Origin of the sequence: Pseudomonas sp. ANT_J28 (assembly GCF_008370005.1) — a bacterium.
GTDB classification, from domain to species: Bacteria; Pseudomonadota; Gammaproteobacteria; order Pseudomonadales; family Pseudomonadaceae; genus Aquipseudomonas; species Aquipseudomonas frigoris.
In genome coordinates this window covers 1-57671 of sequence record NZ_VOBM01000009.1, presented here as the reverse complement: position 1 = coordinate 57671, position 57671 = coordinate 1, and the positions used below count along the sequence as shown (strand labels likewise).

The following is a 57671-nucleotide window of genomic DNA, read 5'->3' as shown; positions in this document are numbered from 1 at the left end:
GCCGCTCGACCTTCTTCCTTGTCCATGCCGTTTTCGGCCACGTTGCTGTTCGAGCCCACCGTGACATACAGCTTGCTGCCGTCCTTGCTGGCGATGACGTTTTTGGTCCAGTGGTGATTCAGCGTACCGCCCGGCAGGTCGATCACCTTCATAGGCTGCGACTTGATCGCCGTCTCGCCGTTTTCATAGTGGAAGCGCAGCAAGCGGTCCGTGTCGGCGACGTACAGGTCATTGCCGACCAGGGTCATACCGAAGGGCGAGTTGAGGTTTTCCAGGAACACCGTACGGGTTTCGGCGATGCCGTCGTGGTCCTTGTCCCGCAGCAGCGTGATGCGATTCGGGCTCGGTACTTTGGCGCCGGCACGGTCCATGACTTTGCCCATGACCCAGCCACGAATACCTTTGCCGTCATCGGGTTTGGGTGGTGCGTTGGTTTCGGCCACCAGCACGTCGCCGTTAGGCAATACGTAAAGCCAACGCGGGTGATCGAGACTTTCGGCAAACGCCGCCACCTGAGTCCCTGTCGCGGCGATAGGCTTCGCGCCGTTCGGCCAGCCGATCGCCGGGGCGATGTTCACCGTCGGGATCAGGGTCTTGTTCGGTTCTGGCAGCTTGGGTGACGGGCCGTAGCCGTCGGTGACTTGCAGCCTGGCGGTTTCACCACAGGCGACAAGCACTCCGGCGAGCACGATGACGAGAACGAGCGGGGGCTTGCGCATGCTGATCTTCCCTATGAATGCATTGACCTAATCAATAGAGAAGCACAGGTGTGCGATGGTTCAACCGGTCAGCCGCGGGCTTCCTTGAACAGCACGGCAATGCCGGGGTGATAGTTGCCGGCTTCGTTGCGCAACTTGCGATAGGCATAGGGGAAGTACCAGGCCACCGCGCAGGTGTGTTCCTTTTGCAGGTCGTCGACCATGTCCTGGAGTTCTTCCGGGGTGGCGCCTTGTTGGGCTTTTTGCGGCGCAACGAACAGGCAGCCGAGTTTCAGGTCGCTGGCGTAGCTGATGCGTTTGGCATCGCTAGTGATGTCTTGCAATGCTTGAGTCAGGTTCAGGCTGTTGACGCGTGGCCAGCGCTGGGTCGCCTGAAGGTAAGCGCGTTCTTCGCTGGTCGCGATAAACAGATCGGCGCGGCCGTTGCGTTCGCCTTCTTCGGTCTGTTTGCGGGTTGGTGTTTGTTGCAGCGTGATCATTTCTGCCATCCAGGCCGCGGCGGAAAGCAGGCTCAGGTTGGCTTTTTCGTCGAACCAGTAAGGCGTGTCGTTATCGCCGCGCACGGCGTTGTAGCGGTCGATACAGTCAAACCAGCGTTCCAGCACCGGGCGCAGGAATTCCAGCTTCGGATTGCTGATGATCATGCCTTGCATGTGGCTCACCCTTGTTATTGTGTTGTGAGATTGTGGCTCTTTGATATCACTGCTGAGAGTGTGGCACAAGATTGGCGTCAGATAATTGATCGACGGCAGTTATTCGCTCGCAGGCCGCCCGTCTTCAATTGACGCTCCATCCCCAACCCTCTAACCTTCGCGGCTTGTTTCAGGTGCTCTGTGACCTTGGTCGACAGAGTGAAACAGGGAAGCCGGTGAGCGATCTTTTCAATTCATGAAGGCTCACGATCCCGGCGCTGCCCCCGCAACGGTAAATGAGTGAAGACTGCGCCTTGAGCCACTGTGTCGACTGTCGACATGGGAAGGCGCGCAGTCAGGCCAAGTGCCGCTCATGAGCCCGGAGACCGGCCTGATCCATCCAGCGGCATCACGGTGGGCGATGCCAGGCTTCTTGCCGTCTATTCTTGTGTCTGCCCGCCGTTATCCAGCCTCAACGGAGAGCTCCCCCATGACTGATACCCCCGATCGTGACGAACGTCATCTGGCGCGCATGCTGCGCAAAAAAGCCGTGATCGACGAACGCATCGCCAATTCCCCGAATGAATGCGGCCTGCTGCTGGTGCTGACCGGCAACGGCAAAGGCAAAAGCAGTTCGGCCTTCGGCATGCTCGCCCGGTCCATGGGCCACGGCATGCAGTGTGGCGTGGTGCAGTTCATCAAGGGCCGCAGCAGCACCGGCGAAGAACTGTTCTTTCGGCGCTTTGCGGAACAGGTGCGTTTTCATGTGATGGGCGAGGGCTTCACCTGGGAAACCCAGGATCGCCAGCGAGACATCGCCGCCGCCGAAGCCGCGTGGGCGGTGTCGCGCGAATTGCTGCGTGACCCGTCGATCGGCCTGGTGGTGCTGGATGAATTGAACATTGCGCTCAAGCACGGTTATCTGGATCTGGACCAAGTGCTCAGCGACTTGCAGGCCCGTCCGCCGATGCAGCACGTGGTGGTGACCGGTCGCGGCGCGAAGCCGGAGATGATCGAACTGGCCGACACCGTCACCGAAATGGGCGTGATCAAGCACGCGTTCCAGGCCGGAATCAAAGCGCAAAAAGGCGTCGAATTGTGAGTCAGCCACGTCATTGCCCGGCGGTATTGATTGCCGCGCCGGCCTCCGGTCAGGGCAAGACCACCGTGACCGCCGCGCTGGCCCGTTTGCATCGCAATCGGGGGCGCAAGGTGCGCGTGTTCAAATGCGGCCCGGACTTCCTCGATCCGATGATTCTCGAGCGCGCCTGCGGTGCGCCCGTGTATCAACTGGACATGTGGATGGTCGGCGAGCAGGAAAGTCGTCGACTGTTGTGGGAAGCCGCCGGCGAAGCGGACTTGATCCTCATCGAAGGCGTCATGGGGTTGTTCGACGGTACGCCGTCCAGCGCTGATCTGGCGCGGCACTTCGGTGTGCCGGTGCTTGGTGTGATCGATGGCACTGCCATGGCCCAGACCTTTGGCGCACTGGCCTTGGGGCTGGCGCGTTATCAGCCGGACCTGCCGTTTGCCGGTGTGTTGGCCAACCGCGTCGGCACCCTGCGTCATGCGCAATTACTTGAAGGCAGCCTGACTGAAGGTTTGCGCTGGTACGGCGCCTTGTCCCGGGAAACCGGGATCGAATTGCCGAGTCGACACCTCGGGCTGGTTCAGGCCAGTGAATTGAACGATCTCGATCTGCGCCTCGATGCGGCGGCCGATGCACTGGCCAGCAGTTGCGAGGTCGCGCTGCCACCGGCGGTGGAATTCGCCGCGCCTGATGTGATCGATGCAGAACCGTTGCTGGCCGGAGTGCGTATCGCCGTGGCCCGTGACGAGGCGTTTGCCTTCACCTACGGCGCGAGCCTGGATTTGCTGCGAGCCATGGGCGCCGAGCTGCTGTTTTTCTCGCCGATCCGCGACGCCGGTTTGCCGGAGGTAGATAGCCTCTATCTGCCGGGCGGTTATCCCGAATTGCACCATGTGGCGCTGTCACAGAACACCACGATGCTGGCCGCAATCCGCGCTCACCATGCGGCGGGTAAACCGTTGTTGGCAGAGTGTGGTGGCATGCTTTATCTGCTCGATTCGTTGACCGATGTCGAGGGCACTCGCGCTGAATTAGTCGGCTTGCTGGCCGGTGATGCGGTGATGCAAAAGCGTCTGGCTGCATTGGCGTTGCAGGCGGTCGAATTACCGGAAGGTTCGCTGCGCGGGCACACCTATCACCACTCGCTGACCAGTACCGAGCTTGAACCTATTGCTCGTGGCTTGAGCCCGAACGGTGGGCGCGGGGCAGAGGCGGTTTACCGCGAAGGGCGGATGACGGCTTCTTATGTGCATTTCTATTTCCCGTCCAATCCATCGGCGATTGCCGCGCTGTTTGTGCCTGACCTTCAAGCCGCCTTCGCGAGCAAGTCGAATCGTCGCACCGCCGCTCCCACAGGGGACCGCGTTTCTTCAGGCAGCACACCTTCCAATGTGGGAGCGAGCTTGCTCGCGAAGAGGCCATGACCGACAACGCATTTTCCGAGGCTGAACGCGAAGCAGTTTATCGCGCCATCGGCGAACGCCGTGACATGCGTCATTTCAGCGGTGGCACGGTCGAGCCCGAGTTACTGCGGCGCCTGCTCGAAGCCGCGCATCAGGCGCCGAGTGTCGGCCTGATGCAGCCCTGGCGGTTCATCCGCATCAGCGATCGAGCCCTGCGCGGCAAGATCCAGTTGTTGGTGGAAGAAGAACGCATCCGCACCGCCGAAGCCCTCGGCGAGCGCACCGATGAATTCATGAAGCTGAAAGTCGAAGGCATCAACGACAGCGCCGAGGTTCTGGTCGCTGCGCTAATGGACGATCGCGAGCGCCACATCTTCGGCCGTCGCACCTTGCCCGAAATGGACATGGCCTCGCTGTCCTGCGCGATCCAGAACCTCTGGCTGGCCTCCCGCGCTGAAGGGTTGGGCATGGGCTGGGTCTCGCTGTTCGAGCCGCAAGCGCTGGCGGACCTGCTGGGTTTGCCAGCCGGAGCCAAGCCGACGGCCATTCTTTGCCTGGGGCCGGTCAAGGAATTCTATCCGGCGCCGATGCTGGTACTCGAAGGCTGGGCGCAGGCGCGTCCGCTCAGTGAGCTGCTGTATGAAAACTATTGGGGAGTGAGTCAATGAGTGTGGCGTTATTGAGTGTCGCCGCGGTTGCGCTGGATGCGCTTCTGGGTGAACCCAAACGCTGGCATCCGCTGGTGGCGTTCGGCCGTTTTGCCGACCGCATCGAGCAACGTTTCAACGGCGGCGGTGGCCGCGGCTGGCGCAGTCATGGCGTCACTGCCTGGGTGATCGCGGTGTTGCCGCTGACCCTGCTGGCCACGGCGTTTTCCTGGGCACCCTATGTCGGCTGGATCGTCGAAATTCTCGTGCTCTATTGCGCCCTCGGCATGCGCAGCCTTGGTGAACACGTCGAGCCGGTGGCCAAGGCGCTGCGCAGCGATGATCTGGACGAGGCGCGCAAACGGGTCAGTTATTTGGTCAGCCGCCAGACCAGCGAACTGGATAAAACCGAAGTCGCCCGCGCCGCCACAGAATCGGTGCTGGAGAACGGCAGCGACGCGGTATTCGCTGCGCTGTTCTGGTTTGCCGTGGCCGGTGCGCCCGGTGTGGTGCTCTACCGTTTGAGCAACACGCTGGATGCGATGTGGGGCTATCGCAACGAACGCTTCGAACGTTTCGGTTGGGCCGCGGCAAAGATCGACGATGTCCTCAACTATATTCCTGCACGCCTGGTGGCGCTGACCTACGCGCTGCTGGGCAAAACCCGACTGGCGCTGAAATGCTGGCGTACCCAGGGCCCGACCTGGGACAGCCCGAATGCCGGTCCGGTGATGGCAGCCGGTGCCGGAGCGCTCGGTGTCGAGTTGGGCGGGGCGGCGATTTATCACGGCGAACTGCATCAGCGTCCGCCACTGGGCGAAGGCATGCCGGCGGACGCCGACTCCATCGACCGCGGCTGGCAATTGGTCCAGCGCGGGGTATGGTTATGGTTACTGATCCTCTGCGTGGGGGCTGAATTCTATGCTTGAGCACGGCGGTCGGTTACGCAAGGCGGCGCTCGATTACGGCATCGCCGAAGCCGATTGGCTCGACCTGTCCAGCGGCCTCGCGCCCTGGCCGTTTCCGGTCCCGCAGATCCCATTGCGGGCCTGGGCGCGGTTGCCGGAAACCGATGACGGTCTGGAGCAGGCGGCGTGTGATTACTACGGCGCCGCTCAAGTGCTGCCGGTGGCCGGCTCGCAAATGGCGATCCAGTTGCTGCCGCGATTGCGCCGGGCCGGCAAGGTCGGCGTGCTCTCGCCGTGTTACGCCGAACACGCCGAAGCGTGGCGCCGCAATGGCTACATCGTGCGTGAAGTGCTGGAGCAGGAAATCGACTTCTATCTCGACAGCCTCGACGTGCTGGTGGTGGTCAACCCGAACAATCCTACCGGCCTGAGCCTGACACCGAGTCGGCTGCTCGACTGGCACTCGCGGCTGGCCCAGCGCGGTGGCTGGCTGGTGGTGGACGAGGCGTTCATGGACAACACACCGCAGCTGAGCCTGGCACCTTTTGCCAATCAGGTCGGGTTGATCGTGCTGCGTTCCTTCGGCAAGTTTTTCGGCTTGGCCGGTGTGCGCCTGGGTTTCGTGCTGGCCGAGCGCAAGTTACTCAAATTGCTGGCCGAGCAAGTGGGCCCGTGGGCGGTCAGCGGGCCGACGCGGGTGCTGGGGCAGGCCTGCCTGCTGGATACCGAAGGGCATGCCCGGCAGAGGGTTCGTGCTGAAGAAGCCAGCGAGCGTCTGGCGCTGCTGCTTGAACAGCATGGTTTCAAACCACAGGGCGGCTGCGCCTTGTTTCAATGGCTGATCACCGACCGCGCCGAAGCCCTGCATGAGTTCATGGCCCGGCGCGGCATTCTGCTGCGGTTGTTCACGCACAACAGCAGTCTGCGTTTCGGCTTGCCCGCCGATGAAGCCGACTGGACACGTCTCGCGCAAGCGTTCGAAGCCTACGCTAGGGAAACCCAATGACTACGCTGATGGTGCAAGGCACCACTTCCGACGCCGGTAAAAGTACGCTGGTGACGGCGTTGTGCCGCTGGGTCGTGCGTCAGGGCGTCAGCGTCGTGCCGTTCAAGCCGCAGAACATGGCGCTCAACAGTGCCGTGACCGCCGACGGTGGCGAGATCGGTCGCGCGCAAGCGGTGCAGGCTCAGGCGGCCAACCTTGCGCCGCACACCGACATGAACCCGGTGCTGCTCAAACCCAACAGCGATACCGGCGCCCAAGTGATCATCCATGGCCGCGCGGTCACGACGATGAACGCGGTCGCGTATCACGACTACAAAGCCATCGCGATGCAAGCAGTGCTGGCCTCGCATGAACGGCTGAGCGCGGCTTATCCAGTGGTCATGGTCGAAGGCGCGGGCTCGCCGGCGGAGATCAATTTGCGCGCTGGCGACATCGCCAACATGGGCTTTGCCGAGGCGGTGGATTGTCCGGTGGTGTTGATCGCCGACATCAATCGCGGCGGGGTTTTTGCGCATCTGGTGGGCACGCTGGAACTGTTGTCGCCCAGCGAACAGGCGCGGGTCAAAGGCTTCATCATCAACCGGTTTCGCGGCGATATCGCTTTGCTGCAACCGGGTCTCGACTGGCTGGAAGCGCGCACCGGCAAACCGGTGATCGGCGTTCTGCCTTACGTGATGGACCTGCACCTGGAAGCCGAGGACGGCATCGACCAGCGTCAGACCGACAAGGCCGACCAGGTGCTGAAAGTGCTGGTGCCGGTGCTGCCGCGGATCAGCAACCACACCGATTTCGATCCGCTGCGCTTGCATCCGCAGGTGGATCTGCAATTCATCGGCCCCGGTCCGGCAATTCCGCCGGCTGACCTGATGATTCTCCCCGGCTCGAAAAGCGTGCGCAGTGACCTCGCGTATCTGCGGGCCAATGGCTGGGACACCGCGATCAGTCGTCATCTGCGTTATGGCGGCAAAGTGCTCGGCATTTGCGGTGGTCTGCAAATGCTCGGCGAGCAGGTACACGACCCGCTAGGCCTCGAAGGTGCACCGGGTTCCAGCGTCGGTTTGGGCTTGTTGGCGTTCGAAACCCAGCTCGAAGAAGAGAAGCAATTACGCAATGTGCGCGGGCGTCTGGCGCTCGAAAATGCGCCAGTCAGCGGCTATGAAATTCATGCCGGCGTGACCACCGGGCCGGCGCTGGAAAACGCCGCGGTGCAGCTGGACGACGGTCGCTGCGACGGTGCGCAAAGCGTGGACGGGCAGATTTTCGGCACCTATCTGCATGGGCTGTTTGAATCGCCCGCGGCGTGCAGTGCGCTGTTGCGCTGGGCAGGTTTGCAGGCTGTTCAGGAAGTGGATTATCACGCGTTGCGTGAGCGCGATATCGAGCGGCTGGCGGATCTGGTGGAGAAGTATCTGGATACCGGGTTGTTGCGGGAACTCTGTGGGATTTGAAGAAGGGTTATCACCATGCTGCAACTGATCCTCGGCGGCGCCCGCTCCGGAAAAAGTCGTCTAGCTGAAAAACTGGCAACCGAAAGTCGGCTCCAGGTGACTTACATCGCCACCAGCCAACCCCTCGACGGTGAAATGAACGAGCGGGTGGCCCATCACCGCGCCCGTCGTCCGGCCGAATGGGCGTTGATCGAAGAACCGGTGGAACTCGCCCGCATCCTGCGCGAAACCGCCAGCGCCGAACGTTGCCTGCTGGTGGATTGCCTGACCCTGTGGCTAACCAACCTGCTGATGCTCGAAGATGCCGAGCGCCTGTCGGCCGAGCGTGATGCATTGCTGGACTGCCTGGCGTCGTTGCCGGGTGAAATCATTTTTGTCAGCAACGAGACCGGAATGGGTGTCGTGCCGCTGGGCGAATTGACTCGCCGCTATGTCGATGAAGCCGGTTGGCTGCATCAAGCGTTGGCCGAGCGCTGTGAGCGCGTCGTCCTGACCGTCGCCGGCCTGCCCCTGACTTTGAAAGGAACTGCGTTATGACTCAATCCTGGTGGCTGAACCCCTGCAAGCCGATCGATGCTCAAGCGGTCGAGCAGGCCGAGGCCCGTCAACAACAGCTGACCAAGCCTGCCGGTTCCCTCGGTCGGCTTGAGTCGGTGGCCGTCCAATTGGCCGGGTTACAAGGGCAGGTCAAGCCGAGACTGGATCAGCTGTGGATCGCGATTTTTGCCGGTGATCATGGCGTGGTCGCTGAAGGGGTGTCGGCATTTCCCCAGGAAGTCACCGGGCAGATGCTGCACAACTTCGTCAGCGGTGGAGCGGCGATCAGCGTGCTGGCGCGGCAACTCGGGGCCTCCCTGGAAGTGGTCGACCTCGGCACGGTGACGCCGTCGTTGAATTTGCCGGGTGTGCGTCACTTGAACATCGGCCCGGGCACGGCGAATTTCGTCGAAGGTTCAGCCATGACGCCGGCTCAGGGCGAGCTCGCTTTGCAGGCCGGCCGCGACAGCGCGCAGCGCGCCATCGTGGCGGGTGCGCAGTTGTTTATCGGTGGCGAGATGGGCATCGGCAATACCACCGCGGCCAGCGCGTTGGCCTGTGCGTTGCTCGATTGCCCGGTGGTGCATCTGGCCGGGCCGGGTACGGGTTTGAACGCGGCGGGTGTCAGTCATAAAGCCCAGGTTATCGAGCGCGCTTTGGCATTGCACAGCGCTCAACGTGGCGATGCGCTGCAAACCCTGTTCAACCTCGGCGGTTTTGAAATCGCGGCACTGGTCGGCGCGTATCTGGCGTGTGCCCAGGAAGGCGTCGCGGTGCTGGTGGACGGTTTCATTTGCAGCGTCGCGGCGTTGGTGGCGGTGCGCTTGAATCCTGAATGCCGTCAGTGGCTGTTGTTCGGTCATCGCGGCGCCGAGCCGGGTCATCGTCATGTACTGGAAACCCTGAACGCCGAACCGCTGCTGGACCTCGGCCTGCGTCTGGGCGAGGGCAGTGGCGCGGCGTTGGCCGTGCCGTTGCTGCGTCTGGCGTGCGACCTTCACGGGCAGATGGCGACTTTCGCCGAGGCCGCCGTGGCGGATCGTCCGGCATGACTTTGCGCCTGGACCTGTTGCGCCACGGTGAAACCGAACTCGGCGGCGGTCTGCGCGGCAGCCTCGACGATGCGCTGACCGAAAAGGGCTGGGCGCAGATGCGCGCGGCGGTAATCGAGCAGGGGCCTTGGGATCGTTTGGTCAGCTCGCCGTTGCAGCGGTGCGCGCGGTTCGCCGAAGAACTCGGCGCACAACTGGGGTTGCCAGTGCAGTTGGATAAAGACCTGCAAGAGCTGCACTTCGGCGCCTGGGAAGGGCAGAGCGCCGCCGCGCTGATGGAAACCGACGCCGAGGCGTTGGGATTGTTCTGGGCCGACCCTTACTCGTTTACGCCGCCACAGGGTGAGCCGGTGGTGGATTTTTCGTCGCGGGTGTTGGCAGCCGTTGAGCGCTTGCAGGCTACCTGCGCAGGCGAGCGGGTGTTGCTGATCAGCCACGGCGGGGTCATGCGCTTGTTGCTGGCTCAGGCGCGGGGGTTGCCTCGTGAGCAGTTGCTCAACGTCGAAGTCGGGCATGGCGCGTTGTTTTCGCTGACGGTGGAATCTGGCGTGTTGTTAAAGGAAGCGATCTGACCATGTTGCCGTTCTGGATCGCCCTGCAATTTTTGAGCAGTCTGCCGATTCGTCTGCCGGGTATGCCGGCGCCACAGGAGTCGGGGCGGTCGCTGCTGTTTTATCCGCTGGTCGGCCTGCTGTTCGGCGGGATTTTGTGGGCGTTCAACTGGCTGCTGCTCGGCACCCCGTTGTTGCTTCACGCAGCGCTGTTGCTGGCGGTTTGGGTATTGCTCAGCGGCGCTTTGCACCTGGACGGCCTGGCCGATAGCGCCGATGCATGGCTCGGTGGGTTCGGCGATCGAGAGCGCACGTTGACGATCATGAAGGACCCGCGCAGCGGGCCGATTGCGGTCGTGACGCTGGTGATGGTGTTGCTGCTCAAATTCGCCGCGTTACTGGCATTGATCGAGCAGCAACACGCCGTAGCCCTGATCATTGTTCCGTTGATCGGGCGTAGCGCGATGCTGGGGTTGTTCCTGACCACGCCTTATGTGCGTGCCGGCGGGTTGGGGCAAGCCCTGGCTGATCATCTGCCACGTTTGGCGGGCAAGCAGGTGTTGGCGGTGAGTGCGTTGGCGTGTGTTGTGATTGCCGGCCTCAGCGGCGTGTTGGCAGTCGTGCTGGCGGCGCTGGTGTTTGTCTGGCTGAGGCAAGTGATGCTGCGCCGATTGGGCGGCACGACGGGCGATACGGCGGGGGCGATGCTGGAAATCCTTGAGGTCGTGGTGCTGGCGGGATTGGCGATCTGCTGAACTTCCCACATCATGTAACTTGATTTAACACAACCGCGGGTATATACACGCACCATGCTCGACTCCCAATGTTTATGCATCAACCTGCGTCGCGCCGCCCGCGGCGTCAGCAGGCACTATGACGGCGCTCTCGACGGCTTCGGGATCAACGTTGCCCAGTATTCTCTGCTGTGTAATCTGCAGCGTCTGGATAAACCGAGTATTTCCACGTTGGCCGAGGCCATGGGGCTGGATCGCAGCACCTTGGGGCGCAATCTGCGGGTGCTGGAAGGCGAAGGTCTGCTGATGCTGGTCGAGGGTGACGACATGCGTAACCGCATCGTCATGCTCACCGAGGCCGGTGTTGAGCGCCTGAAAGCGGCCTTGCCCGCGTGGGAAGCGGCGCAACAGCGATTGATTGACCGCCTGGGTGCCGAGAAACGCGAAACCTTGCTGCGACTGCTGGACGAACTGGCGTGATGCCAGTTTTTCCGATCTTAAGCGGGTATATACCCGCTACCGGAGAATAAGAATGACATCAATGTGGCGTACTTGCGGTTGGGTTTTGTTGGGGAGTGCGCTGATTCTCGCATTGTCCTTGGGTGTCAGACACGGCTTCGGGCTGTTTCTGGCGCCGATGAGTGCCGAGTTCGGCTGGGGGCGTGAGACGTTTGCCTTCGCCATTGCCTTGCAGAATCTGATCTGGGGCCTGGCGCAGCCATTCACCGGCGCGCTGGCCGACCGCTTTGGCGCCGCGAAAGTGGTGCTGGTCGGCGGTGTCCTGTATGCGTTGGGCCTGGTGTTCATGGGCCTGTCGGATTCGGCCGTGACCTTGTCCCTGAGTGCCGGTCTGTTGATCGGCATCGGTCTGTCCGGCACCTCCTTCTCGGTGATCCTTGGCGTGGTCGGCCGCGTAGTGCCGCCAGAGAAACGCAGCATGGGCATGGGCATTGCCAGCGCTGCCGGCTCTTTCGGTCAATTCGCCATGGTGCCCGGTACGCTGGGGTTGATTGGCTGGCTGGGTTGGTCAGCGGCATTGCTGGTGTTGGGTATGCTGGTGGCGCTGATTGTGCCGTTGGTGAGCATGCTCAAGGACAAGCCGCTACCGGTGTTCGGCCATGAGCAAACACTGTCCGAAGCCCTGCGCGAGGCCTGTTCCCATTCGGGGTTCTGGCTGCTGGCGTTCGGCTTTTTTGTTTGCGGCTTCCAGGTGGTATTCATCGGCGTGCATTTACCGGCTTATCTGGTGGATCAGCATCTCCCGGCGAGCGTCGGTACGACGGTGCTGGCGCTGATCGGGCTGTTCAATATTTTCGGTACCTACACGGCAGGCTGGCTTGGCGGACGGATGTCCAAGCCACGTTTGCTCACCGGCCTGTATCTGCTGCGGGCCGTGGTGATCGGATTGTTCCTGTGGGCACCGGTCACGACGACCACCGCTTACCTGTTTGGCATGGCGATGGGTTTCCTGTGGCTGTCGACCGTGCCCTTGACCAACGGCACCGTCGCGACCTTGTTCGGCGTGCGAAATCTGTCCATGCTCGGTGGGATTGTTTTCCTGTTTCACCAGCTCGGATCGTTCCTCGGCGGCTGGTTGGGCGGGGTGGTGTACGACCGAACCGGGAGCTATGACTTGATCTGGCAGGTAGCGATTCTCTTGAGCCTGTTGGCCGCCGCCCTGAACTGGCCGGTGCGTGAGCAGCCGGTGGCGCGTCTGCAAACACAGATGAGTGCGCTATGAACAGCCGCTGGCCGCGGATCGCTGTCGTCGCTGTCTGCGCCTTGCTGCTGGCCCTGTCGTGGTGGGGCTGGCATCAGGGTGGGCTCGCGTTGATGCAACTGGGCATGGGTGCTTGCTAGCAGGATAGGAGGGCGAGTAACTTCGTTGTTGACGACTTCTCAAGGATGCACCGACATGCTGATGCGCTGGCTCGCTGTTCCCGCGTTACTGGTAGCGTTTAGTGGATGGGCTGAAGCGGCAGAGTGCCCGGACCTTTTGCAAGGCTCGTTGCCCAAGCTGCGCGCCAAGGAATCCATCGACCTGTGCCAGCGCTTCGCCGGAAAACCGCTGGTGGTGGTCAATACCGCGAGCTTCTGTGGTTTTGCCCCGCAGTTCAAAAGCCTTGAGGCACTGAATCAGCTCTACAAGGATCAGGGGCTGGAGGTGATCGGCGTTCCGTCCAACGACTTCAAACAAGAGTCCAAGGATGGCGAAGAGACCGCCAAGGTCTGCTACGTGAACTACGGCGTGACGTTCACCATGACGGAGCCGCAGAAAGTCCGCGGTGATGATGCGACTCATTTGTTCAAGATCATCGCCAAGCAGAGCACCGCGCCGAAGTGGAATTTCTACAAATATGTGGTCGATCGCAAGGGCAAGGTGATCGCCAATTTCTCCAGCCTGACCAAGCCTGACGATCCCGAGTTCATCGCAGCGGTGGAGAAGGCACTGGTCTCGCAACCCTGATCGACGTCCATTAAAAAGCCCCGCCTCTGTACAAGAGAGCGGGGCTTTTTCAATTCAGGCGGCGAGTAGTTCAAACTCGCCGTGAATTATCAGAAGCGGTAGGTTGCGCCAACACCGAAACCGTTCGCACTGTTTTCGTACTTGGCGTTGTAGGACTGACCCAAAGCGTTAGCGCGGTTGACAGTGACAGATTCTTCCTTGAGGTAAGAGTAAGCCACATCAATGGTCCAGTCGTCGGTTGGGTTGAAGCCCGCACCGACACTGAAGATGGTCCGGTCGCCGGTAGGAATGCGTGGCGAACGATCAGTGTTGTTGGTGGGCGACTGGTCAAAGGAGAGACCGGTACGCAGTACCCACTGCTTGTTCAGCTGGTAGGAAGTACCCACGGCGTAGGCCCAGGTGTCATGCCAGTTTTGGTCTTCCTTGATGGTACCAAGGATTTGTGGGGCGAGGGCACCACCGCTAGGTGCGGTTACGCCTTCGTTGTTGACCGTGATGTCTTTCAGGCGGCTCCAGCGAGTCCAGGTAGCACCGGCATAGAGCTTCCAGGCATCATTCATATCTTGAGTCACGGAAAGGTCATAGGACTCAGGTGTTTCGATCTTCAGCGAGGCATCGTAACGGTTGGATTTGAGCAGCTGAGGTGGCACGCGAGCGCCGGTAGACACATCGGTGTGGCCGTCGAGCTTGTACTTCACTTTCGAGTGATAGGTCAGGCCCACGCGAGTGGTGTCGGTGGCTTGCACCAGGACGCCGGCGTTAAAGCCCAAGGCCGTATCGTCGCCCTTGATCTCCACATTGTTGTCACCAGTCCGGGGGATAGGGAGAGCAATGTCCGATTCCAGGGTGCCGGAAATCCGGTTGATGGTAGGGCCAAAACCGATCGAAACTTTGTCGTTGAAAGCGTAGCTGACGGTTGGCTGCAGAGTGACGACTTTGACTTCGCTCTTGCTGCCGAAAGCGCGGCCCTGAAAGCCGTTTTCGTAGTCGGTGATCAGCCCGAACGGAGCGTAGACACCAAAACCAACAGCCCATTCATCGTTGAGTTTATTTGTATAGAAACCCATCGGTACTGTAGTGAACGGAACCATATCGCCTTTGTTGGTTCCGCTTGAACGGCCGCTGGTATCGCTGATATCGGTCGAGGCGTCGATCGCTGCGATACCGCCAGTGATTTGCTGGCCTTTGAGGCGGGCCATACCGGCAGGGTTGCCAAAAACTGTACTTGCGTCATCGGCAGAAGAAGATCGCCCGGCAAAACCTGTCCCCATCCCGCTGATGCTTTGTTCGTTAAGGGCGAAGCCACTTGCGAAGATTTGGGTGGATGCCAAGGTAACGGCGAGGCTAAGGGTGGTTTTGAGCATTACTTTTTTCATTATTAGAACTCCTGATGATCACCGGGGCGAAAATTACCAACATTTTCGTCCCAGCGCTATAGGCTGTATGTCTTGATTTAGAGCGGTTTTGTAGGACAATCCGACCAAAATCGCAGCAGTTGCGCGATCTTGTGGAAACAGCAGATCAGCAGGCGACCTGATTCAGCGGTGAAACACAGGTTTGCCAGGCGCAGGTGAAGTCTCTCAGGCGTCCTTGAGGCTGGAAGGTCTGGCGCCAGATGCGGGCCATTCCCAGTAGGTCGTCTGCTTCGGGGAGGGGGGTGTTCTGTTCTTCTACCAGTAGCCAGGCGATGGCTGTGGCGTAACGCAGGTTGACGGTCAATTCGAGGTGCGGACCACTCAGGAACGCATGTTGGCTGGCCAGGCCGCGAACCAGGCTTGCGCGTTCCGGGTCAAGCGCCAGGTAGTGGTCCCAAAGTGCTTGATGGCGAGGTTCGGCGATTCGGTACAGGCCGTGTCCACGGCGGTCATGCAGGGCAGTTCCAAGGGCTGACTGGCTGGCGGCGATGCCCAGCAGCAGGGATTCGGCAGTTGCGCTATGGCGCCCGAGGTAAATCAATGTCGGGCGGATCACATAACGGCAAAGTTCGCTGGCAGCGATACCCATAAAGCCCTCGAAATATGAAATGGTCGGCGATACCTGAAAGGAGCGTTGGCAGCAGGTGAATCGACTCAGGCTCGCCGGAAGCGGATCAGACCGCTTGAGTTGAAGTGTAGTGTCATATTCGCGCTGTAAAGGCCTGTTTTTAAAATATTTCCGGCTGCGAGTTATAACCGTTATATCGGTTAGTGCTTAGGCGGCAGCGGCGAAAAGACAAATTACGGGCAATAAAAAGCCCCGCTTTTTGAGCGAGGCTTTTGAGGTTTTCAGTCTTTCTGGCGTATCAGGCAACCAGTGCCTGACGGGTACGTTCGATCACGGCCTGCAGCGGCTCGGCGCTGGAGTATTGATCGGGGTACAGGCGTTCGCTGTGACGAGCGATGCCGTGTTCGTTGACCAGAGTGAAGCTGAAGCAGCCTTTGCGAGCAGCCATGATCAGGCAGTTCATTGGTGCAAAAGCATTGGTTAGGGTGCGAATGGCATCCTGGGTGTGGATTTGAGTAGACATAGTCATTGGGTGTTCCTACAAGCGACACGGATAAGAACCGTGCAAAGTTAAAACGTTCCAGTGACGACGACCACCATTGGTCGAACGAAGAACCCGACTGGAACAAAGCAGCCAGTTTGAAGCGCTGATAAATTGGCGCGCTTGGGCTGGCAGGTAGGTACTTAGGAGGGCAGGCAACACATCAAGGGCAAAGGTTCTGGGCCCAGGGTGAAGATCCTGATCAATTTGCAGGTTGGTTCGGTCAGAGTAAGTGAGCTTCGCAACACCCTTTGCTTTCGATTCAAAGGCTGTGTTGACGCAAGGTTTACCTGGAAACCATCGAGGTGGTCGATCCCGCTTTGTCGGTGGAGGCTTCCTTTGGGAAGGCTGACCGGGGGGATTTGTTCGACCAGAATTGACTTTCAGCTTGGTACTAACGCCGCGGATACTAATGGATTGAATTGCTGAAGGGAAGGGTGTTAGCAAAAAAGTTCTGTGAGCGCCCTCATGCAACGTCCGGATTGGCGCTCGGAAAAAGCCGTTAGCCGCAGACTTGCCCTGTAATAGCACAAATTCTGACTATCGGTAGTCACGGCTCATCGGGCCAGGACCAGCCTGGGTCATGGGTTTGCCAAGGTTTATCCCCAGGTTCAGGTAAAAAATGCGCCGAAAAAGCGCATCGATATAACTGCCTCGAAGGTACTTGTGCACATAAGTCATGGAGCGTGTCACGCCGCTGTCATCTTCCCCTCAAACGCAGTGGGTGCCTGTAACCAAAATTTAAGTCAATGAAAAACATCGCTTTTTTTTACTGGTGAAAAAATCGTCAGTTTGACTGCGAGCCCCATTCCATAGGGCTTTGCGAGAGTTCAAGGGCGGTTGTCCACTGAGTTATCCACAGCTTCTGTGGATTGTCCCGAGCGCTTGCTCTAGGACGGGCGTGCCGGGTTTTTTTAGGCTTTACCTGTAAGAAAAAAAGAGTAGAGTGGCGCGCCTTCCGATCTGCCCCACAGTGCTTTATGAAGTTTCGCTCAGTATCAGTCTCTGCAACCTCCACACCTCCCAGCGTTCTCAGTCAGCTGATATGCCGGCCCGGGATCGCCGTATCGGCCAGGACCTTCTGCGTTCGGCCGCGCGGGCAGGGGATCGGCGCGCCCAGCAGGAACTGGGTCTGATCGAAGACTGAGCTGTCCAAGACCTGACGCCTTGGTTAACCTTCAAGCTTTATTTCATTGGCAGGAGTGGTTATGGCTATGGACTTGACCAGCGCAATGCTTGGTCTGGCGGGCGCTGCGCTGCCGTTACTGGTACTGGCCTGGCAACTTCAGCGCCGAGCGAGCGCCACGCAGTCAGAGGTTGCACTGCTGGAAGAGCGTCTGGCCACGGCCCATCTGGCTCAGGATGGATTGAACGCCCAACTCGAAGCCTGTCGCGATGAAATTGGTGATCTGGGCCAGGCCAACGCCGCCAAACAAGCAGACCTGGCCGCCGTACGCCGTGAAGTCGAACTGCTGCAGATCGAACGTGACGACGCACGCGACGCCGCCCACGCCTGGAATCTGGAGCGCGCCGGCAAAGAGGCTGAGTTGCGTCGTCTGGACGCCCAGGCCGCTTCGCTCAACGCAGAGCTACGTGAGCAACAGGAAAGCCATCAGCAGCGCCTCAACGACCTGCAGGGCTCGCGAGACGAGCTGCGAGCGCAGTTCGCAGAGCTGGCTGGCAAGATCTTCGACGAGCGCGAGCAGCGCTTTGCCGAAACCAGTCAACAACGCCTCGGTCAGTTGCTCGATCCGTTGAAGGATCGCATCCAGTCCTTCGAAAAACGCGTCGAAGAAAGCTATCAGGCAGAAGCCCGCGAACGTTTTTCCCTGGCCAAGGAACTGGAGCGGCTGCAACAGCTGAACCTGCGCCTGAGCGACGAAGCCACCAACCTGACCCGCGCCTTGAAAGGGCAGAAAACCCAAGGCAACTGGGGCGAGCTGATTCTTGAGCGAGTGCTTGAACACGCGGGCCTGGAGAAGGGGCGCGAGTACCAGACCCAGGTCAACCTCAAGGGGCCGGACGGTGAGCGTTTCCAGCCGGACGTGATCATTTATCTGCCGGGCGACAAACAGGTGGTGGTCGACTCCAAGGTCAGCCTCACGGCCTATCAGCAATACGTCGCGGCCGAAGACGATGCCATCGGCCAGACCGCCATCAAGCAGCACGTGCTGTCCCTGCGCACACACGTCAAAGGTCTCGCCGGCAAGGATTACAAGCGTCTCGACGGTTTGCACAGCCTGGATTTCGTCCTGCTTTTCGTACCGATCGAAGCGGCGTTTTCCGCCGCACTGCAGGCTGAGCCGACGCTGTTCCAGGAGGCCTTCGACCGCAACATCGTGATCGTCAGCCCGACCACGTTGCTGGCGACCCTGCGCGTCATCGACAGCCTGTGGAAGCAGGAGCGCCAGAGCCAGAACGCCCGGGAAATCGCCGAGCGGGCCGGGTGGCTGTACGACAAGTTCGTGTTGTTCATCCAGGATCTGGATGAGGTCGGCAATCGCCTACAGCAACTGGATAAAGCCTACAGCTCTGCGCGCAATAAGCTGACAGAAGGTCGGGGCAATCTGGTCAGTCGTAGCGAGCAGCTCAAGTTGCTTGGCGCGCGGGCGAGCAAGAGCCTGCCCGCAGACTTGCTGGAGCGGGCGATGACGGATGTGGATGGGTTGGCCGAGTTGCCTGAATAAGATCAAAAGATCGCAGCCTGCGGCAGCTCCTACAGGTGTACGTAATTCCGTGTAGGAGCTGCCGCAGGCTGCGATCTTTTTTGTTGCCGCGCTACAGCGGCAAATGCCGACTCAGCAACGCCCGCAACGCCGCCGGCTTCACCGGTTTAGCCAGGTAATCCAGCCCCGCCGCATGCACTTGGGCCACCGTCTCCGGTCGCCCATCGGCGCTGATCACAACCCCTGGCACTGGCTCACCCAGTCGGGTTCGCAGCCATGCCATCAGCTCGGTCCCGGTCTCGCCATCGTCCAGGTGGTAATCCACCAGCGCCAATTGCGGTCGCATCCCGTCGCTGAGCAGCGCCGCGCATTCATCGCGGTTGCGCGCGGTCCAGACCTGACAACCCCAGCGCGTGAGCAAGCTGTTCATGCCGATCAGGATGCTGTCTTCGTTGTCGATGCACAGTACCTGCGCGCCGCTCAGCAATTTGCCATTGAGCTCGGCGACCTTGGTCGGGATCGCGGATTGCGCCCGAGCCAACGGCACACTGACACTGAAGACACTGCCGTGCCCCGGCCAGGAGCGTACGCGCAAGGTATGTCCCAGCACGCGACACAACCCGTCCGCGATCGCCAGGCCAAGCCCCAGGCCTTTCTCAGCACGCGTCTGGTGGCTGTCGAGGCGTTTGAATTCTTCGAAAATGACTTGCTGTTTATCCAGCGGAATGCCCGGGCCACGGTCCCACACTTCCAGGCACAGCTCGCCCTTGCGTCGGCGAACCCCCAGCAGTACCGGGCCTTTGGCGTAGCGGAAGGCGTTGGTCAGGAAGTTCTGCAGGATTCGTCGCAGCAGTTTTATGTCGCTGTCGACGCGCAACGTACTGCCCCTGACGCGAAACTTCAGCCCCTGGTCGCGGGCCAGCGCCTTGAACTCGGCACCGAGGACGTCGAACATCTCATTGAGCACGAACGGTTTTGGATCAGGGTTGATCTTGCCGTTTTCCAGGCGGGAAATGTCCAGCAGGTCGCTGATCAGATCCTCGGCCGAGCGCAGTGAAGTGTCCAGATGGTGGACCAGTTTCTGCGCCTCACCGCAGAGGCCGTCTTCTTGGTGGGAAAGGGCGGCCGAGAACAGTCGCGCAGCGTTCAACGGTTGCATCAAGTCATGGCTGACCGCCGCCAGGAAACGGGTTTTCGACTGGTTGGCCGACTCCGCGGTGCCCTTGGCTTCGGTCAGGGCAACGTTGAGTTGGGACAGTTCGTGGGTCCGCTCGGTGACCCGTCGCTCCAGCCCTTCGTTGGCCTCGGTCAGCGCCTGCTCCGCCTCGCGGAACGCGGTGATGTCGGTGAAACTCATGACAAAACCGCCGCCCGGCATCGGGTTGCCAATCAGCTCGATCACACGGCCATTAGGGAAAAGTCTTTCAGAGGTGTGGGCACGGCCCTGACGCATCCAGTGCAAGCGGCGGGCGACGTGCACTTCGGCTTCGCCGGGACCGCACAGGCCGCGCTCGGCGTTGTAGCGAATGATGTCGGCAATCGGTCGGCCAAGCCTGATCAGCCCATCCGGGTAATTGAACAGCTCCAGATAGCGCCGGTTCCACGCCACTAGTTTCAGCGACTGGTCGACCACGCTGATGCCCTGGGTGATGTTTTCGATAGCTCCTTGCAACAGGGCACGGTTGAACTGCAGCACTTCCGAGGCTTCATCGGCGATTCGGACGACGTCCTCGAGTTGCATTTCCCTACCTTCGATGGCGGCTTTAACCACCGCCCGGGTCGAAGAAGCACCCAGCACACCGGCCAGCAAACGTTCGGTATGGGCGATCCATTCGCCGTCGGCGTTCTGGTTCGGGTTGAAGCCTTTGCCCTGACGGTAGGCGAAACGGATGAAACTCTGACGGGCGCGTTCTTCGCCGACGAAGCGTGCGGCCAGCTGCAACAAATCGTCGATCTGCACCGACAGCATCGAACGGGCGCTGGGGCGGGCGCTGATTTCCTGACCGATGAAGCGACCCGCCTGCCAATGTTCCGAAACCCTCGTACGTGACAGCATCGACACCCAGGCGAACAGCGTGAAGTTGGCTGCAAGCGACAACACCACGCCTTGTGTCAGCGGGGTGAGTGGCAGTTTCATCGGGTTGCTGTGCAACCAGGCCAGGCCGGGGAAACTGCTCAACGACAAACCAAGGCTGTTGGCGGCAATCGGCAGAATCAAGGTGTAGAACCACAGGAACGTCCCGGCAGCCAGACCGGCGAACACACCGCGACGATTGGCCTGTTTCCAGTACAGCGCGCCGAGCATGGCCGGGGCCAGTTGGGTCACGGCGGCGAAGGCGATCTGGCCAATGGTCGCCAGGCTCGCCGTTGAGCCGAGCAGGCGATAACTGACGTAGGCCAGCAGCAGAATCACCACAATGCTCACTCGGCGTACCGAGAGCATCCACTGGCGGAACACTTCGAACGGCCGCTCGGCGTTGTTGCGCCGCAGCAGCCATGGCAACAGCATGTCGTTGGATACCATGGTCGACAACGCCACGCTGGCGACAATCACCATGCCGGTCGCCGCCGAGGCGCCACCGATAAACGCCAGCATCGCCAGGGCAGGATGGGATTGGGCCAGCGGCAGGCTGATCACAAAAGAGTCCGGCAGTACCGAACTTGGCAGCAGCATCTGACCGGCGAGGGCGATAGGAACGACGAACAACGCCGCCAGCGCCAGATAAGCCGGAAACACCCATTTGGCCAGGCGCAGATCCTGCGGGTCGATGTTTTCCACCACGGTTACGTGGAACTGCCGGGGCAGGCAGATGATTGCCATCATTGCCACGCCAGTTTGCACCACCATCGACGGCCAGTTGATGGTTTCCTTCCAGTATTCTTCCAGACGCGGGGCGAGCATCGCCTGGTCGAACAGGTCGTCGAAACCGTCGTACAGGCCGTAGGTCACGAACGCGCCGACCGCGAGAAAAGCAAACAGCTTGACCAGCGATTCGAACGCAATCGCCAGCACCATGCCGCGGTGGTGTTCCGTGGCGTCGAGGTTGCGGGTACCGAAGACGATGGTGAACAGCGCCAGCACCAGCGACACGATCAGCGCCGTGTCCTGGGCGCGGGTGCCCATGGCGTCGGCACCGGCGCCGATCAACAAGTTCACCCCGAGCACGATGCCCTTGAGTTGCAACGCAATGTAGGGCAACACGCCGACCAGACAGATCAGCGCCACTACCACGGCCAGCGACTGGGATTTGCCATAGCGCGCAGCGATGAAGTCAGCAATGGAGGTGATGTTCTCCTGCTTGCTGATCATCACCATTTTTTGCAGGACCCACGGCGCGCACACCAGTAGCAGAATCGGCCCGAGGTAGATCGGCAGGAAAGCCCAGAGCTGTTCGGCGGCCTGGCCCACGGCGCCAAAGAAGGTCCAGCTGGTGCAATAGACGGCCAGCGACAGGCTGTACACCCAAGCGCGCACCCGCGGCGGCAACGGCGTGCTGCGACGGTCGCCGTAGAAGGCGATGGCGAACATGATGGCCATATAGGCCAGGGCGACGGCGGCGATCAGCCCGCTGGACAGCGACATGGGAACTCCAGACAAAAGACACCCGGGATTCGCGCCCGGACAGACAGTCTCGCACGATGGCAGGGGTTAGTCAGTGTCGACCAAGGTCGCGGCGTGGCGGGGTGTCGCAGGCGGTGTGCCAGGGGGATCTTGGGTGTTTTTTCCGGCCCCTTCGCGAGCAAGCCCGCTCCCACATTGGATCTGTGTCGGTCACAAATCCCCTGTGGGAGCGGGCTTGCTCGCGAAGGCGGCCTCACTGATTCAAAGCAATCTCAATCAACCGATGCAATTCCTCAACCTCCAGCGGCGCCGCTGAAAACAGGATGCGAAACACCGTCGGCGCCGCCACCATGTTGATCAGCCGATCAACGTTTGGCTTCGGCTGATCGGGGTAACGATCCAGAATCGTCTGCAACTGCCCGCCAATGATCGTCGCGCAAAGGGCCGGTGTGGTGCTGCATTGCACGTCACGCAACATGTTGCGACCGGGCTCGGAACTCATCTCGTCCAGATACTGCTCGGCCCAGGCGCGCACGTCACCGCGCAGGCTGCCGGTATTGGCCGGCTCGCTCTCGGGGCGCATGCGGGCGAGGGCGACGTCCGCCAACAACACCGACAAATCGCCCCAGCGCCGGTAGATGGTCGACGGCGTGACGCCGGCACGCGCGGCGATTTGCGGGACGGTCACGGTGGCGCGGTCCTGCTCTTCGAGAAGCTCGCGGACTGCCGAGTGAACCGACTCTTGCACCCGGGCGCTTCTACCGCCGGGGCGTAAACCTTCTTTAATAGCCATACATCGGACCTTAACACAAAGAATTTGCTTTAAGCGCTAGCCGGTAGCACACTCCGCAAAAGCAAAAAGTTAGCTTTTGCGGAGTGTGCCCATGTCCAGTTCAACGTCTAATCGTTCAAGCCTGTGGTTCCTGGCGATCACCTTACTCAGTTTTCTTGCCGCTTCCACCGCGCCGACGCCGTTGTATCACTTGTACCAGGAGCACCTGCAATTCTCGGCAGCGACCCTGACCCTGATTTTCGGCGTGTACGCCATCAGCTTGCTGGCGGCATTGCTCACGGTTGGTTCGCTCTCGGATTACCTGGGGCGCAAACCGGTGATCTTCACCGCTGTGATGTTGAACATGCTGGCGATGCTGCTGTTTATCAATGCAGACAGTGTCGCCTGGTTGATCAGTGCGCGAGTGCTTCAAGGTTTTGCTACAGGGATGGCCACTGCCGTATTGAGCGCGGCGCTGTTGGACACCAATCGCCAGCAAGGGCCGTTGGTCAACAGTGTCGCGCCGTTGCTGGGCATGGCGTTGGGCGCCATGGGCTGCGGCTTATTGGCCGAGTTTGCGCCGTTGCCATTGCAGTTGACCTATTGGGTGTTGCTCGCACTGTTTGTGATGCAGGCACTGTACGTCTGGCGCTTGCCGGAAAGCGTCAGCCCCCAACCGGGAGTCTGGGCTTCGCTGCGTCCGACACTGCATGTGCCGATCCAGGCGCGGTGCGCGTTGTGGCTGGTGCTGCCGATCAATATCGCGGTGTGGGCGCTCGGTGGTTTTTACGCTTCTTTGGCACCGTCCCTGGTGCGCACGGCCACCGGATCGACCTCAAATCTGATTGGCGGTGCGACGGTGGCTGTGTTGACGGTGACCGGCGCGTTGATGATCTACACCGTGCGCAATCGGCCGGCCGACAAGGTTTTGCGCTTGGGCGGCCGTCTGCTGCCCGTCGGCGTCGCGCTGATTCTGATGGCGGTGCACAGCGCCAGCCTGACTCTGTTTTTCGTCGGCACGCTGGTGGCCGGATGCGGTTTCGGTGCCGGTTTCCTCGGTGCGTTGCGCAGCGTTGTGCCGCTGGCCTTGCCCCATGAACGGGCAGGGTTGATGTCCGCTTTTTACGTGCTCAGTTATCTGGCGTTCTGCTTGCCGTCGTTGCTGGCCGGGAACTTGACCCGGACCTTCGGGCTGGTGGCCACCACCGATGGCTACGGCGCGGTGCTGATTATTCTCTCGGTCGGCGCTTTGTTCGCCTTGATGCGTCAGCAGTCCATGAAAGTCTGTGGCGTCGATGTTCGATGACCGTTAGCCTTGGCACCGACATACCTTTCGACGGACCGACGCATGAAAATCATCCGCAGCAAATCCTTCACCGCTGACCGAGCCTGGGGCGCTTTGGATATCGCCAACATGAACGGCATCACCACGCGTTTGCACTGGACCGATCAGCCCTATAAATGGCACATCAATGATGGGCAAGAAGTGTTCGTGGTGCTGGATGGTCAAGTGCAGATGCGTTATCGCGAAGAAGGGCAGGAGAAAGAAGTGATGTTGGGTGTAGGAGATATCTTCTATGCCGACGTCGGCACCGAACACGTTGCCCATCCGCAGGGTGCGGCAAGAATCCTGGTGATCGAAACTGAAGGCAGCGTTTGACGTCATATCTGCAAAACAGATAACAGTTAGAGATATTACCCGTTATATCGATATTCGATTCGGATCTACCATGAGCTCCACCTCAACAGAGGACAGGAGTTCACCATGACATGCCCCAACACCGCCCCAGCCGGTTTCAAACCTTTCAGTCATTTGCAGCATCCGCGTGAAGTCATCCGCCAGTTCACGCCGAACTGGTTCGCCGCCACCATGGGCACCGGTGTGCTGGCGTTGGCGCTGGCGCAGCTGCCTGGCGCAAATGCCGGTTTGCACGCCATTGCCGAAGCCCTTTGGCTGTTCAATATAGTGTTGTTCGTTTTATTCACGGTTATGTATTCGGCGCGTTGGGCGCTGTTTTTCGATGAGGCGCGGCGGATTTTCGGTCACTCCACGGTTTCGATGTTTTTTGGCACCATCCCCATGGGCCTGGCGACCATCATCAATGGTTTCCTGTTGTTCGGTCTGCCGCGTTGGGGCGAGGGCGTGATTCATCTCGTCGAGGTGCTGTGGTGGCTGGATGTGGCGATGTCTGTGGCGTGCGGCGTGCTGATTCCCTACCTGATGTTCACCCGTCAGGAACACAGCATCGACCAGATGACCGCCGTCTGGTTGTTGCCGGTGGTGGCGGCAGAAGTGGCGGCCGCCAGCGGTGGCCTGCTGGCGCCGCACCTGGTCGATGCTCATTCGCAACTGGTGGTGCTGGTGACCAGCTACGTGCTCTGGGCCTTTTCCCTGCCGGTTGCGTTCAGCATTCTGACCATTCTGTTGCTGCGTATGGCGCTGCATAAATTACCCCACGAAAACATGGCCGCCTCCAGCTGGCTGGCGCTCGGCCCGATCGGCACCGGGGCGCTGGGCATGTTGCTGCTGGGCGCCGACGCTCCGGCGATTTTCGCTGCCAACGGTCTGCCGGGCATTGGTGAAATCGCTGCTGGGCTGGGGTTGGTGGCCGGGATCACACTGTGGGGCTTTGGTCTGTGGTGGATGCTGATCGCGGTGCTCATCACCCTGCGTTACCTGCGCGTCGGTATTCCGTTCAATCTTGGCTGGTGGGGTTTCACCTTCCCGTTGGGCGTCTATTCCCTGGCGACTTTGAAGCTGGCCAGCACCTTGAACCTGGCGTTTTTTAGTGCCTTCGGCTGTGTGCTGGTGGTGTTGCTGGCGGTGATGTGGCTGATCGTCGCCAAACGGACGGTGCAGGGCGCTTGGCGGGGCGAGTTGTTTGTCTCGCCGTGTATTGCAGGATTAAAGAAATAACCTGCAAGTTTTAGGTAATGTGTGGCCTGGATCGCCGTTGGATATTCCAATAACTGCATCCACGCCACTCTCTACCCAACATCAGGGACACATGGAAGATGAGTCACCCCTCACAGTTCACCTTGCTTCGCACCCGGCGCTTCCTGCCGTTCTTCGTCACGCAGTCGCTCGGGGCGTTCAACGACAACATCTTCAAGCAGTCGCTGATTCTCGCCATTCTCTACAAGTTGACTATCGACGGTGACCGCTCGATCTGGGTCAACCTGTGTGCGCTGCTGTTCATCCTGCCGTTCTTCCTGTTCTCGGCACTGGCCGGGCAATTCGGGGAAAAGTTCGCCAAGGACGCGCTGATTCGTCTGATCAAGCTCGGGGAAATCGCCATCATGGCGGTCGGTGCGGTCGGTTTCATGTTCGATCACCTGTCGCTGATGCTGGTGGCGCTGTTTGCCATGGGCACTCACTCGGCGCTGTTCGGGCCGGTGAAATACTCAATCCTGCCGCAGGCCTTGCGTGACGAAGAGCTGGTGGGTGGCAACGGCCTGGTGGAAATGGGCACCTTCCTGGCGATCCTCGCCGGGACCATCGGCGCCGGGATCATGATGTCGTCCAGTCATTACGCGCCGATCGTCTCCACGGCGATCATCGGTGTTGCGGTGCTCGGCTATCTGGCCAGCCGCAGCATTCCACGGGCCGCAGCCGCCTCCCCGGAAATGCGTCTGAACTGGAATATTTTCAGCCAGTCCTGGGCCACGTTGAAGCTGGGCTTGGGGCAGACGCCAGCGGTGTCACGCTCGATTGTCGGCAACTCGTGGTTCTGGTTTGTCGGGGCGATTTATCTGACGCAGATCCCGGCCTATGCCAAGGAGTGGATGCACGGCGACGAAACCGTGGTGACGCTGATTCTTACGGTGTTCTCGGTCGGTATCGCGTTGGGTTCGATGCTTTGCGAGAAACTGTCCGGCCGCAAAGTCGAGATCGGTCTGGTGCCGTTCGGCTCTTTCGGTCTGACCGTGTTTGGTTTGCTGCTGTGGTGGCATTCCGGTGGAATTCCGGACAGCGTTACAGGCCATGGCTGGATCGAAGTCCTGGGTTTTGGCCACGCCTGGCTGGTGTTGATCGACATTCTGGGGCTTGGGGTGTTCGGCGGTTTCTATATCGTGCCGCTGTACGCGCTGATTCAGTCTCGTACCCCCGAGAACGAGCGGGCGCGGGTGATTGCCGCCAACAATATTCTCAATGCGCTGTTCATGGTGGTCTCGGCGATTGTCTCGATCGTCTTGCTGAGCCTGGTCAAACTGTCGATCCCGCAGCTGTTCCTGGTGGTGTCGCTGCTGAACATCGGCGTCAACGCCTACATCTTCAGCATCGTCCCCGAGTTCAGCATGCGTTTCATGATCTGGCTGCTCAGCCATTCCATGTACCGCGTGGAGCATCGCAATCTACAGCTGATTCCCGATGAAGGCGCGGCGTTGCTGGTGTGCAATCACGTGTCCTTCGTCGACGCCTTGCTGATTGGCGGCGCGGTGCGTCGACCGATTCGCTTTGTGATGTATTACAAGATCTACAACTTGCCAGTGCTGAACTTCATCTTCCGCACGGCCGGGACCATTCCGATCGCGGGGCGTCAGGAAGACATTCAGATCTACGAAAAAGCCTTCACGCGCATTGCTCAGTATCTGAAGGACGGCGAGTTGGTGTGCATCTTCCCTGAGGGCAAATTGACCGCCGATGGCGAGATCAACGAGTTCAAGGGCGGGGTGACGCGGATTCTCGAAGAAACGCCGGTGCCGGTGATTCCGTTGGCATTGCAGGGCTTGTGGGGGAGTTTCTTCAGCCGCGATCCGCAAAAGGGCGTGTTTCGCCGGTTGTGGTCACGGGTGACGCTGGTGGCAGGGCCTGCGGTGTCGGTTGAAGTGGCAGAGCCAGCCCGGTTGCAAGGGATGGTGGGGGAGTTGCGCGGCGCTGTGCGCTAATTCCTTTCGTTGCGGGCCGCTAACCAAGCGTGCCCGCTCTGGGCATTCAACCCGCCATCGCCAACCGGTTACGTCCCTCGCGCTTGGCCACATACAACGCACTGTCGGCCCGTCGCAACAGGCTGTCGGCAGACTCTCCGGGCAATAGCGTCGAGCAACCAAGGCTGACTGTCAGCTCGATCGAATGGCCGTCGGCCGAATAAACCTCGGCCTGCACCGCAAATCGTAGCCGTTCGCCGACCAAGGCTGCCGCCTCACGACTGGTGTTGGAAAGCAGGATCAGGAACTCTTCGCCACCAAAGCGGAAGACCATGTCCACGTTGCGCAACTGGCTTTTGATCGAGGCTGCAACGGCCTTGAGCACGTCATCGCCGGCGCTGTGTCCGTGGTTGTCGTTGATGCGTTTGAAGTAATCGATGTCCAGCATCAGCAGCGACAAGGGTTGCAGATGCCGAAGCGACATCTCGATTTCCCGTTGAAGGGTCTGATCCATGGCGATGCGGTTGCCGGTATCCGTGAGCGGATCGCGCAAGGCGCTTTGGGTGGCCGCGCGGTAGAGCAAGGCATTGCGCATCGGATACAGCAATGCGGACAGCAGTGACTCGAGGTTGCCTTGTTCCTGCTCACTGAAACGCTGATTGCGGCGGAATACCAGTTCACCCAGATCCTCGCCTTCATGGCTGAGGCTGTAGCTGATCGAATGATGGCCGCGCAGGCCGAATTCCAGGCGCAAGTCGCTGGACGCGTGCCCGTACGTCAAGGCGTCAAGCGGTACAAGTCGCTGAATCTCACGGAAAAAGAGCCCGAGAATGCGTTGCGGCTCAAGACTGGTTTGCAGCTGCAGGCTCAGTTGCTGGCGCAGTTGCGAAAGGCTGACAGGCCTCTCGATGAGGGTAGGCTGCTGACCAAAGCCCAGGCGTTGCAATTTGGCGCTATCGAAGTCAATTGCGTTGGTCTGGGAAGGTGATTTCATATGGCGTGCGCCCCTAAGCAGTAAGGCTGTCTTACAGGCTGGGTGAGAGCGGCTTTGGGCTGCGCGTCATACTGGTCCATCAGTCCCGTAGGACATTTGGCCCAAGTTTAGTCCGCTTCGCCGACGATAAGTAACCTGTCGGCTCAGGCGTCCGCCCGTTTGCTTTCACACTGCGTGTCTGAGCAAATTTAGAGCGAAACTCGTGCCATTCGGTTCAGTCGGATAAAAATCTTTATAAATCAAAGTATTGGAGTGTTGATGAAGAATGTCACCGCATTCGGTGACAGTTGTTTGACTTGTGATGGCGGTAGTTACGACGCACTTTGAATGCCGCGACGTGAAGCCGTCGCGGCACAAAAGCGACGCGCGGGCGTTACTGAGCGTTGAACGCCTGGCCGTTGATGCCGGTGCTGTCCGGACCCATCAGGTAGAGGTAGACCGGCATGATCTCCTCGGGCGTCGGGTTGTTCAGCGGGTTTTCACCCGGGTAAGCCTGGGCGCGCATGCTGGTGCGGGTGGCGCCCGGGTTGATGCTGTTGGAGCGCACCGGTGCCACGGCATCGACTTCGTCGGCCAGGGTTTGCATCAAGCCTTCGGTGGCGAACTTGGAGACGCCGTAAGCCCCCCAATACGCACGACCCTTGCGGCCGACACTGCTGGAAGTGAACACCACAGAGGCGTCCTGGGACAGCTTGAGCAGCGGCAGCAGGGTGCTGGTGAGCATGAACATGGCATTGACGTTGACGTGCATGACACGCATGAAGTTTTCGCCGGACAGTTGCTCAATCGGCGTACGCGGGCCAATGATCGACGCGTTGTGCAGCAAACCGTCGAGATGGCCGAATTCGGTTTCGATCATCGCTGCCAGCTCATCGTATTGATGGGGCAGGGCGGTTTCCAGGTTGAACGGGATCACGGCCGGTTGTGGATGGCCGGCGGCTTCGATTTCGTCGTAGACCTGAGTCAGGTTGGCTTCGGTCTTGCCCAGCAACAGCACAGTGGCGCCGTGCGCGGCAAAGGTTTTCGCGGCGGCAGCGCCGATGCCACGGCCAGCGCCGGTGACCAGGATGACCCGGTCCTTGAGCAATTCTGGGCGGGCGGAATAATCAAACATAAGAAACCTCTACGAGAGTTAGATCGTTCCCACGCTCCGCGTGGGAATGCAGCCAGTGACGCTCCGCGTCGCCGCTCAGCAACTACACAAAGCGCTATCAAGCACCTTGCGCAACTCCAGCGGATGATCGACCACCACATCCGCGCCCCAATGCCGCGGGTTATCGTCGGGATGGATGTAGCCATAGGTCACGGCGGCCGTTTTGGTGCCGGCATCGCGACCGGATTCGATATCGCGCAAGTCATCACCCACGAACAACACGCTGGCCGGGTCCAGGTCGAGCATCTTGCACGCCAGGATCAACGGCTCGGGGTCCGGTTTGCTGTTCTTCACATGGTCCGGGCAGATCAACAGCGCCGAGCGCTCGGCCAGGCCAAGCTGCTGCATGATCGGCTCGGCGAACCGCAGCGGCTTGTTGGTGACCACGCCCCAGATCAGGTTGGCCTTTTCGATGTCGGCCAGCAGTTCGCCCATGCCGTCGAAGAGTTTGCTGTGAACCGCGCAACCGGCGAGGTAACGCTCCAGAAACTCCAGGCGTAATTCCTCGAAACCCGGTGATTCCGGGTCCATGGAGAAGGTCACGGCGACCATCGCCTTGGCGCCGCCGGAGATCTCGTCGCGAATGTGTTTGTCGCTCATCGGCGGCAAGCCGCGATCGGCGCGCATCGCCTGACAAATCGCAATGAAGTCCGGCGCGGTGTCGAGCAGGGTGCCGTCCATGTCGAAAAGAACTGCTCTGATACGCATCGGCTTACTCCTCGCGCAGGGTCTGGATCATGTAGTTGACGTCCACGTCGGAGGCCAGTTTGTAGTGCTTGGTCAGCGGGTTGTAGGTCAGGCCGATGATGTCCTTGACGGTCAGGCCGGCCATGCGGCTCCAGGCACCCAGCTCCGAAGGGCGGATGAATTTCTTGAAATCGTGGGTGCCGCGCGGCAGCAGCTTCATGATGTATTCCGCGCCGACGATGGCGAACAGGTACGCCTTCGGGTTGCGGTTGATGGTGGAGAAGAACACCTGGCCGCCGGGCTTGACCATACGGAAGCAGGCGCGGATCACCGAGGAGGGGTCCGGCACGTGCTCGAGCATTTCCAGGCAGGTGACCACGTCGAACTGCTCGGGCATTTCTTCAGCGAGGGCTTCGGCGGTGATCTGCCGGTATTCGACGCTCACGCCGGATTCCAGTTGATGCAGTTGCGCGACCGCCAGCGGCGCTTCGCCCATGTCGATGCCCATGACGGTAGCGCCGCGCTGGGCCATGGCTTCGCTGAGAATGCCGCCGCCGCAACCGACGTCGAGGACTTTCTTGCCGGCCAGGTTGACCCGCTCGTCAATCCAGTTGACCCGCAGCGGGTTGATGTCGTGCAGCGGTTTGAACTCGCTTTCGCGGTCCCACCAGCGATGGGCCAGGGCTTCGAATTTGGCGATTTCGGCGTAGTCGACGTTGCTCATGATTAAGTCCTCTGAAACTTGAAAAATCCTGTTGCCCCGTTGGTGAGTCCGGGGGGCTTACGATTCGGTATGGCCGCTGATGCGCTGGCCCCACGCCTTGGCGGTGGCGCAGAGTTGTTCTTCGTCCAGACGAGTCAGGCGGCGGTCGTCGAGCAGTTGCTTGCCGGCGACCCAAAGGTGTTTCACGCAGTCACGGCCGGTGGCATATATAAGCTGCGAAACCGGGTCGTAGACCGGTTGCTGCGCCAGGCCGGAGAGATCGAATGCGACGATGTCTGCCGCTTTTCCGACTTCCAGTGAACCGACCTCAGCCTCGATCCCAAGCGCACGGGCGCCATTGAGCGTGGCCATGCGCAGGGCGCGATGGGCATCCAGCGCGGTGGCCGAGCCGGAGACGGCTTTGGCCAGCAAGGCGGCGGTGCGGGTTTCGCCGAGCAGGTCCAGGTCATTGTTGCTGGCCGCACCATCGGTGCCGATCGCGACATTGACGCCGGCCTGCCACAAGCGCTCCACCGGGCAGAACCCGCTGGCCAGCTTCAGGTTCGACTCCGGGCAATGAATCACGTTGGTGTTACTTTCTACCAGCAACGCCAGGTCTTCGTAGCTGATCTGAGTCATGTGGACGGCCTGGAAGCGCGGCCCCAACAAACCCAGGCGCCCGAGGCGGGCCAGCGGGCGTTCGCCGCGCTGCTCGACGGACTGCAGCACTTCATAAGCCGTTTCATGCACGTGCATATGGATCAAGGCGTCCAGTTCTTCGGTGATCACCCGGATTTTCTCCAGGTTCTCGTCGCCCACGGTGTAGGGGGCGTGGGGGGCGAAGGTGACTTTGATGCGCTCGTGGTGCTTGAGATCGCCGAATAATTCGACGCCCTGACGAATGGCTTCATCCGCCGTGCTGGCGCCCGGGATCGGGAAATCGAGGATCGGAATCGCGATTTGCGCGCGAATGCCGCTGTTATGCACGCGCTCGCTGGCAACCTTCGGGAAGAAATACATGTCAGAGAAACAGGTGATGCCACCTTTGATCTGTTCGGCGATCGCCAGGTCAGTGCCGTCACGTACGAAAGTTTCATCGACCCACTTGGCTTCGGCCGGCCAGATGTGGTTTTCCAGCCAGCTCATCAGGGGCAGATCATCGGCCAGGCCTCGGAACAGTGTCATCGCCGCATGACCGTGGGCATTGATCAAGCCAGGGCAGAGCAACATGTCCGGCAATTCGCGGACTTCGGTTGCGTCAAGCTTCAGCGCAGCCGAGCGTGGGCCGATGAACACGATGCGTCCGTCGCGGATGCCCAGGGCGTGCTCTTTTAGGACAACGCCAGCGGGTTCGACGGGTACCAGCCAGGTCGGCAGCAATAGCAAGTCGAGCGCAGCGGCATTGTTCGGCATCGAGAGTCGGTTCCAGAGCTTTTGTAAAGGATGGCGAAGTATACCCGAGCGTCTTCGCAGGGGGATCGCTATAATCGACGGCTTTTGTTCATGAGTACGGGGTGACGGATGCGCGATCGACTGTTGGCTGCGGAGAAGGTGAAGGCCATCGATTGGCGTGATGGCGCCCTTTACCTGCTGGATCAGCGTATTTTGCCGTTCGAGGAAACCTGGATCGCCTACACCAGCGCTGCTGGCGTGGCCGAGGCCATTCGTTCGATGGTGGTGCGCGGCGCGCCGGCGATTGGCATCAGTGCCGCCTATGGTGTTGTGCTGGCGGCCCGCGCGCGGTTTGCCGAAGGCGGTGACTGGCAGGCGGCGCTGGAAGAGGATTTCGCGCTACTGGCCGATTCCCGTCCGACCGCAGTCAACCTGTTCTGGGCCCTGGGCCGCATGCGCGACCGGCTTGAGCGTCTGAAGCATCACGCCGATCCGCTGGTGGTGCTGGAGGCGGAAGCTATCGCCATTCACGAGAGTGATCGCGAAGCCAACCTGACCATGGCGCAACTGGGTGTGGACCTGATCCGCAAGCACCAGGGCAACGCCCAGGCGATTCTGACCCACTGCAACACCGGCGCACTGGCCACCGGCGGCTTTGGTACGGCACTTGGCGTCATTCGTGGGGCGTTCATCGAGGGCATGATCGAGCGCGTCTATGCCGATGAAACCCGTCCATGGCTGCAAGGTTCGCGGTTGACCGCATGGGAATTGGCCAACGAAGGCATTCCCGTGACCCTCAATGCCGACTCCGCCGCGGCCCATATCATGAAGACCAAAGGCATTACCTGGGTGATCGTCGGCGCTGACCGGATCACTGCCAATGGCGACGTGGCCAACAAGATCGGCACCTATCAGCTGGCGGTGAACGCCATGCACCACGGCGTGCGCTTCATGGTGGTGGCGCCGAGTTCGACCATCGACATGAACCTGGCCAGCGGTGATGACATCCCGATTGAAGAGCGCGATGGTCGCGAGTTGCTGGAAGTCGGCGGCAAGCGGGTCGGGGCGGATGTCGATGCGTTCAATCCGGTGTTCGATGTGACCCCGGCTGACCTGATCGATGCGATCGTTACCGAAAAAGGCATCGTCGAGCGCCCGGACACCGCGAAAATGGCGCAGTTGATGTGCCGCAAGCGTCTGCATTAAAGATATCTGGTGTCTGATAAATCGCCTTCGCGAGCAAGTCGGATCGCCGCACCGCCGCTCCCACATTTGACCAAGTTCTCCAGTTAGACTCGGTCGAGTGTGGGAGCGGGCTTGCTCGCGAAGAGGCCCTCACAGCCACTGAACAACCCTTATTCACCCCGTAAATCTTCAATTAAAAAGGCTCTAAGCCTCTCTCGTCCCCTTCAAGCCTGTCACCGGTCAACTAACTATGCTCCATGCGCATCAGGGGGATAGGTGCGTGGCGGCTCTTGTGATAACATCCGGCGGTTTCCAAGGTAGCCCGATGTGGCTGCCTTTACTGCGCAGATCCATGGCATAACTCGTTGATTTGTCGTAAGTCGGTGCATGGCACTCAGCCTGCAGCGGCGAGCTTCGTTCGTCCCATATGGATGTGACGAAGTTTCACCAGAAAAAGGAATCAGGCTTCTCATGGGCGAACTGGCCAAAGAAATCCTCCCGGTCAATATCGAAGACGAGCTGAAGCAGTCCTACCTCGACTACGCGATGAGCGTAATTGTCGGGCGGGCACTGCCGGATGCGCGCGATGGCTTGAAGCCCGTGCACCGGCGTGTGCTGTTCGCGATGAGCGAGCTGGGCAACGACTTCAACAAGCCGTACAAGAAATCTGCCCGTGTTGTCGGTGACGTGATCGGTAAGTATCACCCTCACGGTGATACCGCGGTGTACGACACCATCGTTCGGATGGCGCAGCCATTCTCGCTGCGCTACCTGCTGGTAGACGGTCAGGGCAACTTCGGTTCCGTGGACGGCGACAACGCCGCCGCCATGCGATACACCGAAGTGCGCATGACCAAGCTGGCGCACGAGCTGCTGGCTGACCTGCACAAAGAAACCGTGGACTGGGTGCCGAACTACGACGGCACCGAAATGATCCCGGCGGTCATGCCGACCCGTATTCCCAACCTGTTGGTCAACGGCTCCAGCGGTATCGCCGTGGGCATGGCGACCAACATCCCGCCGCACAACCTCGGTGAAGTCATCGACGGTTGCCTGGCACTCATCGACAACCCTGAGTTGACCATCGATGAGCTGATGCAATACATCCCCGGTCCGGACTTCCCGACCGCCGCGATCATCAACGGTCGTGCCGGCATCATCGAAGCCTACCGCACCGGTCGTGGCCGCATTTACATGCGCGCCCGCTCGATGATCGAAGACATCGACAAGGTCGGTGGCCGTCAGCAGATCGTCATCACCGAACTCCCTTACCAGCTGAACAAGGCCCGTCTGATCGAGAAGATCGCCGAGCTGGTAAAAGAGAAGAAGCTCGAAGGCATCACCGAACTGCGCGACGAGTCCGACAAGGACGGTATGCGCGTCGTGATCGAACTGCGTCGCGGCGAAGTGCCTGAGGTGATTCTCAACAACCTCTACGCCCAGACCCAGCTGCAAGCGGTATTCGGTATCAACATCGTCGCGCTGATCGACGGCCGTCCACGCATCCTGAACCTCAAGGACCTGCTGGAAGCCTTCGTTCGTCACCGTCGCGAAGTCGTTACCCGCCGTACCGTGTTCGAACTGCGTAAAGCCCGCGAACGGGGTCACATTCTGGAAGGCCAAGCGGTTGCCCTGTCGAACATCGACCCGGTCATCGCCCTGATCAAAGCCTCGCCAACGCCGTCGGAAGCCAAGGAAGCGCTGATCAAGACTGCGTGGGAATCTTCCGCCGTGGTCGCGATGGTTGAACGTGCCGGTGCCGATTCGTGCCGTCCAGAGACTCTGGACCCGCAATACGGTCTGCGCGAAGGCAAGTACTTCCTGTCGCCAGAGCAGGCGCAAGCCATTCTGGAGCTGCGTCTGCACCGTCTGACCGGTCTGGAACACGAAAAGCTGCTGGCCGAGTATCAAGAGATCCTCAACCAGATCGGCGAGCTGATCCGCATCCTCAGCAGCGCCACGCGCCTGATGGAAGTGATTCGCGAAGAGCTGGAAGTGATCCGCGCCGAATACGGCGACGTGCGCCGCACCGAGATTCTCGATGCCCGTCTCGACCTGACCCTGGGTGACATGATCCCGGAAGAAGAGCGCGTCGTGACCATTTCCCACGGTGGCTACGCCAAGACCCAGCCATTGGCTGCGTACCAGGCTCAGCGTCGTGGCGGTAAAGGCAAATCGGCTACCGGCGTCAAGGATGAGGACTACATCGCTCACCTGCTGGTCGCCAACAGCCACACCACGCTTCTGCTGTTCTCCAGCAAAGGCAAGGTGTACTGGCTGAAAACCTACGAAATCCCGGAAGCGTCCCGCGCTGCCCGTGGTCGTCCGCTGGTCAATCTGCTGCCGCTGGACAGTGATGAATACATCACCACCATGCTGCCGGTCGACGAATACACCGAAGGTCACTTCATCTTCATGGCCACTGCCAAAGGCACCGTGAAGAAGACCCCGCTGGAATCCTTCAGCCGTCAACGCAGCGTCGGCCTGATCGCGCTAGAGCTGGACGAAGGTGACGTACTGATTTCTGCCGCCATTACCGATGGCGAGCGCGAAGTCATGCTGTTCTCCGACGGCGGCAAGGTCACTCGCTTCAAGGAAACCGACGTTCGTGCCATGGGCCGTACCGCTCGCGGTGTCCGCGGCATGCGTCTGCCGGAAGGCCAGAAGCTGATTTCCATGCTGATCCCGGAAGAAGGCAGCCAGATCCTCACCGCTTCGGCCCGTGGTTTTGGCAAGCGCACGGCGATCACCGAGTTCCCTGAGTACAAACGTGGTGGTCAGGGCGTTATCGCCATGGTCAGCAACGACCGTAACGGCCGTCTGGTCGGTGCAGTCCAGGTGCTCGACGGCGAGGAAATCATGCTGATTTCCGACCAGGGCACCCTGGTGCGTACTCGTGTTGACGAAGTCTCCAGTCTGGGTCGTAACACCCAGGGCGTGACCCTGATCAAACTGGCCAGCGATGAAACGCTGGTAGGTCTGGAGCGGGTTCAGGAGCCGTCGGAAGTCGAAGGCGAAGAGCTGGAAGAAGGTGAAGAGGGTGCAGTGTTCGACGGCGAAGTCGTAATCGACGACGTTGTTGAAGATCAGCAACTCGACGCCGCCGCTGACGAAGAACCGCAGGAGTAAGCGGACAGACAGGGGGCGGATGAGAATTCGCCCCCTTGTTGTTTGTCTGCAATGAAATTATCGACGCCCATGGAGATCGAGTGTGGGAGCGGGCTTGCTCGCGAAGACGGACTGACATTCAACATCGATGTCGCCTGTTACACCGCTTTCGCGAGCAAGCCCGCTCCTACATTGGATCTGCGTCGACTGATATGTTTGCGTGATACCACCAAATCAGAGCGAGATTGGATGTGAGCAAGAGAGCCTATAACTTCTGTGCCGGTCCTGCGGCACTTCCCGAAGCTGTCCTGCAGCGCGCCCAGGGTGAACTCCTTGATTGGCATGGCAAAGGCTTGTCGGTCATGGAAATGAGCCATCGCAGTGATGAGTTCGTGTCCATCGCCACCAAGGCCGAGCAGGATCTGCGTGATCTGCTGAATATCCCCTCGAACTATAAAGTGCTGTTTCTGCAAGGTGGCGCCAGCCAGCAATTTGCTCAGATTCCTCTGAACCTGTTGCCGGAAAGCGGCACCGCCGACTATATCGACACCGGTATCTGGTCGCAGAAAGCCATCGAAGAAGCTTCGCGCTACGGTCACGTCAATGTCGCCGCCACCGCCAAGCCTTACGACTATTTCGCTATTCCCGGTCAGAACGAATGGAACCTGTCGAAAGATGCGGCCTACGTTCACTACGCGCCGAACGAAACCATCGGTGGTCTGGAATTTCAGTGGATCCCGGAAACCGGCGATGTTCCGCTGATCGCCGACATGTCCTCGGACATCCTGTCGCGTCCGATCGATGTTTCGCGCTTTGGTATGATCTACGCCGGCGCCCAGAAGAACATCGGTCCGAGCGGTATCGTCGTCAACATCGTTCGCGAAGACCTGCTGGGGCGCGCCCGTTCCCTGTGCCCGACCATGCTCGACTACAAGGTCGCGGCCGACAACGGCTCGATGTACAACACCCCGCCAACCCTGGCCTGGTACCTCTCGGGCCTGGTATTCGAGTGGCTGAAAGAGCAGGGTGGTGTTGAAGCCATCGGCAAGCTCAACGAAGTGAAACAGCGCACGCTGTACGACTTCATCGACGCCAGCGGCTTGTACAGCAACCCGATCAACAAGTCGGATCGCTCGTGGATGAACGTGCCGTTCCGCCTGGCTGACGACCGTCTCGACAAGCCATTCCTGGTCGGTGCCGAAGAGCGTGGCCTGTTGAACCTCAAGGGTCACCGTTCCGTGGGTGGCATGCGTGCCTCCATCTATAACGCCGTCGACATCGTTGCGGTCAACGCACTGATTTCGTACATGGCAGAGTTCGAGAAGGAACACGGCTAATGTCTGAGCAAGAACTCAAGGCACTGCGCCTGCGCATTGATGCCCTGGACGAGAAAGTCCTGGAGCTGATCAGTGAGCGCGCACGCTGCGCCCAGGAAGTTGCGCGAGTAAAGATGGCCTCGCTGGCCGAAGGCGAAGTGCCGGTGTTCTATCGTCCTGAGCGTGAAGCTCAGGTGCTCAAGCGCGTCATGGAGCGTAACCAGGGGCCGCTGGGCAACGAAGAGATGGCGCGGCTGTTCCGCGAAATCATGTCCTCGTGCCTGGCCCTCGAGCAGCCGCTGAAAGTGGCTTACCTCGGGCCTGAAGGCACCTTCACCCAAGCCGCGGCCATGAAACACTTCGGCCACGCCGTGATCAGCAAGCCGATGGCGGCGATCGACGAAGTGTTCCGCGAAGTGGCGGCCGGTGCGGTGAACTTTGGCGTGGTCCCGGTGGAAAACTCCACCGAAGGCGCGGTCAACCACACCCTCGACAGCTTCCTCGAACACGACATGGTGATCTGTGGCGAAGTCGAGCTGCGGATTCACCACCACCTGTTGGTCGGTGAAAACACCAAGACCGACAGCATCAGCCGCATCTATTCCCACGCCCAGTCCCTGGCCCAGTGCCGCAAGTGGTTGGACGCGCATTACCCGAATGTCGAGCGCGTGGCAGTGTCCAGCAACGCCGAAGCGGCCAAACGGGTCAAGGGTGAGTGGAACTCGGCGGCGATTGCCGGCGACATGGCGGCAGGCTTGTACGGGCTGACCCGTCTGGCCGAGAAAATCGAGGATCGCCCGGACAACTCCACGCGATTCCTGATGATCGGCAGCCAGGAAGTGCCGCCGACCGGCGACGACAAGACTTCGATCATCGTCTCCATGAGCAACAAGCCCGGCGCGCTTCACGAGTTGCTGGTGCCTTTCCACGACAACGGCATCGACCTGACGCGAATCGAGACGCGTCCTTCGCGCAGCGGTAAATGGACCTACGTGTTCTTCATCGACTTCGTCGGCCACCACCGCGACCCACTGGTCAAAGGTGTGTTGGAAAAGATCAGTCAGGAAGCAGTGGCACTCAAAGTGCTGGGTTCCTACCCGAAAGCAGTTCTCTAAGGGCGGTAGCAAATGAGTGGTGACTTCCTCGCTCTGGCACAGCCGGGCGTGCAACAACTTTCGCCTTACGTTCCGGGCAAGCCCGTGGACGAACTGGCGCGCGAGCTGAACATCGATCCGGCCAGCATCGTCAAACTGGCCAGCAACGAAAACCCGTTGGGCGCCAGTCCCAAAGCTCTGGCGGCGATTCGCGAAGCATTGGCCGAGCTGACCCGCTATCCGGACGGCAACGGTTTTGCGCTCAAGACCCTGCTGGCCGAACAGTGCCGCGTCGAGCTGAATCAGGTGACGCTGGGCAACGGTTCCAACGACATTCTGGAACTGGTCGCCCGTGCCTATCTGGCGCCGGGTCTGAACGCGGTGTTCAGCGAGCACGCGTTTGCGGTCTATCCGATCGTCACCCAAGCCGTCGGCGCTACGGCCAAAGTGATCCCGGCCAAAGACTGGGGCCATGATCTGTCAGCCATGCTGACCGCGATCGATGCCGATACCCGTGTTGTCTTCATCGCCAACCCGAACAACCCGACCGGGACCTGGTTTGGCGCCGAAGCGCTGGACGAGTTCCTGCAGGACGTACCGGAACACGTGCTGGTGGTGCTGGACGAGGCCTACATCGAATACGCCGAAGGCAGCGACTTGCCGGACGGTCTGGACTACCTGGCGGCCTACCCGAACCTGCTGGTTTCGCGCACGTTCTCCAAGGCTTACGGCCTGGCGGCGTTGCGGGTCGGCTATGGCTTGTCTACGACGGTGGTTGCGGATGTGCTGAACCGAGTGCGTCAGCCGTTCAACGTCAACAGCCTGGCCCTGGCCGCTGCGTGCGCTGCGCTGCAAGACACCGAGTACCTGGCTGAAAGCCGTCGCCTGAACGAATCCGGCATGCAGCAGCTGGAAGCGGGTTTCCGTGAGCTGGGATTGAGCTGGATTCCGTCCAAGGGCAACTTCATCTGCGTCGATCTGGGCCGTGTTGCGGCTCCGGTCTTCCAGGGCTTGCTGCGCGAAGGCGTAATCGTGCGTCCGGTGGCCAATTACGGCATGCCGAACCACTTGCGCATCACCATCGGTCTGCCGGCGGAAAACAGCCGCTTCCTCGAAGCGCTGACCAAGGTTCTGGCTCGTGGTTGATGTCACTGCACTGCAATCTGCTGAACCTATGATCGGTCGCCTGGTGGTGGTCGGTCTGGGGTTGATGGGCGGTTCGTTTGCCAAGGGTTTGCGTGAAAGCGGCCTGTGCCGCGAAGTGGTCGGGGTCGATCTCGACCCGCAGTCGCGCAAACTGGCGGTTGAGTTGGGTGTGGTGGATCGCTGCGAAGAAGACCTGGCCGTTGCTTGCCAGGGCGCCGACGTGATTCAACTGGCCGTGCCGATCCTTGCCATGGAAAAAATGCTCGGCCGATTGGCCAGCATGGACCTGGGGCAAGCGATTCTGACTGACGTCGGCAGCGCCAAAGGCAATGTGGTGCGCGCGGCAACCGAAGCGTTTGGCGGCATGCCGGCGCGTTTCGTGCCGGGGCATCCGATTGCCGGTTCCGAGCAGAGCGGGGTGGAAGCCTCTAACTCAGAGCTGTTCCGCCGCCATAAAGTGATTCTTACACCGCTGGATCAGACTGATCCGGCAGCGCTGGCAGTGGTCGACCGTTTGTGGCGCGAATTGGGCGCCGATGTCGAGCACATGCAGGTCGAGCGTCATGACGAAGTGTTGGCGGCGACCAGCCATTTGCCGCACTTGTTGGCGTTCGGTTTGGTCGATTCGTTGGCCAAGCGCAATGAAAACCTTGAGATCTTCCGTTACGCTGCGGGCGGTTTTCGCGATTTCACAAGAATCGCGGGTAGCGACCCGGTCATGTGGCACGACATCTTCCTCGCCAACCGCGAAGCTGTCCTGCGCACACTCGATACATTTCGCAGCGACCTCGACGCCTTGCGCGACGCGGTCGATGCAGGGGATGGGCACCAATTGTTGGGCGTGTTCACTCGCGCCCGGGTTGCCCGCGAACATTTCAGTAAAATCCTGGCCCGCCGGGCTTATGTGGACGCTATGAATTCCAACGACCTGATTTTCCTGGCACAACCTGGTGGCCGCCTGACTGGGCGGATTCGAGTACCGGGCGACAAATCGATTTCCCACCGTTCGATCATGCTCGGCTCCTTGGCTGAAGGCGTCACCGAAGTGGAAGGTTTCCTCGAGGGCGAAGACGCCCTGGCAACATTGCAAGCCTTCCGTGACATGGGCGTCGTGATCGAAGGTCCGCACCACGGTCGCGTGACCATTCACGGCGTCGGCCTGCATGGCTTGAAGCCTGCGCCGGGCCCGATCTACCTGGGCAACTCCGGCACTTCGATGCGTCTGCTGTCTGGCCTGTTGGCTGCGCAGAACTTCGACAGCACGCTGACGGGCGATGCTTCGCTGTCCAAGCGTCCGATGAATCGCGTGGCCAATCCGCTGCGTGAAATGGGCGCCGTGATTGAGACTGCTGCTGAAGGTCGTCCGCCGATGACCATTCGCGGCGGCAACAAGCTCAAAGGCCTGACCTACACCATGCCGATGGCCAGTGCCCAGGTTAAATCCTGCCTGCTGCTGGCGGGTTTGTACGCCGAAGGCAAAACCACTGTCACCGAGCCGGCTCCAACCCGCGACCACACCGAGCGCATGCTGCGTGGCTTCGGCTACCCGGTCACCGTCAACGGTGCGACCGCGTCGGTCGAATCCGGCCACAAGCTGACCGCGACCCACATTGAAGTGCCGGGCGACATCTCGTCTTCCGCGTTCTTCCTGGTGGCCGCGTCGATCGCCGAAGGTTCGGAGCTGGTGCTTGAGCACGTCGGCATCAACCCGACCCGTACCGGCGTGATCGACATCCTGCGTCTGATGGGCGCTGATATCACCCTGGAAAACCAGCGTGAAGTCGGCGGCGAACCGGTAGCGGATCTGCGCGTACGTGCAGCTAAACTCAAAGGTATCGAGATTCCTGAAGCGCTGGTTCCGCTGGCCATCGACGAATTTCCGGTGCTGTTCGTGGCCGCCGCCTGTGCCGAAGGGCGCACCATCCTGCGTGGCGCCGAAGAGCTGCGGGTTAAAGAGTCGGACCGGATTCAGGTCATGGCGGATGGCTTGCTGGCGCTTGGCGTCAAGTGCGAGCCGACCCCGGACGGCATCATCATCGACGGCGGCCAGATCGGCGGCGGCGAAGTGCACGGTCACGGCGATCACCGGATTGCCATGGCCTTCAGCGTGGCATCGCTGCGCGCCACTGCACCGATCCGCATTCATGACTGTGCCAACGTCGCGACGTCGTTCCCGAACTTCCTCGCGCTGTGCGCGCAGGTCGGTATCCGTGTTGCACAAGAGGCTCAGTCGTGATTATCAAGCCACCGGTCATCACCATCGACGGGCCTAGCGGTTCGGGCAAGGGCACTATTGCCGGGATTCTGGCCAAGCGTCTGGGCTGGTGCCTGCTGGATTCCGGTGCGCTGTACCGTCTGCTGGCATTCGCCGCGCGTAATCATGGCGTCGATCTGACCAATGAGGAGTCGCTGAAGCTGCTGGCCGCTCATCTGGACGTGCAGTTCGTCGGCGCGACCGAAGGTCATCCGCAGCGGATCATTCTCGAAGGTGACGATGTCACTGATGATTTGCGCAACGAACAGGTTGGCGCCTGGGCTTCCCAGGTCGCTGCACTGCCGGCGGTGCGTGATGCGCTGCTCCAGCGCCAGCGGGCGTTTCAGGAGGCTCCGGGTCTGGTGGCCGATGGTCGCGACATGGGCACGGTGGTTTTTCCCGATGCACCGCTGAAGATATTCCTTACTGCCAGTGCCGAGGAGCGTGCGCGCCGTCGATACTTGCAGTTGAAGGGCAAAGTCGATGGTGTTAGTCTGTCGAGTCTGCTAGATGAGATACGTGTCCGCGATGAGCGTGACACCCAGCGAGCGGTAGCCCCGCTCAAGCCGGCGGCTGACGCCATACAGCTGGATTCCACGGAATTATCCATCGATCAGGTGCTGGAACGCATCATGAGCGAGATCGCACTCCGCGATATCGCCGGGTGACCAAGAGACTTCGCAGGGGACCAGTCATAGTCCTGCGCTGTTTCTTTAAATGAACGTAACCCACGTCGTCTGGGATGTGGAGATGGGCGTATTCTTCGCCCTTATCATCAGGAATTAAAATGAGCGAAAGCTTTGCGGAACTCTTTGAAGAAAGCCTAAAAACCCTGAACCTTCAGGCAGGCTCCATCATCACCGGTGTTATCGTTGATATCGATTACCAAGCTCGCTGGGTAACCGTTCACGCTGGCCTGAAGTCTGAAGCACTCATCCCGCTTGAGCAGTTCTACAACGATGCTGGCGAACTGACTATCAACGTCGGTGACGAAGTTCACGTTGCTCTGGACTCGGTTGAAGACGGCTTTGGTGAAACCAAGCTGTCCCGTGAAAAAGCCAAGCGCGCTGAATGCTGGATTGTTCTGGAAGCAGCCTTCGCAGCCGAAGAAGTGGTCAAGGGCGTTATCAACGGTAAGGTTAAAGGCGGCTTCACTGTCGACGTTAACGGCATCCGTGCGTTCCTGCCAGGTTCTCTGGTTGACGTCCGTCCTGTGCGCGACACCACGCACCTGGAAGGCAAAGAGCTGGAATTCAAGGTCATCAAGCTTGACCAGAAACGCAACAACGTTGTCGTTTCCCGTCGTAGCGTCCTCGAAGCCGAGAACTCCGCTGAGCGTGAAGCTCTGCTGGAATCCCTGCAGGAAGGCCAACAAGTCAAAGGTATCGTCAAAAACCTCACCGATTACGGCGCATTCGTCGATCTGGGTGGCGTCGATGGCCTGCTGCACATTACCGACATGGCTTGGAAGCGTATCAAGCATCCTTCCGAAATCGTCAACGTTGGCGACGAGATCGATGTCAAGGTTCTGAAGTACGATCGCGAACGCAATCGTGTTTCCCTGGGCCTCAAGCAACTGGGCGAAGATCCATGGGTTGCTATCAAAGCCCGTTACCCAGAAAGCACTCGCGTTACCGCTCGTGTAACCAACCTGACCGACTACGGCTGCTTCGCTGAGCTGGAAGAAGGCGTTGAAGGCCTGGTACACGTTTCCGAAATGGACTGGACCAACAAGAACATCCACCCTTCGAAAGTCGTACAAGTCGGCGACGAAGTGGAAGTTATGGTTCTGGACATCGACGAAGAGCGTCGTCGTATCTCCCTCGGCATCAAGCAGTGCAAATCTAACCCATGGGAAGATTTCTCTGGCCAGTTCAACAAGGGCGATAAAATCTCCGGCACCATCAAGTCGATCACCGATTTCGGTATCTTCATTGGTTTGGACGGCGGCATCGACGGTCTGGTTCACCTGTCCGACATCTCCTGGAACGAAGTGGGCGAAGAAGCCGTTCGCCGCTTCAAGAAGGGCGACGAGCTGGACACCGTTATCCTGTCCGTTGACCCAGAGCGCGAGCGCATCTCCCTGGGTATCAAGCAACTGGAAAGCGATCCGTTCTCCGAGTACGTTCAAGAGAACGACAAAGGCGCAATCGTTAAAGGCATCGTGAAAGAAGTTGACGCTAAAGGCGCCATCATCACTCTGGCCGACGATATCGAAGCGACTCTGAAAGCCTCCGAAATCAGCCGTGACCGCGTTGAAGACGCGCGCAACGTTCTGAAAGAAGGCCAGGAAGTAGAAGCCAAGATCATCAGCGTTGACCGCAAGAGCCGTGTAATCCAGCTCTCCATCAAGTCGAAAGACGATGCTGAAGAGAAAGAAGCAATCCAGAGCTTGAAAGACAAGCCTTCGGATAGCATCGCTGCTGGTCCTACCACTCTGGGCGACCTGTTGCGTGCACAAATGGAAAAACAGAACTAAGTTCTGTCAGACCATAGAAAAAGGGCGACTTCGGTCGCCCTTTTTTGCGCCTGTGATTTGGTGATTTTGATGGTTTCGTGGCGCTGCGATTGTTTGCCGTGAAACCAATCCTCCCGGCAAGTTGTCTCTTTCTTTAATCGGATCAATCGTTTATTTAAAGCTAGTCTTTAGCTTGAAGCGAACGACCGTCGGGCGGCGTGTCCAGCCTAAGGAAGCGAATGAACAAGCTCATTGTCGTAATAGCAGTACTGACACTGGCGGGCTGTACCACTAATGCCAAGACTCATGCGGTGCGTGGGGTCAGTGGCATCGAGATCGATTGTTCAGGATTGGGCTCGGGGTGGGAGAAGTGCCGCAAGCGAGCGAACAAGGAGTGCAAGGCGGCGGGGTACAAAGTTGTAGCCAGGTCCGATGATGCCAAAGATGAGGATGAGTACCCCTTTGGCTTCAATCCTGCGGGCTATCTGACGCGCACCATGCTGGTTATCTGCAGGTGAGTCCGAAAGGGCATGATCAGCGTTCCAGTGATCTGAAATCGGGCATCTCTTTCTGGGTAAAGATATGTCAAAACTCGGGCTGTTCAAATTCATCCGGGCGTGCTAAAACCTTTGAAGCGCTGATCTAGCTGCTTGAAAAAGAAGGGAAAAATATGACGAAGTCGGAGTTGATCGAACGAATTGTCACCCATCAAGGGCTGCTCTCATCCAAGGATGTGGAACTGGCCATCAAGACCATGCTCGAACAAATGTCCCAATGTCTGGCCACCGGTGATCGCATCGAGATCCGTGGGTTTGGCAGCTTCTCCTTGCACTACCGCGCACCGCGCGTAGGTCGCAATCCAAAAACCGGTCAGTCCGTCAGCCTCGACGGCAAGTTCGTGCCGCATTTCAAGCCGGGGAAGGAGCTTAGGGATCGGGTGAATGAGGATGAGGAAGAGAATTGAGCATCGGATATGGAAGATATGGCATGCATGCATTCAGGCGTATAGGAATAATTGTATTCGTGTTATGTGTAGCTATAACATCACTTGTATTTGTGTTGGAAAATCAACAGCCATCAACATTGCTATTTTTTGGCTGGTCAACACCTTCTCTCCCAATATCGCTGTACGTCGCAGTATCACTTCTGCTAGGCATGGTAGTCGGCCCCCTCACTTTGTTCGTTGTCCGATGCGTATCTGGGCAAAACAAGCGACCTAGCTGAGATTGTGCCTATAGAAAATATTCTGTCGTCACCAACGATTGCTCCTGTCGCTGGTACAATACGCGAGCGATGAAGAACTGGTCTTGAAAAAATTATCTTTATCAATACATAGAAAGTATTTGAGCAAATCGAGCGCATCACTACGGTGATGTGCCCGTACAGGAAAAGGGCGAGTGGGGTATGCAGAGCAGTTCATCCGAATCATATAGAGATTCTGAGATCGATCTTCAGGCGTTGATCACCTCTATTTGGCGAAGAAAGTGGCTAATATTGGGTGTTGCTTTCATGGCAACGCTATTAGCTGCCTCGTATGCATTTATGGCTAAGCCGGTTTTCGAAGCTAAACTCTTCCTTATTCCGCCTACGCAAAACGACATAGCTAATTTCAATTACGGGCGTACGCGTGAGTCCGATCTTACGCCTCTAGCTATTAAGGATATTTATACGGTCTTCCTTCGAGTACTCAACTCTGAATCCCTCCGTAGAGAGTTTTTTAACACAGTATACGTGCCGAGTCTGTCAGACGAAGAGCAGAAGGGATCAAAAGACGCTTTATATTCTCGATTTTCAAAGGTGTTGACAGTTACTCTTCCGGTTAAAGACGCGGGTGATCAATCTGCTGTAACTGCACAAGCTAATGATCCTGACTTAGCTTCTACGTGGGTCCAAGCTTATGTTGACCGTGCGGGAGTACTGGCAAAGGAGGAAATGATAAAGAACATTTCCACCGAAAGCCAAGTGAGAGCTCGTAATCTTCTTCAGCAAATCAACTCCATGCGAGAAAGCGGTATACAGCTTCGGCAAGACTCTATTACGAAATTACGAGAAGCACTTCGTGTTGCTGAGGCTATAGGTCTAGAAAAACCACCAATAATTACGGGCAACCCATCGGTTGAGGTGGCGGGGAGCTTGGATGGTCAAATTATCTACATGCGTGGTTCAAAGGCGTTGAAGGCGGAAATTCAAAACTTGGAACAACGCAAGTCAGATGATCCATTTGTAACGCATTTACGTGATCTTCAGTCAAAGTACGAGTTTTATAAGAGCCTCGATGTCAATCCATCTAATGTTTGGGTTTACAGGGAAGATGGCGAAGTTGATCGTCCTGACGCTCCAATAAAACCAAGAAAATCATTAATCTTAGCATTAGGGTTAATATCGGGTTTGTTGGCAGGCATTATGCTCGCGCTAATACTATATCTTTCCGATAGGAATCATATGAGGTCACAAGCCTGATTGATTTCAATTTAATCTGAATTTCGGCTTGGACTATATACCATAAACGGCATATACAACAGTACTGCCTAATATGTTAGCATGCTCAAATATCAATTGAATAGTCGGCTTTTAATGGTATGAGTGAGGTATTAGGTTTTGTGACCTTTGGGAAGTATTTTATAACTTTACATAGCTGTATTTGTAAAGAGACTTGATATTGGTATCAATGAGTGGTCGGGAAGTGGCTAATATGATTAGCGAAAGAAAAATGCCATTCTATATTGTTCTATTTGCGTGCTTACTGGTAGTTCTTGGGGATCTGCGAAATGTTATTTCTCCTTTAGGCTATTGGATTCTCTGGGGGATGGTTTTCATTGTTGGAATTTTTTCTGGTTGTATAAAAAAAACGTATTTTGACGCCGCTTTTTTTGGTGTTACCTGTGGTTTTTTGGTGTTAGTTTTCGCGCTGTTAATCGTAGGTCTAGTTAATGCTGATATTTATACAGCTTATCAAGGGCTAAAATATTTGATGATTTATGCCTTGCTGGTGGTAGTTTATTCAAATTCGCAATTTCTTCAAGTGAATCAATTTTATTATATCGCCGCAATCTCAACTTTAGTTGGTTTTTCTGTTTTTCTGCTATGTAAGTACGTATTCGTCGATTATTACATTTTACTTGGGGATGGCCGCCAAGGAAGTATGATTGCGTATCCAGGTGTGTTGTGGAAAACCAATGCGTTCTTTGCAGCTTTTATAGTGGCAAGAATTCTCAGTAGTTCTTTTCAGAAAATGATTCCAGCGATTTGTATTTTGTTGGCATCAGTGTATCTACTTTTAGAGGATTCAAGTCGTACGGGTTTTTTGTGGTTTTCGGTAATCGTAGCTGTATTTGCTATGCTGGTATTTTTAATCAATACAACTAAATTTTTATCCGTTTTGTCGATCGTATTAATGGTGGTGGGTGTATTTGCAGTTTTTAATTTAGATTTAATATATGGGTTTCTTGATGGTAAATCAATTTTAGTACTCAATAGATTGTTTGAAGGAGACCCTATTAGGTCGCAAATGATTAGTGATGGTATCGTTAACGCGGAAGCATGTTTACCACTAGGTTGTGGATTTCAAAGTTCGACTTCATTGGTGACCGGAACTCCGATGGTGATACATAACGTATATTTGGCAATCCTAGGTGACTTTGGTTTATTAGGTGAAATTGGACTGCTGATAATGGTTATGAGTCCAATGGTTGTGTTTGCAATGCGGGAGTCGATGGGTGGACCTAATCAAGGACCTCTTATACATTACAAGTTGGCTGCTTGTCTTGGTGCGTCGTGCTATTGCTTTATCTTACTCTTTCATCCTTTAAGTTCGGAAATGTCAGAGTGGGGGTACTGGGCCATTATGTTGTCTTGGCTGTCTCGCCTGTCGAATATACATTCAAGTGTGAGAAGGGATTCTAGCGCTGATACAGAGTTGAGAGTCTGATTTTGAAATATCTAATTAAGAATATGGGTTTTCTATTTTTTGCTCAACTTTGTGCTTATCTAATTCCAATACTTGAAATTCCGGTATTGGCCCGAGCGTTGGGCGTTCAAGAATATGGAAAGGTAGTACTTATTCAATCTATAGCACTCATGTCATCGTTAATTGTAGAATACGGTTTTTCTTTAAGTGGGTCGCGCCAGGTTGCAATCGCTCGCGATGACAAGGGAGAACTATCCAGAATCTATGGAGAGGTGTTTTCTGCCAAATTGATCATCGTGTTAATTGTTCTTCTGTGTAGCGCGGTGCTATATATCTTAAATGGCTCTTTATTTTTTGACGGTCCGCTAGTATTTTTCGGATTTATATATTTTTTAGCTTTCGGTTTTAGCCCGTTCTGGTTTTTCCAAGGATTAGAAAAAATTAGTGTGGTGGTGATATTGGAGGTGATTTTACGTTTCGCGAGTTTGATTTTTTTATATTGGTTTGTTAAAGATGAGGGTGGTGCGAAATTAGCGCTTGGAATAATGGTCGGATTTGGGCTGTTGAATACATTTGTCGGTAATGTTATGTGTATCAAAAGGGTTGGTAAAATACGCCTGTGTTTATTTGGGGGGATACAGCAGTTAAGAGTCGGTTTTCATGTTTTTATTTATAAAAGCTCAAACAATATATTGCTTAGTGCTGGCCCATCATTAGTTGGAGCAACATCTGGGCATGTGGCTGTTGCTTCTTACGTCCCGGCTGAAAAAATAATTCGTGGTTTTGTAGGGTTCGTAAATCCAATTCTTATAGGATTTTTTCCGTATTTAAATCGCCAATATCGATCATCTAGAGATAATACGATTAGGCTGTCATTGATGATTGTGGCTGGTATGTTTGCGATGGGTATCCTTGCCGCTGGTTCAATATTCTTCGTAGGCGATTTTTTAATTCAAGCAGTTTTAGGTTCGGGTTTTATAATAGCAAGCAGCATACTAAAGATATTTGTATGGATTATTCCTTTTAGGCTAGCCAATCAAGCGATCGGGCTATGCATATTAATACCGATGGGCCGGGATAAAATAACCAGTGGTTTTATGATGTTTTTTTCCATAATGTCCATGTTGTTTGCAACATTACTATCAATTTGGTATGGCGTTAACGGGATAGTGATGGGGTTCGTTATCACTGAAGCATGTTTGCTGCTTGCGTTAATATTTGTGGTTGTAGATATAACGATTAAATCGTCGGGCGAGGTAAAGTTGTGATTACTGTGCTTACAGCAACTTATAACAGAGCAACAACACTTCCACGGCTTTTTGAGAGCCTATGCGCCCAGACCTGCATGGAATTTGAATGGTTGATCGTTGATGACGGTAGTCTAGACGACACGCAAAGTATTTTAACGGGCTTCGCTAGTTCGGCTCCGTTCAAAATTCGTGTTGTTGAACAATTAAATAGTGGAAAGCATGTTGCATTAAATAATGGTGCCGCTCACGTAAGTACACCATGGTTGTTCATAGTTGATAGTGACGATGCTCTAGTCCCAAAAGCGATTGCAACGATTTTAAGCTCGATAGATCAACCAAGTGATGAAGGTACGGTCGGCTTATGCTATCGGAAAGCCTATTTTGATATGCAATTGTTAGGCGTTAAATTAAATGTTGGCGATATGCCAATTATATTGACACCTACTGGAGCAGGACATCTTTTCAAAGGCGATTTGGCCTATGTCTTTAAAACCGAAATGCTAATAAGGCATAAATTCCCCGTTTTTCCAGGAGAGAAGTTTGTTCCGGAACTGTATGTTTGGAATAAGATAGGTGACGAGGGGCTAATATATTTTTTTCCAAATGAAATTTTATATCTCTGTGATTATCTTGATGATGGTTATTCTCGGAATTTTTCTTCTAATTTGCGCAAAAACCCTAAGGGTTTCCTGGTTTTTTACTGGTCGCAAATAGGAAGGGAAACAAGTATATTTTTTAAAGCAAAATATCTTATTCGTTCCGTACAGTGCTATTTATATACATTGCTTAACAGGTTTTCATGAATATATTATTTTTTATCACTAGTTTAGATGTAGGCGGAGCCGAGCGCCAGGTATTAGATTTGGCTCGACGGCTTATTTCCCGTAATCATAATGTATTGATTGTCTATCTAACTGGTTCTGGACGATTGATATCGTCTGATAAGTCTGTTAGGGCCATAGGGTTGGGGAGTACGAAATCGATCTGCGGGGGGGTTCGAAGCTTTTTGTCGTTAAGAGCTTTAATTAAATCCTTCAAACCAGATGTTGTGCATTCTCATATGGTTCATGCAAATTTGTTAGCGCGTCTGGTCCGATTAGTGACTCATGTTCCGCGACTTATATGCACCGCTCACAGTAATAATGAAGGTGGTAGGCTCAGGATGTATGCCTATAGGATGACAAATTTTCTCGCAGATGTAACTACGAACGTCAGTCGCGGTGCGGTTGAAGCTTTTGAGTCTAAAGGGGCAGTGAAGCACGGTCAGATGCTTATTGTACCGAACGGAATTGATACGGATAAATTCAGTTTCGATGAATTGTCTCGCTCTAATATTAGAAGCGCTGAAGGGATCTCTGCGAATGAGAAAGTGATTTTAGCCGTTGGAAGATTAGTTACCGCAAAAGATTATCCCTGCTTGTTGGGTGCATTTGAAATTTTATGCAGAGTTGACAAGGCCATAACGCTCTGGATTATTGGTGACGGAGAGTTAAAGAGCGAACTTATTGCGCTATGCAAAGAATTAGAAATTTTTAATCGCGTCAAATTTTTCGGAATCCGGGAAGATGTTGCAGGATTTTATAGTGCCGCAGATGTCTATGTCCTTTCGTCTGCATGGGAAGGGTTTGGTCTTGTGGTAGCTGAAGCGATGTCAACCGAAAGAGTTGTTGTCGCCACGGACTGTGGTGGTGTAAAGGAGGTTGTTGGCGAGGAAGGGGGGCTTATAGTTCGGCCGGGCAAGGTGGAAGAATTGGCAGCTACTATCAGATTAGCACTCGATATGGATACATCAGCGGCCCGAGCACTCGGTCGACGCGCAAGGCAGAGAGTAATTGATAGCTATTCGCTAGATGCCGTTGTAACCACCTGGGCGAATCTGTATGCACCATGACGCAGGCTAGAGGCTCAAAAAGCACCCATTATCGCACCTCTTGCTTAATGCGTGGTATCTTGTATCGATGCTAATTCAGTGTATGCGGGTACTGTATTACACTTCAATGTAGTGGCAGCAGCCGTGGAGCACATTGCGATGAGCTCCGATCGCCTGCGATGACTTTATGGACGTTTGTTTAAATGAAGATAGTGTTAATGGGGACTACAGCGGCCTGTGTCCTAGGATTCAGAGCTGACTTGATTAAAACCCTTGTAGGAAAAGGGAATCAAGTGTTTGCATTTGCGCTTGATTTTGACGATGACACTCGAGCGAAAGTGAGGGCTTTAGGAGCCTTGCCTGTTGATTATGTGTTTAGTCGTACAGGATTGAACCCTCTAGGCGATGTCATTAACACTTACAAGTTAGTCAAGTTGTTAAAGGTCATCTCACCTGATATAGTATTTAGTTATTTTTCGAAGCCTGTAATCTTTGGAACTTTAGCCGCTGTGATGGCTGGAGTTAAGCGACGGATAGGTATGCTTGAGGGGCTCGGATACGTCTTTACAGAGCGACCCGAGGGAGTGGCACTCAAAGGAAGGTTGTTGAAGTTCATTCAAGTCTTTCTTTATCGAGTTTCCTTTCCTTTTTTGGAACGGCTGATTTTCTTGAACAAAGATGATCCTGTTGACTTGGTAGAAAAGTATAAAATCAAAGTGTCTAAAGTCAGCGTGCTTGGTGGTATAGGTTTGAATCTGTCAAATTATCCTTATACTGTTCCCCCAGTAGAGCCCATAAGTTTCATATTTGTTGGTCGCTTACTTGCGGAAAAAGGTGTTAATGAGTTCATTCAAGCGGCAAGATTAGTAAAACGTAAGTCTCCGAGTACTAGGTTTGTAATGTTAGGTGGTCTTGATGAGTCTAACCCTGGCGGTTTGACTTCTAACGGTGTCAGTGCACTTATCAGTGAAGGGTTGGTGGATCATCGCGGTCATGTCGATGATGTTGCTGGTTGGCTCGCCAGTTCCAGTGTATTTGTCCTTCCTTCGTATAGGGAGGGAGTTCCAAGAAGCACGCAGGAAGCAATGGCAATTGGTCGTCCGGTAATTACGACCGATGTACCAGGTTGTAGAGAGACAGTTATTGATGGGCTCAACGGCTTTATAGTCCCGCGATGGTCTGCGGAGGCACTTGCGGAAAAAATGATGCATTTTATAAACAATCCCACGCAAATTGAGGCAATGGGATTGCAGGGTTTTAAAATTGCCCAGAAAAATTTTGATGTTCGATTGGTCAATGAACGATTGATGAGCTATTTTCAATGAATAGTTCTTTGATATGCTGGTTTCGGTGAACAAATGGATTCTTATCGGGAAAAAGTACTATTGACAGGCGCTTCGGGGTTTGTGGGGGATGCAGTTTTGCATGACCTCTCTCGTCGTGGACTATTCGATCTACGTGTGGCGACTCGCAATCCAAATACCTTCTCTGGTATGGCGTTTGAGTCCGTATTATTTAACGGATTGAATGCGGAACAGAATTGGACTCAAGCGCTTGAAGGGGTGGTTCTAGTTGTTCACTCTGCAGCTCGAGTGCATATTATGAAGGATCTAGCTGCTGATTCTATGACTGAGTTTCGTAGAGTGAACGTCGATGGCACATTGAATCTCGCATTGCAAGCCGCATCAGCAGGCGTAAAAAGATTCATTTTCATAAGTTCGGTTAAAGTAAATGGTGAAGGTACACCCCTTGGTATTCCTTATACTGCAGATTCAGCCGCCTCACCAGTGGATGAGTATGGTATTTCGAAACTTGAAGCAGAAACGGGCTTATTGGAAATCGCATCCAAAACCTCTATGCAAGTTGTAATCATTAGACCGGTGCTAGTTTACGGTCCGGGCGTTAAAGCGAATTTTTTAAGTATGATGGGAGTTGTGGAAAAAGGTATACCGCTACCTTTTGGACGAATTAACAATAAGCGAAGCTTTTTGTCGCTGGATAATCTCGTCGATTTCATATTTCATTGTATGATCCACCCTGCAGCAGCGAATCAAGTGTTTTTAGTCAGTGACGGAGAAGACCTTTCCACAACTGAGCTGTTAAGAAAAATTGCCAGTGCAATGGGTAAGAAATCCAGGCTTTTGCCAGTGCCTGTCGGGTTACTCAGGTTGATTGCACGGATTTTTGGTCAGCAGAAATTGGCTGATCGCCTTTGTGGTTCCCTTCAGGTCGATATTAAAAAAAATAAAGAATTATTGGGCTGGGTGCCGCCAATTAGCATTGACGACGCATTAATAAAAACAGCAAAATATTTCCAAGGAAGCCGTAACCAATGAACGCCTGGTATTTGCTGCCTGTTATTTTTATTTGTTCGCTTTTTCTAACTAGATTGCTTCGCGTTTATGCGTTGTCACACAGCCTTATTGATGTTCCTAATGTTCGCAGTTCGCACTCGAATCCTACGCCGCGGGGTGGTGGGGTAGCGATTGTTCTGAGTTTTCTTTTATTTCTTCCTCTCCTTTCTATTGAAGGCTATCTCTCCTGGGCACAAGCCTTCGGATTAATCGGAGCAGGTGGAGTGGTTGCGCTACTGGGATTTCTCGATGACCATGGGCATGTGGCTGCGCGTTGGCGATTGCTTGGACATTTCATAGCCGCTTGCTGGGCGTTATATTGGGTGGCTAGTTTGCCACCATTAATTATATTTGGAGTCGATGTCAACATCGGCCCTTTCGCTTATATAATTGCAGCAATATATCTGGTTTGGATGTTGAATCTTTATAACTTCATGGATGGTATCGACGGAATTGCTAGCATCGAAGCGGTGACTGTCTGCTTAAGCGCTGTTTTGCTGTACTTTGTAAGTGGCTTTCCGCAGTTAATATGGGGGCCTTTGTTATTAGCTTTTGCTGTAACAGGTTTTTTATATTGGAATTTTCCACCTGCACGAATATTCATGGGCGACGCAGGGAGCGGCTTCTTGGGTATAACGCTCGCAATTTTCTCTTTACAGGCAGCCAACGTTTTTTCAAATTTTTTTTGGTGCTGGCTGATATTACTCGGTGTCTTTATCGTTGATGCGACTTTCACGTTGATTCGTCGTTTGCTAAGAGGAGATAAAGTTTATGAAGCACACCGTAGCCATGCTTACCAATTCGCTTCGCGTCGTTTTGGCAATCATTTTTCGGTGACTTTGGCCGTTGGGCTGATCAATATTTTTTGGCTGCTCCCTTTGGCGTACCTTGTGGTAATCGATTTTTTTGATGGAGTGGTTGCGTTACTGTTTGCCTACGTGCCATTAATTTTCATTGCTGTGAAATATAATGCAGGTGCGGTAGAAGCCCGCTAACCTGATTATGTTCAGGTTATTTTCAACAGCTCTCTTGGGCATCTAAATATTAGCAATCATGTGGGCTGGTAGAGGTAGTAAGGTGTTCGGAGGATATATGGATAGATTGAGAGAGTTCCTTCTAGGCTTACCGCGGCGCCAGAAGAGGCTAATTCAAGTTTTGACCGATACGGTGTTGGTCTGGCTAGCCCTATGGATGGCATTCGTTGTAAGGTTGGGATTAGATGAGTTTATCAATCCGCTGATATACCACATATGGCTTTTTATTTGCGCGCCTATTATCGCTATTCCTCTATTTGTTCGATTCGGAATGTATCGGGCTGTAATGCGATATTTTGGAAACGATGCCTTAATTGCGATTGTCAAGGCTGTTTCTTTATCGTCGCTAACTCTCGGTATAGTAGTTTATTGGTATAGCAACCACGAAAACGTTGTCCCGCGCTCTATCATTTTTAACTACTGGTGGTTAAGTCTGATGATGGTAGGCGGTTTGCGTTTAGCGATGCGTCAATATTTTCTGGGGGATTGGTTTTCCGCAGCTCAACATGTCCCATTTACTAGTCGGGACAATGGTTTAACTAGGGTTGCAGTGTATGGCGCGGGGGCCGCGGGAAATCAACTTGTAGCTGCCCTGCGTATGGGGCGGGTTATGAGACCAGTAGCCTTTATAGACGATGACAGTACTATCGCAGATAGAGTTATCTCAGGCCTTCACGTTTATAAACCAAAACATATCCAACAGATGATTGATGTTACGGGGGCGCAGGAAATATTGTTGGCTATCCCATCATCTAACAGGGGGCGGCGTCGCGAGATTCTAGGGTTTTTGGAAGGTTTTCCATTACACGTTCGTAGTGTTCCTGGTTTTATGGACTTAGCCAGTGGTCGGGTAAAAGTAGATGATATTCAAGAAGTGGATGTTGCTGATTTGTTGGGGCGTGACTCAGTGCCCGCGCAGAGCGGGTTACTCGAGCAATGTATAAAAAATCAAACGGTTCTTGTCACAGGTGCCGGTGGTTCTATAGGCTCAGAGCTTTGCCGCCAAATAGTAGCATTAAGACCAACCACTTTACTATTGTTCGAACATAGTGAGTTTAATCTATATAGTATTTTGTCTGAACTAGAGCAACGAGTTGCTCGTGAGTCATTACCCATAAAATTGCTGCCTATCTTGGGTTCTGTTCGAAGTCAGGAAAAGCTCTTGGATGTGATGAAAAGCTGGCGTGTCGACACGGTCTACCATACGGCAGCTTATAAACACGTTCCAATGGTGGAGCATAATATCGCAGAGGGAGTTCTAAATAATGTCATCGGGACTCTCTATACTGCTCAAGCGGCTGTCCAGGCGGGAGTTTCCAATTTTGTGCTTATCTCCACGGATAAAGCTGTGCGCCCTACAAATGTCATGGGTAGTACAAAGCGTCTTGCGGAGTTGGTTCTTCAGGCGCTAAGCCAAGAAGTAGCGCCAGTAATGTTTGGTGATGTCGCTAACGTTTCTCAAGTGAATAAAACAAGGTTTACCATGGTCCGATTTGGCAATGTATTAGGATCCTCTGGTTCAGTGATACCGCTTTTTCATAAACAGATTAAATCCGGAGGGCCGCTAACGGTAACCCATCCAAAAATCACTCGCTATTTTATGACTATTCCTGAAGCCGCTCAGTTAGTCATCCAGGCTGGATCTATGGGTCAAGGTGGTGACGTATTTGTTTTGGATATGGGGGAGCCAGTAAGGATTGTCGAACTTGCTGAAAAGATGATTCATTTATCTGGTTTTAGTGTGCGCTCGGAGAAAAATCAGCAAGGTGATATCTCAATCGAGTTTACGGGTTTGCGTCCTGGTGAAAAGCTTTACGAAGAGCTCCTCATTGGTGATAACGTCGTCGCGACACAACACCCTATGATAATGAGTGCAAACGAAGACTATCTCCCTTGGGAAGCGCTTAAGACGAAACTCAATGAACTTCTTAACGCGGTTCGAGATGACGACTATTCGCGGGTTCGCCAAATCTTACGAGAGACCGTCAGTGGGTATACACCCGACGGCGATATTGTTGATTTTATTCATCAACAGCGTCGTATCGATCCTTAGTATCCGCTCCATGAACCACACCTACCGCCAGACTACCGCCTCGTTTACCGTGGCATCTCTGGCGAGCAATTCCACGGCAACAACGCTTCGTAGTCGGCCACCGACTGCGCATGCGGCAGTCGTTCC

The 57671-nt window shown here is 56.5% G+C and carries 50 protein-coding genes, 1 pseudogene and 1 riboswitch (1 of these 52 running past the window's edge); of the genes and pseudogenes, 39 read left to right on the top strand and 12 right to left on the bottom strand.

The genetic code is table 11. The features are described from left to right. Nucleotides 1-719, bottom strand: partial view of a sorbosone dehydrogenase family protein gene (locus FQ187_RS08350; protein WP_149629106.1) — the 5' portion only. Its footprint begins 595 nt before the window's first position; the window shows 719 of its 1314 coding nt (coding positions 1-719); the start codon lies at nucleotides 717-719; the stop codon falls past the left edge of the window. Between the two features lie 68 nt (nucleotides 720-787). Further along, nucleotides 788-1372 (bottom strand): hypothetical protein, encoded by a 585-nt coding sequence (locus tag FQ187_RS08345; RefSeq protein ID WP_149629105.1) that lies wholly within the window; start codon nucleotides 1370-1372, stop codon nucleotides 788-790. Nucleotides 1373-1526: 154 nt separating this feature from the next. Beyond that, a riboswitch (cobalamin riboswitch) is annotated at nucleotides 1527-1761 on the top strand. A gap of 80 nt (nucleotides 1762-1841) precedes the next feature. Between FQ187_RS08345 and cobO the strand changes: the two genes are divergently transcribed. The 14 genes from cobO to FQ187_RS08280 are packed head-to-tail and all read left to right on the top strand — an operon-like array spanning nucleotide 1842 to nucleotide 13194. Then, a complete protein-coding gene (gene cobO / locus FQ187_RS08340; RefSeq protein WP_129442332.1) occupies nucleotides 1842-2453 on the top strand; it encodes a cob(I)yrinic acid a,c-diamide adenosyltransferase in 612 nt (203 codons plus the stop codon). After that, nucleotides 2450-3865, top strand: coding sequence for a cobyrinate a,c-diamide synthase (locus tag FQ187_RS08335; protein ID WP_149629104.1), 1416 nt, complete (start codon nucleotides 2450-2452; stop codon nucleotides 3863-3865). The genes cobO and FQ187_RS08335 overlap by 4 nt, the downstream gene beginning before the upstream one ends. Beyond that, entirely contained in the window at nucleotides 3862-4512 is a 651-nt protein-coding gene (gene bluB / locus FQ187_RS08330) for a 5,6-dimethylbenzimidazole synthase (protein ID WP_149629103.1), read from the top strand. The genes FQ187_RS08335 and bluB overlap by 4 nt, the downstream gene beginning before the upstream one ends. Beyond that, the gene (gene cbiB, locus FQ187_RS08325; RefSeq protein ID WP_149629102.1) at nucleotides 4509-5420 is read left to right on the top strand and encodes an adenosylcobinamide-phosphate synthase CbiB; all 912 of its coding nucleotides are present in this window, start codon (nucleotides 4509-4511) and stop codon (nucleotides 5418-5420) included. Before bluB ends, cbiB begins: the two co-directional genes overlap by 4 nt. Further along, entirely contained in the window at nucleotides 5413-6405 is a 993-nt protein-coding gene (cobD, locus tag FQ187_RS08320; protein ID WP_149629101.1) for a threonine-phosphate decarboxylase CobD, read from the top strand. The genes cbiB and cobD overlap by 8 nt, the downstream gene beginning before the upstream one ends. Further along, entirely contained in the window at nucleotides 6402-7853 is a 1452-nt protein-coding gene (locus FQ187_RS08315) for a cobyric acid synthase (protein WP_149629100.1), read from the top strand. Before cobD ends, FQ187_RS08315 begins: the two co-directional genes overlap by 4 nt. 15 nt (nucleotides 7854-7868) lie before the next feature. Beyond that, entirely contained in the window at nucleotides 7869-8390 is a 522-nt protein-coding gene (cobU, locus tag FQ187_RS08310; protein WP_149629099.1) for a bifunctional adenosylcobinamide kinase/adenosylcobinamide-phosphate guanylyltransferase, read from the top strand. After that, nucleotides 8387-9442: a nicotinate-nucleotide--dimethylbenzimidazole phosphoribosyltransferase gene (gene cobT / locus FQ187_RS08305; RefSeq protein WP_149629098.1), complete on the top strand. Its 1056-nt coding sequence runs from the start codon at nucleotides 8387-8389 to the stop codon at nucleotides 9440-9442. The genes cobU and cobT overlap by 4 nt, the downstream gene beginning before the upstream one ends. Then, entirely contained in the window at nucleotides 9439-10014 is a 576-nt protein-coding gene (gene cobC / locus FQ187_RS08300; RefSeq protein WP_149629097.1) for an alpha-ribazole phosphatase family protein, read from the top strand. The genes cobT and cobC overlap by 4 nt, the downstream gene beginning before the upstream one ends. 2 nt (nucleotides 10015-10016) lie before the next feature. Then, the gene (locus FQ187_RS08295) at nucleotides 10017-10748 is read left to right on the top strand and encodes an adenosylcobinamide-GDP ribazoletransferase (RefSeq protein ID WP_149629096.1); all 732 of its coding nucleotides are present in this window, start codon (nucleotides 10017-10019) and stop codon (nucleotides 10746-10748) included. A 54-nt stretch (nucleotides 10749-10802) separates the two neighbouring features. After that, a complete protein-coding gene (locus tag FQ187_RS08290) occupies nucleotides 10803-11207 on the top strand; it encodes a MarR family winged helix-turn-helix transcriptional regulator (RefSeq protein ID WP_149629095.1) in 405 nt (134 codons plus the stop codon). A 52-nt stretch (nucleotides 11208-11259) separates the two neighbouring features. Beyond that, the gene (locus FQ187_RS08285; RefSeq protein ID WP_149629094.1) at nucleotides 11260-12468 is read left to right on the top strand and encodes an MFS transporter; all 1209 of its coding nucleotides are present in this window, start codon (nucleotides 11260-11262) and stop codon (nucleotides 12466-12468) included. Continuing rightward, the gene (locus FQ187_RS30285) at nucleotides 12465-12587 is read left to right on the top strand and encodes a hypothetical protein (RefSeq protein ID WP_256667282.1); all 123 of its coding nucleotides are present in this window, start codon (nucleotides 12465-12467) and stop codon (nucleotides 12585-12587) included. The genes FQ187_RS08285 and FQ187_RS30285 overlap by 4 nt, the downstream gene beginning before the upstream one ends. A 55-nt stretch (nucleotides 12588-12642) precedes the next feature. Beyond that, entirely contained in the window at nucleotides 12643-13194 is a 552-nt protein-coding gene (locus FQ187_RS08280; RefSeq protein WP_149629093.1) for a glutathione peroxidase, read from the top strand. An 89-nt stretch (nucleotides 13195-13283) separates the two neighbouring features. Here the strand turns inward: FQ187_RS08280 and FQ187_RS08275 are convergent, their stop codons facing one another. The 3 genes from FQ187_RS08275 to FQ187_RS08265 form a co-directional block, all read right to left on the bottom strand. Next, on the bottom strand, nucleotides 13284-14570 hold the full coding sequence (locus tag FQ187_RS08275) for an OmpP1/FadL family transporter (protein WP_149629092.1): 1287 nt from the start codon (nucleotides 14568-14570) through the stop codon (nucleotides 13284-13286). A gap of 145 nt (nucleotides 14571-14715) precedes the next feature. Further along, nucleotides 14716-15198, bottom strand: coding sequence for a hypothetical protein (locus tag FQ187_RS08270; RefSeq protein ID WP_149629091.1), 483 nt, complete (start codon nucleotides 15196-15198; stop codon nucleotides 14716-14718). Nucleotides 15199-15475: 277 nt separating this feature from the next. Then, nucleotides 15476-15700 (bottom strand): hypothetical protein, encoded by a 225-nt coding sequence (locus FQ187_RS08265; RefSeq protein ID WP_007898912.1) that lies wholly within the window; start codon nucleotides 15698-15700, stop codon nucleotides 15476-15478. 1069 nt (nucleotides 15701-16769) lie between these two features. Here FQ187_RS08265 and FQ187_RS08255 point away from each other — a divergent pair. After that, nucleotides 16770-16865, top strand: a pseudogene (locus FQ187_RS08255) (sel1 repeat family protein); the annotation flags it as partial. A 175-nt stretch (nucleotides 16866-17040) separates the two neighbouring features. Continuing rightward, entirely contained in the window at nucleotides 17041-18405 is a 1365-nt protein-coding gene (gene rmuC / locus FQ187_RS08250; RefSeq protein ID WP_178122691.1) for a DNA recombination protein RmuC, read from the top strand. Nucleotides 18406-18496: 91 nt separating this feature from the next. Here the strand turns inward: rmuC and FQ187_RS08245 are convergent, their stop codons facing one another. Then, nucleotides 18497-21967 carry a PAS domain-containing hybrid sensor histidine kinase/response regulator gene (locus FQ187_RS08245; protein WP_149629089.1) on the bottom strand — a complete coding sequence of 1157 codons (3471 nt, stop codon included), beginning with the start codon at nucleotides 21965-21967 and terminating at the stop codon, nucleotides 18497-18499. A gap of 232 nt (nucleotides 21968-22199) precedes the next feature. Then, complete coding sequence (locus tag FQ187_RS08240; RefSeq protein ID WP_149629088.1) at nucleotides 22200-22739, bottom strand: TetR/AcrR family transcriptional regulator; 540 nt, start codon at nucleotides 22737-22739, stop codon at nucleotides 22200-22202. A 91-nt stretch (nucleotides 22740-22830) separates the two neighbouring features. Here FQ187_RS08240 and FQ187_RS08235 point away from each other — a divergent pair, with 91 nt between their 5' ends. The 4 genes from FQ187_RS08235 to FQ187_RS08220 all read left to right on the top strand — a co-directional run bounded on the left by FQ187_RS08235 (nucleotide 22831) and on the right by FQ187_RS08220 (nucleotide 27608). Next, the gene (locus FQ187_RS08235) at nucleotides 22831-24024 is read left to right on the top strand and encodes an MFS transporter (protein ID WP_149629087.1); all 1194 of its coding nucleotides are present in this window, start codon (nucleotides 22831-22833) and stop codon (nucleotides 24022-24024) included. Nucleotides 24025-24066: 42 nt separating this feature from the next. Then, the gene (locus FQ187_RS08230) at nucleotides 24067-24378 is read left to right on the top strand and encodes a cupin domain-containing protein (protein WP_140681821.1); all 312 of its coding nucleotides are present in this window, start codon (nucleotides 24067-24069) and stop codon (nucleotides 24376-24378) included. Between the two features lie 105 nt (nucleotides 24379-24483). Further along, nucleotides 24484-25635 carry a TDT family transporter gene (locus FQ187_RS08225; protein ID WP_149629086.1) on the top strand — a complete coding sequence of 384 codons (1152 nt, stop codon included), beginning with the start codon at nucleotides 24484-24486 and terminating at the stop codon, nucleotides 25633-25635. Nucleotides 25636-25733: 98 nt separating this feature from the next. Then, nucleotides 25734-27608: an MFS transporter gene (locus FQ187_RS08220; protein WP_149629085.1), complete on the top strand. Its 1875-nt coding sequence runs from the start codon at nucleotides 25734-25736 to the stop codon at nucleotides 27606-27608. 46 nt (nucleotides 27609-27654) lie between these two features. Here the strand turns inward: FQ187_RS08220 and FQ187_RS08215 are convergent, their stop codons facing one another. From FQ187_RS08215 to FQ187_RS08195, 5 genes are all read right to left on the bottom strand, one after another. Further along, a complete protein-coding gene (locus FQ187_RS08215; RefSeq protein ID WP_149629084.1) occupies nucleotides 27655-28581 on the bottom strand; it encodes a GGDEF domain-containing protein in 927 nt (308 codons plus the stop codon). A gap of 373 nt (nucleotides 28582-28954) precedes the next feature. Next, on the bottom strand, nucleotides 28955-29695 hold the full coding sequence (locus tag FQ187_RS08210) for a YciK family oxidoreductase (protein ID WP_149629083.1): 741 nt from the start codon (nucleotides 29693-29695) through the stop codon (nucleotides 28955-28957). 75 nt (nucleotides 29696-29770) lie between these two features. Continuing rightward, nucleotides 29771-30442, bottom strand: coding sequence for an N-acetylmuramic acid 6-phosphate phosphatase MupP (mupP, locus tag FQ187_RS08205; protein WP_149629082.1), 672 nt, complete (start codon nucleotides 30440-30442; stop codon nucleotides 29771-29773). 4 nt (nucleotides 30443-30446) lie between these two features. Next, complete coding sequence (ubiG, locus tag FQ187_RS08200) at nucleotides 30447-31145, bottom strand: bifunctional 2-polyprenyl-6-hydroxyphenol methylase/3-demethylubiquinol 3-O-methyltransferase UbiG (protein WP_033055822.1); 699 nt, start codon at nucleotides 31143-31145, stop codon at nucleotides 30447-30449. Nucleotides 31146-31202: 57 nt separating this feature from the next. Beyond that, the gene (locus FQ187_RS08195) at nucleotides 31203-32537 is read right to left on the bottom strand and encodes a TRZ/ATZ family hydrolase (RefSeq protein WP_149629081.1); all 1335 of its coding nucleotides are present in this window, start codon (nucleotides 32535-32537) and stop codon (nucleotides 31203-31205) included. A 108-nt stretch (nucleotides 32538-32645) separates the two neighbouring features. Between FQ187_RS08195 and mtnA the strand changes: the two genes are divergently transcribed. From mtnA to FQ187_RS08095, 19 genes are all read left to right on the top strand, one after another. Beyond that, nucleotides 32646-33722: an S-methyl-5-thioribose-1-phosphate isomerase gene (mtnA, locus tag FQ187_RS08190; protein WP_149629080.1), complete on the top strand. Its 1077-nt coding sequence runs from the start codon at nucleotides 32646-32648 to the stop codon at nucleotides 33720-33722. Nucleotides 33723-34172: 450 nt separating this feature from the next. After that, nucleotides 34173-36830 (top strand): DNA gyrase subunit A, encoded by a 2658-nt coding sequence (gyrA, locus tag FQ187_RS08185; RefSeq protein ID WP_008148713.1) that lies wholly within the window; start codon nucleotides 34173-34175, stop codon nucleotides 36828-36830. Nucleotides 36831-37060: 230 nt separating this feature from the next. Next, entirely contained in the window at nucleotides 37061-38146 is a 1086-nt protein-coding gene (serC, locus tag FQ187_RS08180; RefSeq protein WP_149629079.1) for a 3-phosphoserine/phosphohydroxythreonine transaminase, read from the top strand. Further along, nucleotides 38146-39240 (top strand): prephenate dehydratase, encoded by a 1095-nt coding sequence (pheA, locus tag FQ187_RS08175; protein ID WP_007899727.1) that lies wholly within the window; start codon nucleotides 38146-38148, stop codon nucleotides 39238-39240. Before serC ends, pheA begins: the two co-directional genes overlap by 1 nt. Nucleotides 39241-39252: 12 nt before the next feature. Continuing rightward, nucleotides 39253-40365, top strand: a complete 1113-nt coding sequence (gene hisC / locus FQ187_RS08170; protein ID WP_149629078.1) for a histidinol-phosphate transaminase — start codon at nucleotides 39253-39255, stop codon at nucleotides 40363-40365. Between the two features lie 28 nt (nucleotides 40366-40393). Then, nucleotides 40394-42601, top strand: coding sequence for a bifunctional prephenate dehydrogenase/3-phosphoshikimate 1-carboxyvinyltransferase (locus FQ187_RS08165; RefSeq protein WP_256667285.1), 2208 nt, complete (start codon nucleotides 40394-40396; stop codon nucleotides 42599-42601). Continuing rightward, a complete protein-coding gene (gene cmk, locus FQ187_RS08160) occupies nucleotides 42598-43287 on the top strand; it encodes a (d)CMP kinase (protein WP_129442406.1) in 690 nt (229 codons plus the stop codon). Before FQ187_RS08165 ends, cmk begins: the two co-directional genes overlap by 4 nt. Nucleotides 43288-43406: 119 nt before the next feature. Further along, nucleotides 43407-45098 (top strand): 30S ribosomal protein S1, encoded by a 1692-nt coding sequence (gene rpsA, locus FQ187_RS08155; protein ID WP_008148721.1) that lies wholly within the window; start codon nucleotides 43407-43409, stop codon nucleotides 45096-45098. 218 nt (nucleotides 45099-45316) lie between these two features. Further along, nucleotides 45317-45595 carry a hypothetical protein gene (locus FQ187_RS08150; RefSeq protein ID WP_134422176.1) on the top strand — a complete coding sequence of 93 codons (279 nt, stop codon included), beginning with the start codon at nucleotides 45317-45319 and terminating at the stop codon, nucleotides 45593-45595. A 152-nt stretch (nucleotides 45596-45747) separates the two neighbouring features. After that, entirely contained in the window at nucleotides 45748-46041 is a 294-nt protein-coding gene (ihfB, locus tag FQ187_RS08145) for an integration host factor subunit beta (protein WP_134422175.1), read from the top strand. 440 nt (nucleotides 46042-46481) lie between these two features. Next, nucleotides 46482-47537 (top strand): LPS O-antigen chain length determinant protein WzzB, encoded by a 1056-nt coding sequence (locus tag FQ187_RS08135; RefSeq protein WP_134422174.1) that lies wholly within the window; start codon nucleotides 46482-46484, stop codon nucleotides 47535-47537. Between the two features lie 223 nt (nucleotides 47538-47760). Beyond that, the gene (locus FQ187_RS08130; RefSeq protein WP_149629076.1) at nucleotides 47761-49005 is read left to right on the top strand and encodes a hypothetical protein; all 1245 of its coding nucleotides are present in this window, start codon (nucleotides 47761-47763) and stop codon (nucleotides 49003-49005) included. Nucleotides 49006-49007: 2 nt separating this feature from the next. Continuing rightward, a complete protein-coding gene (locus tag FQ187_RS08125) occupies nucleotides 49008-50252 on the top strand; it encodes an oligosaccharide flippase family protein (protein ID WP_149629075.1) in 1245 nt (414 codons plus the stop codon). After that, nucleotides 50249-51037, top strand: coding sequence for a glycosyltransferase family 2 protein (locus FQ187_RS08120; RefSeq protein ID WP_149629074.1), 789 nt, complete (start codon nucleotides 50249-50251; stop codon nucleotides 51035-51037). Before FQ187_RS08125 ends, FQ187_RS08120 begins: the two co-directional genes overlap by 4 nt. Further along, nucleotides 51034-52125 carry a glycosyltransferase gene (locus tag FQ187_RS08115; protein ID WP_149629073.1) on the top strand — a complete coding sequence of 364 codons (1092 nt, stop codon included), beginning with the start codon at nucleotides 51034-51036 and terminating at the stop codon, nucleotides 52123-52125. Before FQ187_RS08120 ends, FQ187_RS08115 begins: the two co-directional genes overlap by 4 nt. 182 nt (nucleotides 52126-52307) lie before the next feature. Continuing rightward, nucleotides 52308-53429: a glycosyltransferase family 4 protein gene (locus tag FQ187_RS08110; RefSeq protein ID WP_149629072.1), complete on the top strand. Its 1122-nt coding sequence runs from the start codon at nucleotides 52308-52310 to the stop codon at nucleotides 53427-53429. 33 nt (nucleotides 53430-53462) lie between these two features. After that, nucleotides 53463-54440 (top strand): SDR family oxidoreductase, encoded by a 978-nt coding sequence (locus FQ187_RS08105; RefSeq protein WP_149629071.1) that lies wholly within the window; start codon nucleotides 53463-53465, stop codon nucleotides 54438-54440. Next, entirely contained in the window at nucleotides 54437-55453 is a 1017-nt protein-coding gene (locus tag FQ187_RS08100; protein ID WP_149629070.1) for a glycosyltransferase family 4 protein, read from the top strand. Before FQ187_RS08105 ends, FQ187_RS08100 begins: the two co-directional genes overlap by 4 nt. A gap of 97 nt (nucleotides 55454-55550) precedes the next feature. Further along, nucleotides 55551-57545 carry a nucleoside-diphosphate sugar epimerase/dehydratase gene (locus tag FQ187_RS08095; protein ID WP_134422166.1) on the top strand — a complete coding sequence of 665 codons (1995 nt, stop codon included), beginning with the start codon at nucleotides 55551-55553 and terminating at the stop codon, nucleotides 57543-57545. The last annotated feature ends 126 nt before the right edge of the window (nucleotides 57546-57671 follow it).

Excerpts from the sequence above, each read along its gene's own strand:
- FQ187_RS08345 (WP_149629105.1), bottom strand. The coding sequence starts at position 1,372 with ATGCAAGGCATGATCATCAGCAATCCGAAGCTGGAATTCCTGCGCCCG.
- cobO (WP_129442332.1), top strand. The coding sequence starts at position 1,842 with ATGACTGATACCCCCGATCGTGACGAACGTCATCTGGCGCGCATGCTG.
- bluB (WP_149629103.1), top strand. The coding sequence starts at position 3,862 with ATGACCGACAACGCATTTTCCGAGGCTGAACGCGAAGCAGTTTATCGC.
- cbiB (WP_149629102.1), top strand. The coding sequence starts at position 4,509 with ATGAGTGTGGCGTTATTGAGTGTCGCCGCGGTTGCGCTGGATGCGCTT.
- cobD (WP_149629101.1), top strand. The coding sequence starts at position 5,413 with ATGCTTGAGCACGGCGGTCGGTTACGCAAGGCGGCGCTCGATTACGGC.
- FQ187_RS08315 (WP_149629100.1), top strand. The coding sequence starts at position 6,402 with ATGACTACGCTGATGGTGCAAGGCACCACTTCCGACGCCGGTAAAAGT.
- cobU (WP_149629099.1), top strand. The coding sequence starts at position 7,869 with ATGCTGCAACTGATCCTCGGCGGCGCCCGCTCCGGAAAAAGTCGTCTA.
- cobT (WP_149629098.1), top strand. The coding sequence starts at position 8,387 with ATGACTCAATCCTGGTGGCTGAACCCCTGCAAGCCGATCGATGCTCAA.
- cobC (WP_149629097.1), top strand. The coding sequence starts at position 9,439 with ATGACTTTGCGCCTGGACCTGTTGCGCCACGGTGAAACCGAACTCGGC.
- FQ187_RS08295 (WP_149629096.1), top strand. The coding sequence starts at position 10,017 with ATGTTGCCGTTCTGGATCGCCCTGCAATTTTTGAGCAGTCTGCCGATT.
- FQ187_RS08290 (WP_149629095.1), top strand. The coding sequence starts at position 10,803 with ATGCTCGACTCCCAATGTTTATGCATCAACCTGCGTCGCGCCGCCCGC.
- FQ187_RS08285 (WP_149629094.1), top strand. The coding sequence starts at position 11,260 with ATGACATCAATGTGGCGTACTTGCGGTTGGGTTTTGTTGGGGAGTGCG.
- FQ187_RS30285 (WP_256667282.1), top strand. The coding sequence starts at position 12,465 with ATGAACAGCCGCTGGCCGCGGATCGCTGTCGTCGCTGTCTGCGCCTTG.
- FQ187_RS08280 (WP_149629093.1), top strand. The coding sequence starts at position 12,643 with ATGCTGATGCGCTGGCTCGCTGTTCCCGCGTTACTGGTAGCGTTTAGT.
- FQ187_RS08275 (WP_149629092.1), bottom strand. The coding sequence starts at position 14,570 with ATGAAAAAAGTAATGCTCAAAACCACCCTTAGCCTCGCCGTTACCTTG.
- FQ187_RS08270 (WP_149629091.1), bottom strand. The coding sequence starts at position 15,198 with ATGGGTATCGCTGCCAGCGAACTTTGCCGTTATGTGATCCGCCCGACA.
- FQ187_RS08265 (WP_007898912.1), bottom strand. The coding sequence starts at position 15,700 with ATGTCTACTCAAATCCACACCCAGGATGCCATTCGCACCCTAACCAAT.
- FQ187_RS08245 (WP_149629089.1), bottom strand. The coding sequence starts at position 21,967 with ATGTCGCTGTCCAGCGGGCTGATCGCCGCCGTCGCCCTGGCCTATATG.
- FQ187_RS08240 (WP_149629088.1), bottom strand. The coding sequence starts at position 22,739 with ATGGCTATTAAAGAAGGTTTACGCCCCGGCGGTAGAAGCGCCCGGGTG.
- FQ187_RS08235 (WP_149629087.1), top strand. The coding sequence starts at position 22,831 with ATGTCCAGTTCAACGTCTAATCGTTCAAGCCTGTGGTTCCTGGCGATC.
- FQ187_RS08230 (WP_140681821.1), top strand. The coding sequence starts at position 24,067 with ATGAAAATCATCCGCAGCAAATCCTTCACCGCTGACCGAGCCTGGGGC.
- FQ187_RS08225 (WP_149629086.1), top strand. The coding sequence starts at position 24,484 with ATGACATGCCCCAACACCGCCCCAGCCGGTTTCAAACCTTTCAGTCAT.
- FQ187_RS08220 (WP_149629085.1), top strand. The coding sequence starts at position 25,734 with ATGAGTCACCCCTCACAGTTCACCTTGCTTCGCACCCGGCGCTTCCTG.
- FQ187_RS08215 (WP_149629084.1), bottom strand. The coding sequence starts at position 28,581 with ATGAAATCACCTTCCCAGACCAACGCAATTGACTTCGATAGCGCCAAA.
- FQ187_RS08210 (WP_149629083.1), bottom strand. The coding sequence starts at position 29,695 with ATGTTTGATTATTCCGCCCGCCCAGAATTGCTCAAGGACCGGGTCATC.
- mupP (WP_149629082.1), bottom strand. The coding sequence starts at position 30,442 with ATGCGTATCAGAGCAGTTCTTTTCGACATGGACGGCACCCTGCTCGAC.
- ubiG (WP_033055822.1), bottom strand. The coding sequence starts at position 31,145 with ATGAGCAACGTCGACTACGCCGAAATCGCCAAATTCGAAGCCCTGGCC.
- FQ187_RS08195 (WP_149629081.1), bottom strand. The coding sequence starts at position 32,537 with ATGCCGAACAATGCCGCTGCGCTCGACTTGCTATTGCTGCCGACCTGG.
- mtnA (WP_149629080.1), top strand. The coding sequence starts at position 32,646 with ATGCGCGATCGACTGTTGGCTGCGGAGAAGGTGAAGGCCATCGATTGG.
- gyrA (WP_008148713.1), top strand. The coding sequence starts at position 34,173 with ATGGGCGAACTGGCCAAAGAAATCCTCCCGGTCAATATCGAAGACGAG.
- pheA (WP_007899727.1), top strand. The coding sequence starts at position 38,146 with ATGTCTGAGCAAGAACTCAAGGCACTGCGCCTGCGCATTGATGCCCTG.
- hisC (WP_149629078.1), top strand. The coding sequence starts at position 39,253 with ATGAGTGGTGACTTCCTCGCTCTGGCACAGCCGGGCGTGCAACAACTT.
- FQ187_RS08165 (WP_256667285.1), top strand. The coding sequence starts at position 40,394 with ATGATCGGTCGCCTGGTGGTGGTCGGTCTGGGGTTGATGGGCGGTTCG.
- rpsA (WP_008148721.1), top strand. The coding sequence starts at position 43,407 with ATGAGCGAAAGCTTTGCGGAACTCTTTGAAGAAAGCCTAAAAACCCTG.
- FQ187_RS08150 (WP_134422176.1), top strand. The coding sequence starts at position 45,317 with ATGAACAAGCTCATTGTCGTAATAGCAGTACTGACACTGGCGGGCTGT.
- ihfB (WP_134422175.1), top strand. The coding sequence starts at position 45,748 with ATGACGAAGTCGGAGTTGATCGAACGAATTGTCACCCATCAAGGGCTG.
- FQ187_RS08135 (WP_134422174.1), top strand. The coding sequence starts at position 46,482 with ATGCAGAGCAGTTCATCCGAATCATATAGAGATTCTGAGATCGATCTT.
- FQ187_RS08115 (WP_149629073.1), top strand. The coding sequence starts at position 51,034 with ATGAATATATTATTTTTTATCACTAGTTTAGATGTAGGCGGAGCCGAG.
- FQ187_RS08110 (WP_149629072.1), top strand. The coding sequence starts at position 52,308 with ATGAAGATAGTGTTAATGGGGACTACAGCGGCCTGTGTCCTAGGATTC.
- FQ187_RS08105 (WP_149629071.1), top strand. The coding sequence starts at position 53,463 with ATGGATTCTTATCGGGAAAAAGTACTATTGACAGGCGCTTCGGGGTTT.
- FQ187_RS08100 (WP_149629070.1), top strand. The coding sequence starts at position 54,437 with ATGAACGCCTGGTATTTGCTGCCTGTTATTTTTATTTGTTCGCTTTTT.
- FQ187_RS08095 (WP_134422166.1), top strand. The coding sequence starts at position 55,551 with ATGGATAGATTGAGAGAGTTCCTTCTAGGCTTACCGCGGCGCCAGAAG.